Here is a 57671-nt window from a genome sequence, read left to right as displayed (position 1 = left end):
GCGGCCATGTCGGCGCAGGCATTGCCCAGGCAATGCCATGCGTCGGCGCACTCGGCATAGCCCTGCCAGTCGCCCGCCAGCCAGTTGGCCACGTATCCGAGGATGTCCTGGCCGAAGGCGAATTTGATCCCTTCGTTCGCCAGTGCGGAGATGCTGCCGAAGTCGAGAAGGGTTCCAGCGGCCTTGTTGGCGGGAGCGAACTCCAGCTCGGCCAAGTGCCCCTGCAGCCAGCTGTCTCCACCCCCTGGCGGCTTGAGGCGGTCGGCGACGTCATGAACGTCTCGGAATGTCGCAGGACCGCTAGGCCGGGGCCTGGGGACAGAGGAGGGCGACGCGGCTGGATAGGTCGCGTCCAGCTTTCGCGCCTGCTCCAGGTCGATCGCGTCGTACCAGGCGGCGGTCTTCTTCAGCTCGCCCACCGATGCGTCGAGGATGGCGTCGAAACCGTTCAGGACGTCACGAGCGTCGCGCACGCGCTTCGCGTGATCACCAAGTGCCCAGTCCCAGAGTTCCCCGATGAAGGAGGAGTCGATGGTGGTGCTGCGATCGAGATAGGCGCGGGCGCTTCCACAGTCCCCGCCTGCTCGATGGACCTGTCCCGCGTACGCGACCAGGTCCTGGGTCTTCACGGCCAGAGTCATACCGGCCTCCGCTCGGCACGCTCCGCCAGCAGAAGGCTGCGTTCGGCGGCCAGCTGTTGCTCACCGCTCTGGGCCAGCTTCTCGCGTTCCTGGTCCGAGATCGCGTCCCACTGCCTGCGGAAGTCCTGCCCCCGTTCGATCACCGCCTCCGCATACGCAGGGACGCGGGTCGCCTCGCGCAAGCCGATTCGGCCTGTGAGGATCTCCTGGGCCATTTCCTTCAGGACGGGGCCCGCGTCGCCGCGGCGGAATGTTTCCATCGCCTTGCGCAGCAGGCGTTGCTGTACGGGGTCGTCGGTGAGGTCCATGTCGGCGGTCACTACGTCTTCGTCTCCCTCGGTGCGGTAGCGCAGGGAGCGGCACAGTAGTGACGCCGGTTGCAGGAAAAGCTGCGTCAGAGGAGTGGGAGCGGCGCACGTGATGCGCCGCCGCCTAGCGGGCCCTCGGGGGAAAGCTTTCCGTGGGGCTCATCCGAATGGGGGAGACGGCCAACGGCCAACCCCCGCACGCCGATTGGGCGAGCGCAGCGCTCAGGCCCGCGCCCCGAGATAGTGGTGGAGGACCGCGGACAGCTCCGTGCACCAGCGCGGCACCTGCGACCTCTTCCGGGCCCGGACCCGGCACTCGTACACCGGCCCCTCGACCGTCACGGCCATCACCGACAGACCGTCGCCGAGCGGATGGAAGCGCACCGTGTGCACGCGCGGCCACGGCAGTTCGATGCCGTGCGGGCCCCTCTCGAAGTGGACCCCGTCGGCGTCCACGACCATGCCGTTGTGCTCGTCCGCCGCCACGAACTCAGGGCCGGTCGCCGGGGCCGGCGGCGCGTACATCGGCGGGGGCGGCCCGAAGCCGGGTGCCGGAACCGGACCGCCCTGATGGTCGAAACCCTGCGTCACGCCCGCCCCGCCCCGAAGAAATCTGCCTTGCGTCCGTCCGCCCTATCCCATCACTTCCACTTCGTAGAAGCACAGGTGCCCCTTGATCGCCGCCACCTCCGCCTTCGGCTCGGGGTACGACCACACCGCGTCCGCCGCGTCCGGCAGCGACCAGTAGGACGCCGTTCCCTTGAAGGGGCAGTACGTCGTCGTGTCCGAGGGCGAGAGAAGGTCCATGGCCACGTCCTCGGCCGGGAGGTAATAGCGCGCAGGGCAGCCCGTCTCCCGCAGGACCAGCGCGCGCGTACTGTCCGCCACCACTTGCCCGTCGCGCACCACTCGCACCCGCTCCGCACCCTGCTCGACCGTGATCTTGTGTCCGGGGATTCCGGGAACTCCAGGAGTCATGGAGGGTTCAGCGCCGCCGAGGCCGCCATTCTTCCCGGCGCGGTGCCCCGTACCGTTGTTCCCATGAACATCTGCGTCTTCCTCTCCGCCGCCGACCTCGACGAGCGCTACACCCGCCCCGCCCGCGAATTCGCCGAGCTCCTCGGCAAGGCCGGGCACACCCTGGTGTGGGGCGGTTCGGAGAGCGGGCTGATGAAGGTCGTCGCAGACGGGGTGCAGGAGGCCGGGGGGCGGCTCCTGGGGGTGTCCGTCGAGTTTCTCGCCGCCAAGGCGCGGGCCGTCAGCGCCCCGGACGAGATGGTCGTCGCCAAGGATCTCGCCGAGCGCAAGGCGCTGCTGCTGGGGAAGGCCGATGCTGTCGTGATCATGGTCGGGGGGACCGGGACCCTCGACGAAGCCACCGAGATTCTCGAACTGAAGAAGCACGGCAAGACCACCATGCCGATCGTGCTGCTGAACAGCGCTGGGTTCTACGACGGGCTCAAGGAGCAGTTCCGGCGCATGGAGGACGAGGGGTTCCTGCCGATTCCCCTCACCGACCTGGTGTTCTTCGCCGAGGAGCCCGTGGGCGCCCTCGCCTACCTGGAGGAGTCCCAGGGCATCGAGTAAGCGCCGGGTGCGAGCATGGGGGCCATGACAGGCACAGCCACCCACGTGATCACCGGCGCCGGTTCCGGCATCGGCGCCGCCGTCGCCCGCCGCCTCCACGCGCGCGGGGACGAACTTTATCTCCACGCGCGCGACGCGGGCCGCGCCAAGGAGCTCGCCGCCGAGTTCCCCGGCGCCAGGACGCTCGTCGGCGACCTCGCCGACCCCGACAAGCTGTCCTGGGCGTTCTCGCACCAGTCGCTGCCGGATCGCGTCGACTCGCTGCTGCACATCGCCGGGGTCGTCGATCTCGGGCCCGTCGGGGAGCTCACCCCCAAGTCCTGGCGGCACCAGCTCAACGTGAACCTCATCGCCCCCGCCGAGCTGACCAGGCACTTCCTGCCCCAGCTCCGTCTCACCCAGGGCCACGTCCTCTTCGTGAACTCCGGGTCCGGCATCCACGCGGGACCCGAGTGGTCCGCGTACGCCGCCTCCAAGCACGGCCTGCGCGCCCTCGCCGACTCGCTGCGCAAGGAGGAGCACGACAACGGGGTGCGGGTCACCTCCGTCTACCCCGGCCGCACCGCCAGCGCCATGCAGGAGAAGGTGCACCAGCAGGAGGGCAAGGAGTACGACCCCTCGCGCTGGATCGACCCCGAGTCCGTCGCCACGACGATCCTCATGGCGCTCGATCTGCCGCGCGACGCCGAGGTCAACGACCTGACCGTCCGCCCGGGACGCTGACCTCCACCGGGAGCGGGACCGCCGGCGTTACGTACCCTGCCTGAGTGAGCGATAAGAGCGACTTCAGGTGGGGGCCGGCCACAGGCGTCGGCTCGATGCCCGGCGGCGATGCCCGAGAGGCCGCCAAAACCGTCACCGGCTCCTTCGAGGGGCCGGAAGCGGGGACGCCGTTCCTCGCCGAGCTGCCCGCGCGCGGGCCCGGCGCCGACATGGTCGGCCGTACCGCGGGGCTCCTCGTGGACCTCTACGCGCGCGTGGAGCCCAGTGGCTGGCGCATCGGCGACCGGCCCGGCCGCGACACCAAGCGCGCCCGCTCCTGGCTGGGCGAGGACCTCGACGCGCTCGAGGAGTTCACCCAGGGCTACGAGGGGCCGCTCAAGGTGCAGGCCGTCGGGCCGTGGACCCTCGCAGCGGCCCTGGAGCTGAGGAACGGTGAGGCCGCGCTCTCTGACCCGGGTGCTTGCCGGGATCTCGCCGGGTCGCTCGCCGAGGGGCTCCGCGCTCATCTCGCCGACCTCCGGCGCCGCGTACCCGGCGCCCAGCTCGTCCTCCAGCTCGACGAGCCCTCCCTCATCGCCGTCCTGCGCGGGCAGATCAAGACCGCCAGCGAGTACCGCACCCACCGCGCCGTCGACCGCCAGCTCGTCGAGTCCACCCTGCGGGACGTCCTGGCCGCCGCCGGGGGCGGGCCCGTCGTCGTGCACTCCTGCGCGCCCGACGTGCCCTTCGCGCTCCTGCGCCGCGCCGGGGCCGACGCGATCTCGTTCGACTTCTCCCTGCTCACGGAGCGTGACGACGAAGTCATCGGGGAGGCGGTCGAGGGAGGGACTCAGCTCTTCGCCGGTGTCGTGCCCGGTGTGGACGGTCGATTGTCAGACCCTGCAGGTAGCGTCATGGGTGTCAGGACGCTGTGGCGCAGGCTGGGACTGAATCCGGGGTCGCTCGCGGACGCGGTCACGGTCACTCCGTCGTGCGGGCTCGCGGGTGCTTCACCGGCGTACGCACGGGCGGCGCTCGCCCACTGTGCCCGGGCGGCAAGATCACTCGCGGACAACCCTGAGTGACGGGGACCGAAGGCAACGGGAGGACGAGACGGTGGCTGCCGCAAAGGGCGAACAGGTAGAGGGCGAACAGGTAAAGGGCGGACAGGTAGAGGGCGAACAGGCAAAGGGCGGGCAGAGCGGGAAGGCCGAGCTGGGCGGGAAGGCCGAGCAGGGCGGGAAGGCCGATCAGGCCAGGATCGACGATGTCGCGCGGCAGAGCCCCGTGCCGTCCAAGGCGCGGGACGAGCACGGCCGCCTGGCCGACCAGATCGAGGAACACCGCTTCCGGTACTACGTGAAGGACGCGCCGGTCGTCTCCGACGCCGAGTTCGACAAGCTGCTGCGCTCCCTGGAGGCGCTGGAGGAGCGGTACCCGGAGCTGCGCACCCCGGACTCGCCGACGCAGAAGGTCGCGGGCGCGTACGAGACCGAGTTCACCTCCGTCGAGCACCGCGAGCGGATGCTCTCGCTGGACAACGCCTTCGACGACCTCGAACTGGCGGCGTGGGCCGAGCGCGTCGCCAGGGACGTCGGCGCCCCCGGCTACCACTTCCTGTGCGAGCTGAAGGTCGACGGCCTCGCGGTCAACCTCACGTATGAGAACGGGCGGCTCACGCGCGCGGCCACGCGCGGTGACGGCCGCGTCGGCGAGGACATCACGCCCAACGTGCGCACCATCGCCGAGATCCCCGGCCGCCTCAAGGGCGACCGCATCCCCGCCCTCGTGGAGATCCGCGGCGAAGTCTTCTTCCCGATGGAGGAGTTCGAGGGGCTGAACGCGCGCCTGGTGGAGGCCGGTGACAAGCCCTTCGCCAATCCGCGGAACGCGGCGGCCGGTTCCTTGCGCCAGAAGGACCCCCGCGTCACCGCCTCCCGCCCCCTCCACATGGTCGTCCACGGCATCGGCGCCCGTGAGGGCTTCGACATCGAGCGGCTCTCGGAGGCGTACGACCTGCTGCACGAGTGGGGCCTGCCCACCGCCAAGCACAACAAGGTCGTCGACGACCTCGACGGCGTGCGCGCGTTCATCGCCTACTACGGCGAGAACCGGCACTCGGTGGAGCACGAGATCGACGGCGCCGTCGTCAAGCTCGACGAGATCCGCCTCCAGGGCCGCCTCGGCTCCACCGCGCGCGCCCCGCGCTGGGCCATCGCCTGGAAGTTCCCGCCCGAAGAGGTCAACACCAAGCTGGTGAACATCCTGGTGAGCGTGGGGCGTACGGGGCGGGCCACGCCGTACGCGCAGGTCGAACCGGTGCAGGTGGCGGGCTCCGAGGTCGAGTTCGCCACGCTGCACAACCAGGAGGTCGTGAAGAAGAAGGGCGTGCTCATCGGGGACACCGTCGTCATCCGCAAGGCCGGTGACGTGATCCCCGAGATCCTCGGGCCCGTCGCCGACCTGCGCGATGGCAGCGAGCGGGAGTTCGTGATGCCCGCCGAGTGCCCCGAGTGCGGCACGGAGCTGCGGGCCATGAAGGAGGGCGACAAGGACCTGCGGTGCCCCAACGCCCGTGGCTGCCCCGCTCAGTTGCGCGGACGCCTGTTCTACCTCGGTGGCCGCGAGTGCCTGGACATCGAGAACTTCGGGCAGGTCGCCGCCGCCGCGCTCACCGCCCCGCTCGAACCCTCCGAGCCGCCCGTCGTCGACGAGGGCGATCTGTTCGGGCTCTCCATGGAGCAGCTGCTGCCCATCAGGGCGTACGTCCTTGACCCGGACAGCGGGCTGCCCAAGCGCGACCCGAAGACCGGCGAGGAGAAGGTCGCCCGCGTCTTCGCCAACCAGAAGGGCGAGCCGAAGAAGAACGCGGTCGCCATGCTGGAGAACATTGCGGCGGCCAAGGACCGGCCGCTGGCCCGCTTCCTCAACGGGCTCTCGATCCGGCACGTCGGCCCGGTCGCGGCCCAGGCGCTGGCCCGCGAGTTCCGCTCCGTCGACCGCATCGACGAGGCCACCGAGGAGGAGCTCGCCGCCACCGAGGGCGTCGGCGGGATCATCGCCGCGTCGGTGAAGCAGTGGTTCGCCGAGGACTGGCACCGCGAGATCCTGCGCAAGTGGCGCGAGGCCGGAGTGCGCCTGGAGGACGAGGGGGCGGGGGAGGACGAGGGGCCGCGGCCCCTCGAAGGGCTCACCGTCGTCGTCACCGGCACCCTGCAGAACCACACGCGGGACGGCGCCAAGGAGGCCCTGCAGAGCAGAGGCGCCAAAGTGACCGGTTCCGTTTCCAAGAAGACGTCGTTCGTGGTCGTCGGGGAGAACCCGGGGTCCAAGTACGACAAGGCCGTGCAGGCGAAGGTTCCGGTTCTGGACGAGGACGGATTCGCCGTTCTGCTCGACCAGGGACCCGAAGCCGCCGCCGAAGTGGCGCTTCCCGCGGAAGAACCGACCCAGGAGTAGCGGTTGAAGGCCACCCGATCGGCGCATACCAGATGCATACGGGTGGTCAGGCCGCAATCGGGCAACAGCGGTCGGGCACGACCGTCTGGTGCCCGTGGAAGCCTTCCGCGGCCTAATGTTGAGTGTGTGCGTCTGCCATGTCCTGCTGCGGATGGGGCACATCTCCCGGCCCACCGAAGGCCGGGGGAGCGGGCAGTGGATGTGGGCACCGCCGGCTGTGAGAGGGACGGGAATGGAACCGACCGAGAGCGCCGCCCCGGACTCACACCTGCGTCCGCGCCGCCGTACGCGGCGCGCGGCGGCACACGACAGCGGGGACGACGGCAGCGAGAGCGGTCGCGGGGAGAACGAGCGCGGTGATGTGGTGAACTGGCGCAATTGGTGGCGCGAGGCGGGACGCGGTCTGCTGCGCGCGGGCGGCGGCCGGTCCGGAGCGGCGCCCGGCACGGCGCGCGGAGCCGCGAACCGGGCGGCCGGGGGTGGACTCGGCGCGATGTTCGGCAAGGCACGCGGAACCGCGGACCCGGCAGGGGGAACAGGACCCGGCGGGGCCGTGAACGGCGGAGCGCGTCACCCGAGCGGCCCAAACGGCACCCGCCGGCCGGGCACAGGCCCGAGGGGCACCGCCTTCACGACCATGGACGCACCGGTACCGCTGACCCCGGTCGCGACCGGCACGGGCTCCGCCGGACCGTCCGCCCCCGGCACCGTCGGCGCGGCGACCCCGGCCGCCAACCAGCTCGCGGGACAGGCCGACACCGGCTCCCGGGCCGCGGCCCCGCCGCTGCTGCCCGGCGCCATCGTCGCGCTCGCCGCGGTCATCCTCGGCGCCGGGTTCTACCGCGCCTTCGCCGGGCATCACGCGCTCTTCCCGTCCGGCACCGTCGGCTGGTCCCTCGCCGTCCTGACCGGCATCATCGTCGGCCACCTCGTCGCCCTGGGCCGCGACCGCTGGTGGGGCGGGACCGGCTCGGGCGCCGCCCTCACCCTCGCGGTCCTGCTCCTGTACGGCTGGGTACCGGCCGGAATGGTCAGCCTCACCGTCGTCGTCCTTGTCGGCGTCGCACGCCGCCATCGCTGGCGCCAGGGCGCCCTGCACGGCGCCATCGACATCCTCGGCATCGGCGCGGGCGCGCTCGTCCTCGCCGCGTTCGGCCGCGTCCCGTCCGTCGAGTCCCCCTGGTCCCCGCAGACCTGGAGCTTCTCCGCGGTGCCCGAGATCATCCTCGTAGCGGCCGCGTATCTGCTCGTCACGCGCGCGTCGCTCTGGTACGTGCACACGCCGCGCCCTGCCGGGCTGCCGACTCTGGCGCGGCCCGCGCTCCTGCGTCAGGGTCTTGTCGGGGTCGCGCTGCTCGGTATCGCGCCGCTGCTCTGCGTCGTCGCCATCGCCATGCCGGTGCTCCTTCCGCTGTTCGCGATCCCGCTGGTCGCGCTCGACTCCACGCTGTGGATCGCGCGGGCCCGCGCCGAGGAGCAGCTGCGCGACCCGCTCACCGGACTGCCCAACCGGCAGTGGCTCCTGGAGCGGACGTGGTCGGCGCTGACCGATGCCGAGCGGATCGGGGCGCGCAGCGCGCTCATGCTGATCGACCTCGACCGGTTCCGTTCGGTCAATGACACGCTCGGCCATCTCGCCGGTGACCGCCTCCTGTTGCAGATCGCCGACCGGCTGAGAGCGGCACTGCCGCGCGGCGCGGAGGCGGCGAGGATCGGCGGCGACGAGTTCGCCGTGCTGCTGCCGATCGCCGACTCCACGACCTCCGCCTCGCGCGTGGCCCGCAACCTCGTCGCCGCGCTCAGCTCGCCCCTGGACCTCGACGGGCTGACGCTCGTCCTGGAGGCCAGCGCCGGGCTCGCCGTCTTCCCCGACCACGCGCTCGACGCCGAAGGGCTGCTGCGCCGCGCCGACGTCGCGATGTACCAGGCCAAGCGGGACCGTACGGGCGTGGAGGTGTACGAGTCGAAGCGGGACTCCAACACCCCCGACCGGCTCGGCCTCCTGGGCGACCTGCGGCTCGCGCTCGACGCCGGGGACGTGGAGCTGCACTACCAGCCGAAGGTCCGCTTCGACGGGCAGGTCGCCGGGCTCGAAGCGCTCGTACGGTGGGTGCATCCCGAGCGCGGGAAGGTTCCGCCTGACGAGTTCATCGCCATCGCCGAGTCCTCCGGACTCATGCCGCACCTGACCGAGTACGTCCTGGACACGGCGCTCGCCCAGGTCGCCCGCTGGCGGGCGCAGGGCCTGCACGTGCCCGTCGCGGTGAACGTCTCGCCCCGGGACGTGCACACCCCGGGTTTCGCGGGCGCCGTCGCCGCACGCCTCGCGCGCCACGGTGTCCCGGCAGGATCGCTCCAGCTCGAGATAACGGAGCACGTGCTCCTTGAGGACCCGCAGCGCGCCGCCGACACCCTCGCCGGGCTCACCGGACACGGCGTGAAGATGTCCCTGGACGACTTCGGCACCGGCTACTCCTCCCTCGTCCACCTGCGCAGACTCCCGGTGAGCGAGCTGAAGATCGACCGCTCGTTCGTGGCGCGGCTCGCCGTGGACACCGAGGACGCGGAGATCGTCCGCTGCACCGTCGACCTGGCCCATTCCCTCGGCCTTCTCGTCGTGGCCGAGGGCGTCGAGGACGACGAGACGTGGGAGCGCTTGCGCGACCTCGGCTGCGACGCGGTGCAGGGCTGGCTCGTCGCCGCCGCGATGCCGCCGGACGAGACGACGGCGTGGCTGCGCGCGCGTGGATCGCGCGGCTGGCAGCGGACTCCGGCGGCGCTCCCGGCCGTCCAGGGTGACGATCCGCGGGCTTAGAAAGCGGCCAGGCGCCAGGGCGGGTACGGGCACCGGGCCGGGCCCCATAGGATTGGGGCCAAACCACACACTCCCACCCTGAGGATCGCTGCATGCCTGGCATCACGCGCGAGGAGGTCGCCCACCTCGCCCGGCTGGCGCGTCTGGAGCTGAAGCCCGAAGAGCTCGACCACTTCGCCGGCCAGCTCGACGACATCATCGGCGCGGTCGCCCGCGTCAGCGAGGTCGCCGACCAAGACGTACCGCCGACCTCCCACCCGCTGCCGCTGACCAACGTCATGCGCGCGGACGAGGTCCGTCCGTCGCTCACCCCCGAGCAGGCGCTCTCCGGCGCCCCGGCCCAGGAGCAGCAGCGTTTCAAGGTGCCGCAGATCCTGGGGGAGGACTAATCACCATGACGGACATCATCAAGCTCACCGCCGCCCAGACCGCCGAGAAGATCGCTTCCGGCGAGCTGACGGCCGTCGAGGTCACCGAGGCCCACCTGGCCCGGATCGAGGCCGTCGACGAGAAGGTCCACGCCTTCCTGCACGTCGACCGCGAGGGCGCGCTCGCGCAGGCCCGCGCCGTCGACGAGAAGCGCGCGGCGGGCGAGAAGCTCGGCCCGCTGGCCGGCGTCCCGCTCGCGCTGAAGGACATCTTCACCACCGAGGGCGTGCCGACCACCGTCGGCTCCAAGATCCTCGAAGGCTGGATCCCGCCGTACGACGCGACGGTCACCAAGAAGCTGAAGGCGGCCGGCGTCGTCATCCTCGGCAAGACCAACATGGACGAGTTCGCCATGGGGTCCTCCACCGAGAACAGCGCCTACGGCCCGACCGGCAACCCGTGGGACCTCACCCGCATCCCGGGCGGCTCCGGCGGCGGTTCCTCCGCCGCGCTCGCCGCCTACGAGGCCCCGCTCGCCATCGGCACGGACACCGGCGGATCGATCCGCCAGCCCGCCGCCGTCACCGGCACCGTCGGCGTCAAGCCCACGTACGGTGGCGTCTCGCGCTACGGCATGGTCGCGTTCTCGTCCTCCCTGGACCAGGGCGGCCCCTGTGCCCGCACCGTGCTCGATGCGGCCCTGCTGCACGAGGTCATCGCCGGGCACGACCCGCTCGACTCGACCTCCATCGACGCGCCGGTCCCGCCGGTCGTCGAGGCCGCGCGCAACGGCTCGGTGCAGGGCATGCGCGTAGGCGTCGTCAAGCAGTTCCGCGGCGAGGGCTACCAGACCGGTGTCGTGCAGCGCTTCGACGAGTCGGTCGAGCTGCTGAAGTCGCTCGGCGCCGAGATCGTCGAGCTGGACTGCCCGACGTTCGACCTGGCGCTCTCCGCGTACTACCTGATCGCGCCCTCCGAGTGCTCCTCGAACCTCGCCCGGTTCGACGCCATGCGCTACGGCCTGCGCGTCGGCGACGACGGCACGCACTCCGCCGAGGAGGTCACCGCCCTCACCCGCGAGGCCGGCTTCGGCGACGAGGTCAAGCGCCGCGTCATCCTGGGCACGTACGCGCTCAGCTCCGGCTACTACGACGCGTACTACGGCAGCGCCCAGAAGGTCCGCACCCTGATCACCCGCGAGTTCGAGGCCGCGTTCGAGACGGTGGACGTCATCGTCTCCCCGACGACGCCGACCACCGCCTTCCCGATCGGCGAGCGCGCCGACGACCCGATGGCGATGTACCTCGCGGACCTGTGCACCATCCCGACCAACCTGGCCGGCAACGCCGCCATGTCGCTGCCCTGCGGCCTGGCGCCCGAGGACGGCCTGCCGGTCGGCCTGCAGATCATCGCTCCCGCCATGAAGGACGACCGCCTGTACAAGGTGGGTGCCGCCGTCGAGGCCGCCTTCGTGGAAAAGTGGGGGCACCCGCTGCTCGAGGAGGCTCCGTCGCTGTGAGTGCACTTGGTAAGGCCAAGGGGTTCAAGAAGTCCAGGTCCGGCACGTACCTGTCGATCGGGACGACCGCGTTCGGCGCGATCAGCGTCCTGAAGCAGGCCAAGAAGGCGCGTACGGAGAACGACACGCTCCGGCTCGTCGACGCCGTCGTCTCCGCCGCCGCCATCGCCACAGGACTCGCCCTGCTGCTGCGCGAGCTCAAGCGCATCGGCGACGACGACGTCCTGCTGGGCTGAGAGGGAAGTACCAACACCGTGACTGCCACGACCACCCCCGAGCTGCTCCCGTACGAGGAGGCGCTCGCGTCGTACGACCCGGTCATGGGCCTGGAGGTCCATGTCGAGCTCGGTACGAAGACGAAGATGTTCTGCGGCTGCTCCACCGAGCTGAAGCAGGACGCCAACAGCCAGACCTGCCCCACCTGTCTCGGCCTGCCCGGCGCCCTGCCCGTGGTCAACGAGATCGGCGTCGAGTCCGCCATCAAGATCGGCCTCGCGCTGAACTGCGAGATCGCCGAATGGTGCCGCTTCGCCCGGAAGAACTACTTCTATCCGGACATGCCGAAGAACTTCCAGACCTCCCAGTACGACGAGCCCATCGCCTTCAACGGCTACCTCGACGTACAGCTGGAGGACGGCGAGGTCTTCCGCGTGGAAATCGAGCGCGCCCACATGGAGGAGGACACCGGCAAGTCGACGCACGTCGGCGGTGCCACGGGCCGCATCCACGGCGCCTCGCACTCGCTGCTCGACTACAACCGCGCCGGCATCCCGCTCATCGAGATCGTCACCAAGCCGATCGAGGGCGCGGGCGAGCGGGCCCCCGAGGTCGCGAAGGCGTACGTCGCCGAGCTGCGCGAGGTCATCAAGGCGCTCGACGTCTCCGAGGCCCGCATGGACAAGGGCCAGATGCGCTGCGACGTCAACCTCTCCCTGCGGCCGCACGGCCGGGAGCAGTTCGGCACGCGCTCCGAGACGAAGAACGTGAACTCCCTGCGTTCCGTCGAGCGTGCCGCGCGCTACGAGATCCAGCGCCACGCCGCCGTCCTGCGCTCGGGCGGCACCATCGTGCAGGAGACCCGGCACTTCCACGAGGAGGACGGCTCCACCACGTCGGGCCGGATCAAGGACAACGCCGAGGACTACCGGTACTTCCCGGAGCCCGACCTCGTCCCCGTCGCCCCGTCCCGTGAGTGGGTCGAGGCGCTGCGTGCTGAACTCCCCGAGCTGCCGCTCGCCCAGCGCAACCGGCTGATCGAGGAGTGGGCCATCAGCGCCCACGACATGCAGTCGATCCGCAACGCCGGGGCCATCGGCCCGATCGTCGCCACGATCAACGCCGGTGCGGATGCCGCGTCCGCGCGGAAGTGGTGGATGGGTGAGCTGGCCCGCAACGCCAACGAGCAGGGTGTCGACCTGGGTGAGCTGCCCATCACGCCCGAGCACGTGGCGCGCGTGTCGGAGCTGGTCGCCAAGGGTGACCTCAACGACAAGCTCGCCCGTCAGGTCATCGACGGTGTCCTCAAGGGCGAGGGCACGCCCGACGAGGTCGTCGACAAGCGCGGCCTGAAGGTCGTGTCGGACGAGGGGGCGCTGTCCACGGCTGTGGACGAGGCGATCGCCGCCAACGCGGGGATCGTTGCCAAGATCCAGTCCGGCAAGGTCGCCGCCGCGGGGGCCCTTGTGGGGGCCGTGATGAAGGCGACCCGGGGTCAGGCGGACGCGGCTCGCGTCAAGGAGCTGATCCTGGAGAAGTTGGGCGTCAGCGAAGGCTGAGCCTTCTTGGTTCGGAGGGGCTGGATATATCCAGCCCCTCCGGCGTTTGAGGAGCGGGGTCCGGGGCGGAGCCCCGTGGAACGGAGCGGTGCACTGAGTACGACCTCGGCCGAGATCCTGGCCATCGGCCTCCTCCTGGTGACTCTGGCCTTCGCGGTGCTACGGCCCCGCGGCTGGCCGGAGGCCGTCGCCGCCGTGCCCGCGGCTGCCCTCGCCATCGGCACCGGAACGGTCACCCCCGACCACGCCTGGTTCGAGACCCAAGAACTCCTCCCCGTAGTCGGCTTCCTCGCCGCGATCCTGCTGCTCGCGCAACTCTGCGCCGACGACGGCCTGTTCACGGCGGCCGGTGACCTCGTCGCGCGGGCCTGTCACGGCAGCCCGAAGCGGATGCTGGGCGGGGTCTTCGCGGTGGCCGCGGCCGTCACCGCCGTGCTCAGCCTGGACGCCACCGTCGTCCTGCTCACCCCGGTCGTCTTCGCGACGGCCGCGCGGATCGGCACGAGCCCGCGTCCGCACGTCTACGCCAGCGCCCACCTCGCCAACTCGGCGTCGCTGCTGCTGCCCGTCTCCAACCTCACGAACCTGCTCGCGTTCACCGCGAGCGGGCTGACGTTCAGCCGGTTCGCGGGGCTGATGGCGCTGCCGTGGCTGCTCGCGATCGGCATCGAGTACGTCGTGTTCCGGCGCTGGTTCGCCGACGACCTCGCGGCGCCGGCGCACGATCCCGACCCCGGGGAGCCCACCCCCGTACCGGCGTTCACGCTGACCGTGCTCGGGCTGACGCTCGCCGGGTTCGTCGTCACGTCGTTCGCGGGGATCGAGCCGCTGTACGCCGCGTGCGCGGGCGCGCTCGTGCTCGGCGTGCGGTCCCTCGCCCGGCGCCGCTCCACGCCGGGGGAGCTGTTCAAGGCGCTCAACCTGCCGTTCTGCCTGTTCGTCCTCGCCCTCGGCGTCGTGGTGCGGGCGGTCGTCGACAACGGGCTCGGCGACGGCATCGCCCATGTCCTGCCCGACGGAACGTCCCTGCTCACGCTGCTCGCGGTCGCGGGCGTGGCCGCCGTGCTCGCCAACCTCATCAACAACCTGCCCGCGATCCTGGCGCTGCTCCCCGCCGTCGCCCCGGCCGGTCCAGGACCGGTGCTCGCCGCGCTGATCGGCGTCAACCTCGGCCCGAACCTCACCTACGTCGGCTCGCTCGCGACCCTGCTGTGGCGGCGCATCGTGCACGCGCACGGCACCCAGCCCGACCTCGGCGGTTTCACCCGGCTCGGGCTGCTCACGGTGCCCACGACGCTGCTCGCCTCGACGGCGGCGCTCTGGGCGGGGCTGCTCGTCCTCGGGTAGCGGTTGGACCTTTGTCCCGGATGCTTGGACGTTTACGTTTCGGCTCGTTCTTGTACTTCCCAGGGACATCTGGCGTGGCTACGGTCCCGGCCGAACCACTCAATGGGTCGATCGCAGACCATTACGCGCGGAGGTCCCGTGTCACCGTCCCCGGAGTCCCCGGAGTTGTCCCGCCGACGCCTCATGGCGGTGGGCGGGGGCGCGCTCGGCGCCGCCGCCGTCGGGTCCTTCCTGCCGCCCTCGCTGCAGCAGGCCGTCGCCGCGCAGGCCGAGCACGGCGCGCCGCCGAAGGGCGGGCTCGACGCCATCGAGCACGTTGTCATCCTGATGCAGGAGAACCGGTCGTTCGACCACTACTTCGGGACCCTGCGCGGCGTCCGCGGCTTCGGCGACCGCAACGCGATCCGGCTGCCCGGCGGCACCAGCGTGTTCGAGCAGCCAGGAGCGCTCCGCACCGTCCTGCCCTTCCCCGTACGGGAAGCGGCGGCGGCGCAGAAGAAGGATCTGCAGTACATAGGCGCGCTCGACCACTCCTGGTCCGGCGGCGCCAAGGCCGCGCACGGCGGCTGGCACGACGGGTGGATCACCGCGAAGACCGCGGCCACGATGGCGTACTACACGCGCGAGGACATCCCGCTGCACTACGAACTCGCCGACACCTTCACCGTCTGCGACGCCTACCACTCCTCCATCCACTCCTCGACCTCCCCGAACCGCAACCACCTGTGGAGCGGCAAGACCGGCGACGAGCCGCTGACCGGCGCCCGCGCCGTCGGCAACGACGCGTACGACGAGGGCACGCACCCCGGCTACGGCTGGGGCACGTACGCCGAGCGCCTGGAGAAGGCGGGCGTGAGCTGGCAGACGTACACCGAGTGGGAGAACTTCACCGACAACCAGATCGAGTTCTTCGCCACCTTCAAGGCGATCGCGAAGAAGGCGCTGGTCAAGACCGGTCTCACGTACATGGAGGCGTTCTACGCCAAGGTGCGCGACGCCGCCGACGAGGGCGCGCGCGACAAGCTGTTCGCCACCCTGGAGGAGGGCGTGGCGACGCTGGACCGGCGTGAGCGGTCGTTGTTCGAGCGCGGGCTGCGGCGCGTGCCGACCGGTGAGCTGGCCGCGACGTTCGCACGCGACGTCGCGCGCGGAAAGCTGCCGCGCGTCTCCTACCTCGTACCGTCCGCGGTCGACTCGGAGCACCCCTCCGTCTCCTCGCCCATCCACAGCGCGACGATCGTCTACAAGGTGCTCGACGCGCTCGCCTCGCACCCCGAGGTGTGGCGCAAGACCGCCGTCTTCATCAACTATGACGAGAACGACGGTTTCTTCGACCACGTGCCGCCGCCCGTGCCCGGTCCTGAGGTCGCCGAGGAGCACTGTCAGGGGCTGCCCACCGGGCTCGGCATCCGGGTGCCGATGCTCGTCGTCTCGCCGTGGACCGTGGGCGGGTACGTGTGTTCGGAGGTCTTCGACCACACCTCCGTGATCCGCTTCCTGGAGCAGTGGACCGGCGTCCGCGAGCCCAACATCGGCGCGTGGCGCCGCCAGGTCACCGGAGACCTCACCGGCGCCTTCGACTTCCGCCACGGACACCGGCAGCCCGAGGTCGAGCAGCCGGGTCCGATCCCCGCGTTCACCGGCCGCTGGGCGCCGCAGCCCCCGGCGAAGCAGTCGATGCCGGTGCAGGAGCCGGGCACCCGGCCGGCCCGCGCGCTGCCGTACCAGCCGGACGCCCACGCGCGCGTGGACGAGCGGGAACTGGTGCTGACCCTCACCAACAGCGGCCGTTCCAGCGCGCACTTCGCGCTCTACCCGTACGCGGGTGAGTTCGCGGCGCCGCAGCATTTCGATGTCGTCCGGGAGGCGACCGTGACCGTGCCGATGGGCGCAGGTGGTACGTATGACTTCGTGGTGACCGGGCCCAACGGGTTCCGGCGCGAGTTCCGCGGGCGTACGGACTCCGGCGTCGACGTCACCACGAGCGTGGACGCACGCGCGCGTGCCGTGCGCATCCGGCTGCGCGGCACGGGGGAGACGGCCCGGACGGTCGTCGTAGGGAAGCGGACGGTTGTCGTCCGGCCCGGTCGGACCGTCACCGTCGTGCACGAGACGCGGAAGGCGCACGGCTGGTACGACGTCGAGGTCACGGCGGGCGAAGCGTTCCTGCGGCGCCTCGCCGGGCATATCGAGGACGGGCGACCGAGTGTGTCGGGCTGACCGGTGTGCGGCGCGGTGCAGCTGGAGAGCAAGCATGTGAGTAAGCCCACGAAAGCGACAAAGGATCACTATTGCCTGCAAGAGTGACTGGCTCTTGCTCAAGTGTTTCTTCGCGGGCTCGTTCGATCGAAATACAGCCGATCACCGACTGCTCCCGACAAGAATCCCCAAGACCCAGGGAGCACGTCCGTGGCCGCACTCGCACGGTGGTGTGTCAGGCACCGGCTCGTCGTCGTTCTGCTGTGGCTGCTCGCGCTCGGTGGCACGAGCGCGGCGGCCGCCGTCGCCGGATCCGCCTACTCGAACGACTACGAGGCACCCGGCACCGAGTCCGGCCGGGCCACCCAGCTCCTGGACGAGGGGTTCTCGGGGCTCGGCGGCGACAGCGACACCGTCGTCTGGCACATCGAGGGCTCCACGGTCCGCGCCGCCGACGTCGAGACGGCCATGAGCAACACGCTCACCCAGATAGGTGAACTCCCCGGGGTCTCGTCCGTGATCTCCCCGTACGGGGCCCAGGGCGCGGGCCAGATCAGCGCCGACGGGCACACCGCCTACGCCACGATCACCTTCGCCGAGCAGGCCGACGACATCCCGCGCGGCCAGGCGCAGGCCGTCGTCGACACCGCGCGCGACGCCGAGACGCACGGGCCCGACGGGCTCCAGGTCGAGCTCGGCGGCAGCGCCGTCGCGCTCACCGAACCCACGTCCGCCCACCTCAGCGAGGTCATCGGCGTCGTCGTCGCGGCCGTCGTGCTCTTCCTCGCCTTCGGCTCGCTCGCCGCCGCCGCGCTGCCCATCGCCACCGCCCTGATCGGCGTCGGCACCGCCTACGCCGGCATCGGGCTTCTCGGCCACGCCATGACCGTCGCCGACTTCGCGCCGATGCTGGGCATGCTCGTCGGGCTCGGCGTCGGCATCGACTACGCGCTGTTCATCGTGACCCGGCACCGGCGCGGCCTGAAGCGCGGCCTGCCGGTCGCGGTCGCCGCCGAACGGGCCGTCGCCACCACCGGACGTGCCGTCGTCTTCGCGGGCGCCACCGTCTGCATCGCGCTGCTCGGCATGCTGATCCTGCGGCTCAGCTTCCTCAACGGTGTCGCGATCGCCGCGTCCGTGACCGTGCTGCTCACCGTCGCCGCCTCGATCACCCTGCTGCCCTCGCTGCTCTCCTTCATCGGCCTGCGGGCCCTGTCACGGCGCGAGCGGCGCAGACTGGCCGAGCACGGGCCCCAGCCGGAGCTGCCGACCGGGCTCGCCGCCCGCTGGGCCGCCTTCGTCGAGCGCCACCCGAAGCTGCTCGGCTCCCTCGCCCTCGCCGTCGTCACGGTCCTCGCGCTGCCCACGCTCTCCCTCCACCTCGGCACCTCCGACCAGGGCAACAACGCGAAGTCCAGCACCACCCGGCAGGCCTACGACCTGCTCGCGAGCAGCTTCGGGCCCGGCGTCAACGGGCCGCTCACCCTGGTCAGCGACGTGGACGGGGCCAAGGACAAGGCCGCGCTCGGGCGGCTGGCGCACGATCTCCGGGACACCGAGGGCGTCGCCGCCGTCACCCCGGTCACGTACAACCACGACGACACCACCGCCTACCTCACCGTCGTCCCGGCCTCCGCCCCGCAGTCCGACCGGACCAGCGACCTCGTCGACCGGCTGCGCGCCGACGTCGTCCCCGACGCCGAACGCGGCACCTCCCTCGACGTCCAGGTCGGCGGTGTCACCGCCAGCTACGACGACTTCGCCGGGGTCGTCATCGGCAAGCTCCCGCTCTTCGTGGGCGTCGTGATCGGGCTCGGCTGCGTCCTGCTGCTGCTCGCGTTCCGCTCGCTCGGCATCCCGCTCAAGGCCGCCGCGATGAACGTCGCCGCCGTCGCCTCCGCCTTCGGTGTCGTCGTCGCCGTCTTCCAGTGGGGCTGGGGCAGCGATCTCCTCGGGCTCGGCCGCTCGGGGCCCATCGAACCGTTCCTGCCGGTCATCATGGTCTCGGTCCTCTTCGGGCTCTCCATGGACTACCAGGTCTTCCTCGTCAGCCGGATGTATGAGGAGTGGCTGGAGACCGGGGACAACCGGCGCGCCGTCCGCATCGGCCTCGCCGAGACCAGCCGCGTGATCAACTCGGCGGCCGTCATCATGATCTCCGTCTTCCTCGCCTTCGTGCTCAGCGGCGACCGGGTCATCGCGATGTTCGGCATCGCCCTGGCCGCCGCCGTCGCCGTCGACGCGTTCATCCTCCGTACGCTCCTCGTCCCCGCCCTCATGCACCTGCTCGGCGGCGCCAACTGGTGGCTGCCCAAGTGGCTCGGCCGCTGCCTGCCCCGGCTCAGCATCGAACCGCCGGAGTGCCGCGCGGCCGCGAGTGCGAAGATCCCCGGGCAGCGCGAAGCACGGGGCGACGCGCTGGACGACGTTGCTATGTGAACCCTGAGGAGCCTGATGTACGCGATACCGCTGGGCGACGGTGACACCGACGGCGGCGGCGCCGAACTGCGCCCGCTGGAGACCTGGCACGCGGAGGAGTTCCTGCGCCACCTCGACCGCGGCCGGGACCACATCGGGCGGTTCATCCCGTTCGGCAAGGACGCCGTCGACGTCGAGTCGTCCCGCGCGCTGCTTCGGCGCTGGGCGGAGAAGCGCGTCGCCGACAACGGCGGCCTCCACGGCATCTGGATGGACGGCGTCCTGGTCGGCGGCGTCCTCTTCCGGGTCTTCGACGCCGCGGGCGGCAACTGCGAGGTCGGCTGCTGGCTGGAGCCCGCCGCCACGGGGCGCGGCCTCGTCACCCGCGCCGCCCGCGTCCTCATCGACTGGGCGGTCGAGGAGCGCGGCATCCACCGCGTGGAGTGGCTCGCCGCGGCCGGCAACACCGCGAGCACCAACGTCGCGCGTCGCCTCGGCATGAAGCGGGACGGCGTCCTGCGCGAGGCCAATCTCTACGGCGGCGTACGGCACGACGAGGAGATCTGGGCGCTGCTCGCACCCGAATGGCGCGCCGCGCGCGACGGCGCGGGCAGCGCGCACAAGGAACGTTAAGACACCTCTCAGACTCCGTCCGTACGGTGCGCAGCATGGATACGAAGACTGATGCCAAGCCCGACGCCGCCGAGCGGAAGGAGAACGAGGAGGCCGTCGAGGCGACGGAGACCCCGGGGGCAGGGGGAGAGACCGGTACCGCCGACGGTGTTGACGGCGTCGAAGGCGTCGAAGGCGTCGAAGGCGCTGATGAGGTGGGCGAGGCGGAGGCCGCCGAGGCCGCCGAGGCCGCCGACGCCGCGCCCCGTTCGGCCGGTGTCGGTCAGGGCGCCGGCGCCATCGTCTCCGTAGGACTCGGCATCGTCGCGCTCAGCGGCAGCTGGCTCGGCACGGTCGCCTCGGCCCGCGAATCCCTCATCGGCCAGCTCAACACCGCCCAGACCGCGAGCGTCGCCAAGCAGGTCTCCGAGGTCTACGGCGACTCCTGGCACGCCGCCGCCCTGGTCGGCGGCGTTTTCGCGCTGATCGCGCTGGTCGTCGGCGCGGTCGTCCTTGCGCGGCCCGCGTTCGGGGCGCCCGGCAAGGCGCAGGCCACCTGGATCAAGTCGACCGCCTGGGCCGGTGTCTCGCTCGGCGTCCTCGGCCTGCTGCTCGCCGTGGCGAAGTACACGGACCTGCTGCTCGGCCTGCCCAAGACCAGCTGAACCAAGGTCCCTAGGCGCCTGTACGGGGTGCCTTAGGCGGTTGAACCGGCCCGGCGCCGGGCGCCTAAGGCACCCCCGACCTCGTATAAGGCACCCTGGGCCGCGAACATGCGGCACTCTCCCGATGCGGCGCACCCCCCTGGGAAACGACAGTTGAGGCATCGCGGAGAACGCACCGCGAGAACCGCAACGGATCCGCGAGAGCCGCGGACGATCGTCACCAGGGAGACGAGATGTTCGAGTACGAACTGCACCAAGTCCACTCCGCCGAACTCATCGAGCGCGCCCAGTCCTACCGTCTCGCCCGTGCGGCCCGCGCCGCCGCCAAGGCCCACCGCGCGCAGCTCCGATCGGCCGGCCATGAGGCCGAGGGGCGGGTGAACACCCACCGGTCGCGTCGACAGCGTGCCCCGCGCACCGCATGAACGCGACACCCCGGCCGGGGGAAAGCAGGAGCGGGGGCCGCGGAAACGGGGGGCGCAGGAGCGGGGGCCGCGCGAACGGGGGCCGTGACAACGGGGGCCGCGACAACGGGGGGCGCAGGAGCGGGGGCCGCGAGTACGGGGGCCGCGACAACTGGGGCCGCGACAACTGGGGCCGCGACAACCGGGGCCGCGAGTACGCGGGCCGCAGATCGGGGGAGTCGAACGGGGAGGGCGCACTGCCTGGCGCCCTCCCTCTCGGCGTGACCCCTCAGCGCTCTCAGCGCTGTGAAAAGGCCGCCGCTCGCTCGTATCCGTGTGCGATGCTCGGCGGTGTGGAGACCAGGTCCGTCAGCCCGGTGTTCGTCGGGCGCGCCGATGAACTGGGCGTACTGAACACCGCCCTCGCCCGTGCCGTCGAGGGCGCGCCCCAGGCACTGCTGCTCGGGGGTGAGGCCGGGGTCGGCAAGACCCGGCTCGTCGAGGAGTTCGCCGCCGGTGCCTGCCGGACCGGCGCCGTCGTCGTCACCGGCGGCTGCGTCGAGATCGGCGCCGACGGGCTGCCCTTCGCCCCCTTCTCCACCGCCCTGCGCGCGCTGCGCCGCAGACTGCCCGACGCCTTCGGCTCCGCCGCCGCCGGACGCGAGGACGAACTGGCCCGGCTGCTGCCCGAGTTGAGCGACCCCTCGGCCCGGGGCCTGGACGGCCGCGGCGACGAGAGCGCCACCGCCCGCCTCTTCGAACTCACGGCCCGCCTTCTCGAACGCGTCGCCGCCGAGCACACCGTCGTGGTCGTCCTCGAGGACCTGCACTGGGCCGACGCCTCCACCCGCCACCTCCTGTCGTACCTCTTCCGCACCCTGCGCAGCGGCCGCCTCGCCGTCGTCGCCACCTACCGCGCCGACGACGTCCACCGCCGCCACCCGCTGCGCCCCCTGCTCGCCGAACTCGACCGGCTGCGCACCGTCACCCGCATCGAGCTCGGCCGCCTCACCCGCGGCGAGGTCGCCCGCCAGATCGCCGGGATCATGGCCGCGGAGCCCGAACCGGCCCTCGTCGACGACATCTTCCGCCGCTCCGACGGCAACGCCTTCTTCGTCGAGGAACTCGCCGTCTCCGCGGCTGAGGGGTGTGCCACCGGGCTCACCGACTCCCTGCGCGACGTCCTCCTCGTCCGCGTGGAATCGCTGCCCGAGTCCGCCCAGCGCGTCGCCCGGATCTGCGCCGAGGGCGGCTCGACCGTCGAGTACCCGCTGCTCGCCGCCGTCGCCCGGCTCGGCGAGGACGAACTCATCGAGGCCCTGCGCGCCGCCGTCGGCGCCAACATCCTGCTCGCCACCACCGACGGCGACGGCTACCGCTTCCGCCACTCCCTGGTCCGCGAGGCCGTCAGCGACGATCTGCTGCCCGGCGAACGCTCCCGCCTCAACCGCCGCTACGCCGAAGCCCTCGAAGCCGAGCCCGCGCTCGTCCCCGCCGACGCCCGCGCCATGCGCCTGGCCACGTACTGGTACCACGCCCACGACCCCGCCAAGGCGCTGCCCGCCGTCCTCGCCGCCAGTGTCGAAGCGCGCCGCCGCCACGCCTACGCCGAACAACTCCGCCTCCTCGAACGGGCGATGGAGCTGTGGGACGGAGCCCCGGAGCCCATCAGAGCCGCACTCCGCCTCGACGACTACTCCGAGGCCTATCCGGTGTCCGGCTGCGACCCCGCCACGGCTCCGCTCTCCTATCTCGACCTCATGGCCGAGGCCGCCGTCGCGGGCCGGCTGTGCGGCGAACGCGAACGCGCCCTGAAGATCAGCAAGCGCGCCATCCGCCTCCTCGACGAGGCCGCCATGCAGGGCGAGGGCGACCCGCTGCGCGCCGCCTGGTTCTGGATCCAGCGCTCCCGCATCAGCTCCCACACCGGCCGCGGCGACGGCTGGGACGAGATAGCCACCGCCCAGGAGCTGGTCCGCGGCCTGCCCCCGTCCGCCGTGCACGCCCAGGTCCTGACCCACGCCGCCGCCTGGGGCATGCTGCACAGCCCCGGCGCCGAGACCCTCGCCGCCGCCGAACGCGCCGTCGAGTACGCCCACATGGTCGGCGACGAGGGGACCGAACTCCACGCCCGGCTCATCCTCGGCGGCCTCCTCGTCGACGCGGGCGCCATCGAGCAGGGCTTCGCCGAGATGTACGCCGTCCGCGCCCGCTCCGGCGACCTCGGCCTCATCGCCCGCATCAACAACGTCAACATCAACCTGCCCTCCTGCCTCGAAGGCGTGGGACGCTCCGAGGAAGCGGTCCGCATCTGCGACGAGGGCATCGACCAGTGCCGCCGCTACGGCCTCACCGACACCAAGGGCTGGGTCCGCTCCAACAAGGCCGAGTCCCTCATCTCCCTCGGCCGCTGGAACGACGCCGTCAAGGCCGCCGACTGGACCCGCCGCTCCGCCCTCAGCGCCAAACCCCGCGGCACCTCCTGCGTGCACCTCGCCTTCATCGCGCTCCACCGCGGCGCCCTCCAGGAGGCCGCCGGGCATCTCAGAACCGCCCTCGAGCACTACGGCACCCACGACCCGATGCCGCAGTACGCCCTGCCCCTCACCCATCTCGCCCTCGCTCTCGCCGCCGCCCAGGGCCGCGTCCTCGACGCCCGTGCCGAACTCGCCCGCATCACCGCCGCGGGCCTGCCGCCCTCCATGCACCGCTACATCTGGCCCCTCCTGCGCACCGCCGCCGCCGCGGAGGCCGACGCCCGCGGGCTGCCCGCCGCCGACCCCGGCCGCGCCGAAGCCGTCGCCCGCATCCGCGACGCCGCCAAGCGCCAGGCCACCCCGGTGCCCGTCTGGCACGCCCACGAACTCTGGGTACGGGTCGAACTCGCCCGCGCCGAGGGCCGCGACACCCCCGACGACTGGTCCGCCGTCGTCACCGCCCTCGAACCCCTCGGTCGCCCCCACGACCTGGCCCGCGCCCGCCTCCGCCTCGCCGAGTCCCTCCTCCTCTCCAGCACACCGGGCAGCGGCCCGTCCCCCTCGGCATCAGCCTCCGTCTCCCACTCCGGCGACCTCCCCACATCCGGTGACCTCTCCGGACTCGGCTCCGGCTCGGGCCCTGGCTCCGACCGCGATCGCGCCGCCGACCTCCTCCGCCTCGTCGGCGCCGTCGCCGACCACCTCGGCGCCCGGCCCCTCACCGAGTCCGTCGCCCTGCTCGCCCAGCGCGCCCGGCTCAGCCTCACCTCCGCCGTGCCCCGCCGTGCGGCCCCGGCCGCCTCCCGCGAGGACTTCGGCCTCACCAGCCGCGAACGCGACGTCCTGCGCCTCGTCACCGCCGGCCGCAGCAACCGCCAGATCGCCGAGGAACTCTTCATCTCCCCGAAGACCGCCAGCGTCCACGTCTCCAACATCCTCGCCAAGCTCGGCGTCGCCGGACGCGGCGAGGCCGCCGCCCTCGCCCACCGCCTGCACCTGTTCCCGGAGCAACCGGTACTGGTGCCGCCCGGCAACACGGCCTGAGGCGCTTGCCGGGCTCCGCCGTACGCTGGACAGGAGGCCCGGCGCGCCACGCCCCGCCTGCCCACCGTCTGGAGGCGCCGTGTTCAACATGTTCGAGGAACTCTTCGCCCCCGGCCGGCAAACACACCAACGACGAACGCAAACGCCTGGAACTGACCCGAGTCGACCTCAACGACGGCGACCCTGGCCGAGGGCCGATAGACCTGTCGTCGGGGAAGGTGACGGTGCGCTGCGCGCGTGCGGAACCGGAATCGGGGCCGGAGCCAGAAGCGGGGCCGGAGCCGGAGCCGGAGCCGGAGCCGGAGTCGGGGGCGGCTCAGGCCCCTCGGCCGCGCGCTAGCTGACCTTCAGTTCCAGGATGCGGTCGTCTCCCTTTCCGGGGTTGCCCCGGGAATCCGTTTCGCTCGTCACCAGCCAGAGCTTGTCGCCGCCCGCCGCGACCACCGTGCGCAGCCGCCCGTACTTGCCCTCCAGGAACGCCTGCGGGTCGTGCGCCGCCTTGGTGCCGTCCAGCGGGACGCGCCACAGGCGCTCGCCTCTCAGGCCCGCCATCCAGATCGAGCCCTTGGCGTAGGCGATGCCACTGGGTGAGGCGTCCTCGACGTGCCACTGCGCGATCGGGTCGTGGTAGCCGGATCCGCCGCCCTCGCCCTCGGCGTCGGGCCAGCCGTAGTTGTCACCCGCCACGATGTTGTTCAGCTCGTCCCAGGTGTCCTGGCCGAACTCCGAGGCCCACAGCCGCTTGTCCTTGTCCCAGGCCAGACCCTGCACATTGCGGTGGCCGTAGGAGTACACGGGCGAATCGCCGAACGGGTTGCCCGGCGCCGGGTCGCCGTCCGGTGTCAGGCGCAGCACCTTGCCGCCCGGGGATTTCTTGTCCTGGGCCAGCTCGGTCCGGTACGTCTCACCCGTCCCCGCGTACAGCAGGCCGTCCGGGCCGAACGCGATTCGGCCGCCATTGTGGTTCGTGCCCTTGGGGATGCCCTTGAAGACCGTGTCCGGAGCGCCCAACTGCTCGCCCGCGGGCTTCTTCTCGTCGTAGATCATCCGCGCGATGCGGTTGTCCGACTCCGTCGTGAAGTACGCATAGACCATGTGGTCCGAGGCGTACTTCGGCGACAGCGCGAGGCCCAGGAGGCCGCCCTCGCCCGCCGGGGCCACGCCGGGCACCGAGCCCACCTCCGTCTTCTTTCCGGTCTCCGTGTCGACGCGCGTGATCGTCCCCTCGTCCCGCGACGAGACCAGCAGGCCCCCCTCGGGGAGCGGGGCCAGGCCCCAGGGCGACTTCAGGTCCTCGGTGACCGTGCGCACCACCGACACCGAACCCTTGGCCGGCGGGACGGCACCGGGCTTCGGCGAGGTGGAGGACGCGCCGGAGCCGCCGGTGCTCGGCGCGGACGATGTGGCCGCCTTGTCCGGCTGCCCGTCGTCGCCGGAGGAGCACCCCGCCGTGAACAGGAACGCGGCACAGGCGGCCACGGCCAGTGCGGGCCGCACAGCTTGACGTTGCTGACGTTGCACGATCAAGGTCCCTTCGACGCGACGGTTCTACCGTTCATACACCGCTCGCCCCTCGCGAGTTCCCGATCTCCGTCCACAGATTCCGCCCCGCCTCGCAGAGCCCCGCGGACATACGAGAGGGCGGCACGGCGTCAGCCCTCGAACCCCAAGGCGCGAGCCCCCTCAGTCCCAAGACCCCTGCGCCGCCGGCAACCCCGCGATCTCCCGCAACTCCGCCGCCGTCAGCCCCACCCCGACCGCCGCCGCGTTCTCCACCGCCCACCGCTCATGCTTCGCCCCCGGCACCGGAACCACGTTCGGCCCCTGCGCAAGCACCCAGGCGAGAGCGACCTGCGCCGGGGTCACGCCCTCGCCGCGCCGGGCCGCTATGCGCCGCAGGCCCGCCACGATCGGCTGGTTCGCGGCCATCATCTCCGCGGTGAAACGGGGGTGCCGGGCCCGTGCGTCGTCCCGCTCGAAGCCCTGGCCCGGGGTCAGCGTCCCGGTCAGGAAGCCGTTGCCGAGCGGCATCGCCGCCAGGAGCCCGACCCCGCGCACCGCGCACCACGGCAGCAGTGACCCCAGCGCCTCGGGCGACCACACCGACAACTCGGCCATCACCGAGCTGACCGGGAACACCTGCTGGATCCGCTCGAGCTGCTGAATCGTTCCGTCATAGCGGCCGGCCCGACCGCCACGACGCCCGCCCCGCCCGCCCACCGCCCCGAACGGACCCATGGCGCACAGCCCGAGCGAGCGCACCTTGCCCGCGCCGACCAGCTCCGCCATCGCGCCCCAGGTCTCCTCGACCGGCACCTCCGGATCGGCCCGGTGCAGTTGGTACAGGTCGATGACGTCCGTCTGTAGCCGTCGCAGCGAGGCGTCGCAGGCCCGCTTCACATACCCCGGGCGGCCGTTGGCGACGATGTGCTGCTCCCCGACGAGCAGCCCCACCTTCGTCGACACGAACGCGTCCGCACGCCGCTCCTTCAGGACGCGGCCGAGCAGCAGCTCGTTGGTGAAGGGCCCGTACATGTCGGCGGTGTCGAGGAGGCTGCAGCCCCGGTCGAGAGCGGCGTGCACGGTCCGCAGGGACTCCTCGCCGCGCTGTCGTGAGCCGGTGTACGCCCAGTTCATCGGCATGCAGCCGAGTCCGATCGCCCCCACCTCGAGCGCCGCCGCCCCGATCGCCTTGCGCTCCACTTGCCCGTGACCCTCCCTGTCTCGGCCTTCAACCTAACCTCTGCACGTCGGCGCGGCTGACATAGCCTCCTGACCATGACTGGAGATGTGTGGCTGCCCATCCGCGCCGACGAGATCGAGGGCCTCCCCGAGGGCCTGAACTACCGCTTCTGGAACGGTGAGCCGGACTTCCCCGCGGACCCGGCCGACTGCGCGTACTACGTCGTCCCCTACATGCAGGGCGCGGAGACGGCCGTGCGCCCCCTGCCGGACATGACGTCACTGCGCGTGGTGCAGACCCTCTCCGCGGGCGTCGACCACGTCCAGGGCGGGCTCAAGTACCTGCGTCCGGGCGTCCAGTTGTGCAACGCGCGCGGGGTGCACGACGCCAGCACCGCCGAGCTGGCGCTGACCCTGATTCTCGCGTCCCTGCGCGGTATCCCGGACTTCGTCCGCGCCCAGGAGCGCGGGGAGTGGCGCTCGGGTTTCCGCCCGGCGCTCGCGGACAAGAATGTGCTCATCCTGGGCTACGGCGCGATCGGTTCGGCCATCGAGGACCGGCTCGTCCCCTTCGAGGTCGCGCGGGTGGCGCGCGTCGCGCGCTCCGCGCGCACGACGGAGCGCGGGCCCGTGCACCAGCTCACCGATCTGCCCGGCCTCCTGCCGGACGCCGACGTCGTCATCGTGGTCACGCCGCTCACCGAGGACACCCGTGGGCTCGTCGACGCCGACTTCCTGAAACGGATGAAGGACGGGGCGCTGCTCGTCAACGTCAGCCGCGGCCCCGTCGTCGACACCAAGGCGCTGCTCACGGAGGTGGAGAGCGGCCGTCTGACCGCCGCCCTCGACGTCACCGATCCCGAACCGCTGCCCCGGGAGCACCCGTTGTGGCAGGCTCCGGGGGTGCTGATCTCCCCGCACGTCGGCGGCCCCACCTCCGCCTTCCTGCCCCGGGCCAAGCGGCTCCTCGCCGCCCAGCTCACCCGCTACGCCGCCGGGGAACCGCTCGGCAACGTGGTGCACACCATCGGCTGACACAGGACGCATCAGCCGCACGGACCGCCCCCGGCCGCACAAGATTGCAAGGGTCCACCGGGCACCGCCCGTGCGGCTGCCCGCGGTCCGGCGCACACGCTCCGCGCCCGACCGGCTGCACCGCGTGCCTCCATCACCGCTGGTCGTCACGGAGAGTAGAGAGACTATGTCCCTGAGTGACGATCCTGGTGTATCGTCCCGACTGGGGTGGCGCCGCTACGGGTACACGGGCGCCGGGGAAGAGTGACGGATGGCGAGGGGGGCGACGGGCGATGCACGGCCTATGGGTGAACGATCCGACGCGGCGGAGCCGTCGACGGCGACCCTCGAACGCACTGATGCGCGGCCGAAGTACGAGCGGCCGCAGGAGCCACACGCACCGCGGTGGCGCCCGTGGCAGCCGCCGGCGGCATCCACAGGCCGGACCCGGCGAGCGGGACACCGGAGCGGCGCGGACCGGAGCGGCCCGATGACCGCCCAGCCGACGGAGACCCCCGCTCTCGGAGCCCCCCTGCACACCAGGCCCCCGGTGCCGGCCCGCTTCGGGCCGCGCGGCAGCGGCACAGGCGCGGGCCCGCAGGTGGTCCTCACCCTGCTGTGCGGGGCCTACGCCACCGGCTCGGCGCTCGGCTGGGGCAGCGAGGAAATGGCCCTCCTCATGGGCGACTTCGGACTCAGCGTCGCCGCCGCCGTCGCCGCCGTGTCGAACTTCCTGTACGCACGCTCCCGGCGCAGTCGTTTTCGACCCGCCTGGCTCCTGTTCGCGCTGTCCTCGCTGATGGCCTCGCTGGGGAACGGGGTGTGGGGCTGGTACGAGGTCGTCCTGAAGGCGCCCGTGCCGACACCGAGCCTCGCCGACCTGTTCTTCCTCTGCTTCGCGCCACCCGCGATCATCGGCCTGCTCGTCCTCGCGAAGAGGCCCGTGACGAAGGCCGGCTGGACCTGTCTCGGGCTCGACGCCTGGCTCATCGCCGGATCCCTCGTCACTCTTTCGTGGAGTCTCGCCCTCGCGCACACCGCCGAGTCCGAGGGGCAGAGCGTCACGCGCACCGCGCTCTCGCTCGCCTATCCGCTCCTCGACATCGCGCTGGTCAGCATGGTGCTCGCGCTGCACTTCCGGCGCTCGCCCGGCAACCGCACGGCGGTGAACACCGCGATCGGCGCACTCGCCCTCACCGTGATGTGCGACGCGCTGTTCACCTCGCCGCTGCTGCACGCCAGTTACCGCTCGGGCGAGATTCTCGACGCGGGCTGGTTCGCGGGGTCGCTGCTGCTCGCGTACGCGCCCTGGGTGGGCCCCACGAGCGACCCGCCGCGCGAGGAGCGGCCTCCGGCCCCCGGCCCGCGCTACCAGGTCAGCCACACCCGGCCGATCTCCGGATCGCTGGCCGCGCTGACCCCGTACCTGGCCGCGGCCGTCTGCACGCTCGGCATTCTCTACAACGTGCTGAACGGGCACAGCGTCGACCGGGTCGTGCTCTTCACCGCCTGCACCGTGGTGCTCGCGCTCGTCGTGCGCCAGGGAATCATGCTCCTGGACAACATCACGCTCACCCAGGAGCTGGCGCAGACGGAGAACCACTTCCGCTCGCTGGTGCAGGGCTCCAGCGACGTCATCATGATCGCCGCTCCGAACGGCATCCTGCGCTACGTCAGCCCGGCCTCCGCGGGCGTCTACGGACGCGAGGCGGAGGAGCTCGTCGGCTCCGAACTCGCCTCGATCATCCATCCGGAGGACCTCAGGCGCGTCATGCACGAGGTGCGCAGGTTCCTCGCGGCCGGCCAGCAGGAGGAGCCCACCACCCGGATCGAGTGCCGCTTCCGCTCCGGCACCGGAGCCTGGCTGAACGTGGAGTCCACGATCAACCGCCACCACGGCGGACTGATCCTCAACAGCAGAGACGTCACCGAGCGGGTCCGCCTCCAGGCGCAGTTGCAGCACAACGCGGAACACGACCCGCTGACCGACCTGCCCAACCGGGCGCTGTTCACCAAGCGGGTGAGCCAGGCCCTGACCGGGCGGCGGGCCACCGACCGGGGCACCGCCGTGCTCTTCATCGACCTCGACGGCTTCAAGCAGGTCAACGACACGATCGGCCACCAGGCGGGCGACGAACTGCTCGTGCAGGCGGCAAGAAGGCTGGCCGACTCCGTACGTTCCGGAGACACCGCGGCTCGTCTCGGCGGTGACGAGTTCGCGGCGCTCATCGTCGGCGACGGAGGTCGCGACCACACCGCCAGGGAGCAGCAGATATACGAGCTGGCCGACCGGCTCAGAATCGCCCTTTCGCAGCCGTACACCATCGACGGGCACAAGGACGTGCGCGTCGCCGCCTCCATCGGGGTCTCCTTCGCGGAGCCCGGCATCACGGCGGGTGAGCTGCTGCGCAACGCGGACCTGGCGATGTACCGCGCCAAGGCCGCGGGCAAGGGCAGGGTCGAGCTGTACGCGCCGCAGATGCAGGCCGATGTCGTACGGAAGGCGGAGCTGGCCACGCGGCTGCGCACGGCGCTGCACGACGGCGAGTTCGCGCTCCTGCACCAGCCGGTCGTCTCGCTCGACGACGGCCGGATCACGGCGGTCGCCGCGCAGGCGCGCTGGCGCTCGTCGCAGGGCATCCTGTTCACGCCCGCCGAGTTCCTGCGGGTGGCCGACGACGGTGAGCGCACCGCCGAGCTGGGCCGCTGGACGCTGGAGAAGGCCGTCGAGCAGGCGGCCGACCGGCGGCAGAGCGGGCATGTGACGCCGGTCGTCGTGCGGATGAGCGCGCGCAGACTCCTGGACCGGGCCATGCCGCTCGGCTCCATCGAGGCGCTGCTGACCCGGCACGGGCTGCCGTCGGGGTCGCTCGTCATCGAACTGGCCGACAGCGACCCGAGGGTGCCGCTCGACGAGCTGGAGCGGCGTCTCACGGCGCTGCGCAGGCTCGGCGTCCGGATCGCCCTGGACGGTTTCGGCAGCGGCTATGCGGCGATCACCGCGCTGCGCCGCCTCCCCGTGGACGTACTGAAACTGGACAGGTCGCTCGTCGAGAGCGTCGTCGAGTCCGCACGCCTGCACAAGATCACGAGCGGGTTGCTGCGGATCGCGGGCGATCTCGGTCTCGCCTCGGTGGCGGACGGAGTGGACCTGCCCGAGCAGGTGCTCGCGCTGCGGAAGATGGGGTGCACGCACGGCCAGGGGATGGCGTTCTCCGGGCCGCTCGACGAGTACCGGCTGCGGCGCGCGCTCGGCTCGGGGAGTACCCGGTGCCGCTCGGTTCGCCCGAACCGGTGCTCGCGGGGGCGCTCGGTCCACGCTCACATGGTGAGACGCCCGTCCCACCCACTTGACACGCCATGCGTGCCGGGGGGAGGGTCAGAGCCATGCGCACCCGAATTCTCGTACTTGGAAAGCGCGTCGGCTGAAGCTGGGACCCGACCGGTCCACACCGGAATCCCCAGCAACCGCTCCCGGCGCGCTCCCCTCGCTTGCCTCACGGCACGAGGGGTTTTTTGTTGCACCGGCACAGGACGCAACCCGCAACACTCCTGCACAACCCTCGCAAAAACCCTCAGCATCGAGAAGAGAATGCCGATGACCGAGCAGGCCACCGGGGCCCACCATCCGCAGCCGCGGCCCCGTTCCGGAGGACAGTCCGCCCCCGTCGAGCACATCACGGGAGCGCAGTCCCTCATTCGCTCGCTTGAGGAGGTCGGGGCCGACACCGTATTCGGCATTCCGGGTGGCACGATCCTTCCGGCGTACGACCCGATGATGGACTCGAGCCGGGTGCGCCACGTGCTCGTCCGTCACGAGCAGGGAGCGGGCCACGCGGCCACCGGTTACGCCCAGGCCACCGGCAAGGTCGGCGTCTGCATGGCGACGAGCGGCCCCGGCGCCACCAATCTGGTGACGCCGATCGCCGACGCGAACATGGACTCGGTGCCGCTGGTCGCGATCACCGGCCAGGTCGTCTCGGAGGCCATCGGCACGGACGCCTTCCAGGAGGCGGACATCGTCGGCATCACCATGCCGATCACCAAGCACAGCTTCCTGGTCACCAAGGGCGAGGACATCCCCAAGGTGATCGCCGAGGCGTTCCACATCGCCTCCACCGGCCGCCCGGGTCCGGTCCTCGTGGACATCCCGAAGGACGTCCTGCAGAAGCAGACGACGTTCTCCTGGCCGCCGCAGACCGACCTGCCCGGCTACCGCCCCGTGACCAAGCCGCACGCCAAGCAGATCCGCGAGGCCGCGAAGCTGATCACGAACGCGAAGCGGCCCGTCCTGTACGTGGGCGGCGGCGTCCTCAAGGCGCATGCCACCGCCGAGCTCAAGGTCCTCGCCGAGCTGACCGGAGCGCCCGTCACCACCACCCTGATGGCGCTCGGCGCGTTCCCCGACAGCCACCCGCTGCACGTGGGGATGCCGGGCATGCACGGTGCGGTCACCGCCGTCACCGCGCTGCAGAAGGCCGACCTGATCGTCGCCCTCGGCGCCCGGTTCGACGACCGCGTCACCGGCAAGCTGGACAGCTTCGCCCCGTTCGCGAAGATCGTCCACGCCGACATCGACCCCGCGGAGATCGGCAAGAACCGCGCCGCCGACGTGCCGATCGTCGGTGACGCCCGCGAGGTCATCGCCGACCTGGTGCAGGCAGTCCAGAAGGAGCACGCCGACGGCAACACCGGCGACTACAGCGCCTGGTGGAAGGATCTCAGCCGCTGGCGCGACACCTACCCGCTCGGCTACGACCTCCCCGAGGACGGCTCGCTCTCCCCGCAGCAGGTCATCCAGCGCATCGGGCAACTCGCGCCCGACGACACGATCTTCGCCGCGGGCGTCGGCCAGCACCAGATGTGGGCCGCGCACTTCATCCAGTACGAGAAGCCCGCCACCTGGCTGAACTCCGGTGGCGCCGGGACCATGGGCTACGCGGTCCCCGCCGCGATGGGCGCCAAGGCCGGCACGCCCGACAAGCCCGTCTGGGCGATCGACGGCGACGGCTGCTTCCAGATGACAAATCAGGAGCTCACCACCTGCGCCCTGAACAACATCCCGATCAAGGTCGCCATCATCAACAACGGCGCCCTCGGGATGGTCCGCCAGTGGCAGACCCTCTTCTACAACCAGCGCTACTCGAACACCGTGCTGCACGCGGGCCCGGACGGGGAGACCCCGCCGAACAAGGGCACCCGCGTCCCCGACTTCGTGAAGCTGTCCGAGGCGATGGGCTGCTACGCGATCCGCTGTGAGCGCCCCGAGGACCTCGACAAGTGCATCGAGGAGGCGAACGCGGTCAACGACCGCCCGGTCGTGATCGACTTCATCGTCCACGAGGACGCCATGGTGTGGCCGATGGTCGCCGCCGGCACCTCCAACGACGAGGTCATGGCCGCGCGCGGCGTCCGCCCCGACTTCGGCGACAACGAAGACGACTGAGAGCTGTAGGGAAGAGGAACGACCGCCATGTCCACCAAGCACACGCTCTCCGTCCTGGTCGAGAACAAGCCGGGCGTGCTCGCCCGGATCACCGCCCTGTTCTCGCGCCGCGGCTTCAACATCGACTCGCTCGCCGTCGGCATCACCGAGCACCCCGACATCTCCCGCATCACCATCGTCGTGAACGTCGCGGGACTCCCGCTCGAACAGGTCACCAAGCAGCTCAACAAGCTGGTCAACGTCCTGAAGATCGTCGAACTGGAGCCGGGCTCCGCCGTCCAGCGCGAGCTCGTCCTCGTCAAGGTCCGCGCCGACAACGAGACGCGCTCGCAGATCGTCGAGATCGTCCAGCTGTTCCGCGCCAAGACCGTGGACGTCTCGCCCGAGGCCGTCACCATCGAGGCCACCGGATCCAGCGACAAGCTGGAGGCGATGCTCAAGATGCTGGAACCGTTCGGCATCAAGGAGCTCGTCCAGTCCGGGACCATCGCGATCGGCCGCGGCTCACGCTCCATCACCGACCGGAGCCTGCGGGCGCTCGAACGCAGCGCATGAGCAGTCGCGCGCCCCACACACAGCGTTCTCTCGCATAGCGAGACCTGAAAACTTTCCTTCCGCCCCCCGCCGTACGGTGGGACGCAACACCGCACACCAAGGAGAACCCCAGTGGCCGAGCTGTTCTACGACGACGACGCCGATCTGTCCATCATCCAGAACCGCAAGGTCGCGGTGATCGGCTACGGCAGCCAGGGCCACGCCCACGCGCTGTCGCTCCGTGACTCGGGTGTCGACGTCCGCGTCGGTCTGCACGAGGGCTCCAAGTCCAGGGCCAAGGCCGAGGAGCAGGGCCTGCGCGTGGTGACCCCGTCGGAGGCCGCCGCCGAGGCCGACGTCATCATGATCCTGGTGCCGGACCCGATCCAGGCCCAGGTCTACGAGGAGTCCATCAAGGACAACCTGAAGGACGGCGACGCGCTGTTCTTCGGGCACGGCCTGAACATCCGCTACGACTTCATCAAGCCGCCGGCCGGCGTCGACGTCTGCATGGTCGCCCCCAAGGGCCCGGGCCACCTGGTGCGCCGCCAGTACGAGGAGGGCCGCGGCGTCCCGTGTATCGCGGCCGTCGAGCAGGACGCCACCGGCAAGGCCTTCGAGCTGGCGCTGTCCTACGCGAAGGGCATCGGCGGCACCCGCGCCGGCGTCATCAAGACGACCTTCACCGAGGAGACCGAGACCGACCTGTTCGGCGAGCAGGCCGTGCTCTGCGGCGGCACCGCCGCGCTGGTCAAGGCGGGCTTCGAGACGCTGACCGAGGCCGGCTACCAGCCGGAGATCGCCTACTTCGAGTGCCTGCACGAGCTGAAGCTCATCGTGGACCTCATGTACGAGGGCGGCCTGGAGAAGATGCGCTGGTCGATCTCCGAGACCGCCGAGTGGGGCGACTACGTCACCGGCCCGCGCATCATCACGGAGGCCACCAAGACCGAGATGAAGCAGGTCCTCGCCGAGATCCAGGACGGCACCTTCGCCCGTAACTGGATGGACGAGTACCACGGCGGTCTGAAGAAGTACAACGAGTACAAGAAGCAGGACTCCGAGCACCTGCTCGAGACCACCGGCAAGGAGCTGCGCAAGCTCATGAGCTGGGTGGACGAGGAGGCGTAAGCCTCGAGCGACGGGGCCGCGGCGGATGCCGCGGCCCCGTTCGCCATCGCCGCGTTGTCCACGGCGTCCAGCCACGGACGAGTGATCCTTCCAGGGAGGCGCAAGCCGCTTCCCCGCGCGCCACTACACTGCTGAACTAATTCGCGTCGGGCCCACAGCGTCGTGCGTCTTCCACGCGGCCATGCACCCACCCCTCCACCGCTTGCGGCCGTCGGGACGGCCGTCCGCATTGGGACTTGTGAGGACTCACGTGAGCACTGCTGCCAAACCCGTCGTACTCATCGCTGAAGAGCTGTCGCCCGCCACCGTCGACGCGCTGGGCCCGGACTTCGAGATCCGCCACTGCAACGGGGCGGACCGCGCGGAGCTGCTGCCCGCCATCGCCGACGTCGACGCGATCCTGATCCGCTCGGCCACCAAGGTCGATGCCGAGGCGATCGCCGCCGCGAAGAAGCTGAAGGTCGTCGCACGAGCCGGCGTCGGCCTGGACAATGTGGACGTCTCCGCCGCCACCAAGGCCGGCGTGATGGTGGTCAACGCCCCGACGTCGAACATCGTGACCGCCGCCGAGCTGGCCTGCGGCCTCCTCATCGCCACCGCCCGCAACATCCCGCAGGGCAGCCAGGCCCTCAAGGGCGGCGAGTGGAAGCGCAGCAAGTACACGGGTGTGGAGCTGGCCGAGAAGACCCTCGGCGTCGTCGGCCTCGGCCGCATCGGCGCCCTCGTCGCGCAGCGCATGTCCGCGTTCGGCATGAAGGTCGTCGCCTACGACCCCTACGTGCAGCCCGCGCGCGCGGCGCAGATGGGCGTCAAGGTCCTCTCGCTCGACGAGCTGCTCGAGGTCTCCGACTTCATCACCGTCCACCTGCCGAAGACGCCCGAGACGCTCGGCCTGATCGGCGACGAGGCGCTGCACAAGGTCAAGCCGTCGGTGCGCATCGTCAACGCCGCGCGCGGCGGGATCGTCGACGAGGAGGCGCTGTACTCGGCGCTCAAGGAGGGCCGCGTCGCCGGTGCCGGTCTGGACGTGTACGCGAAGGAGCCCTGCACGGACTCCCCGCTGTTCCAGTTCGACCAGGTCGTCTGCACCCCGCACCTCGGCGCCTCGACCGACGAGGCGCAGGAGAAGGCCGGTATCGCCGTCGCCAAGTCCGTGCGGCTGGCCCTCGCCGGTGAGCTGGTCCCGGACGCGGTGAACGTGCAGGGCGGGGTCATCGCCGAGGACGTCAAGCCGGGCCTGCCGCTCGCCGAGCGCCTCGGCCGGATCTTCACCGCGCTCGCGGGCGAGGTCGCGGTCCGCCTCGACGTCGAGGTGTACGGCGAGATCACCCAGCACGACGTGAAGGTGCTCGAACTCTCCGCGCTGAAGGGCGTGTTCGAGGACGTCGTCGACGAGACGGTCTCCTACGTCAACGCCCCGCTGTTCGCGCAGGAGCGCGGTGTCGAGGTCCGCCTCACCACCAGCTCCGAGTCGCCCGACCACCGCAACGTCGTGACGGTGCGCGGCACCCTCGGCGACGGCCAGGAGGTCTCGGTCTCCGGCACGCTGGCCGGTCCGAAGCACCTGCAGAAGATCGTCGCCGTCGGCGAGTACGACGTGGACCTGGCGCTCGCCGACCACATGGTCGTCCTGCGCTACGAGGACCGTCCCGGTGTCGTCGGCACGGTCGGCCGCGTCCTCGGCGAGGCGGGCATCAACATCGGCGGCATGCAGGTCGCGCGCGCGGACGTGGGCGGCGAGGCGCTGGCCGTGCTGACCGTCGACGACTCGGTGCCGCAGAACGTGCTGAGCGAGGTGGCGGCGGAGATCGGCGCGACGTCGGCGCGCTCGGTCAACCTGGTCTGACGCACAGCAGTTTCAGAGGGCCGGGTCACCTGCGGGTGGCCCGGCCCTCGCGCGTCATGGAAAGTTCTCAGGACGGGGCGCGCTCGATCAGGCCCTCCCGGTAGGCGATGCCCACCGCCTCCGTACGGCTCGTCGCGCCCAGCTTGGCGAGGATGTTCGAGACGTGGACGCTCGCCGTCTTGCCGCTGATGAACAGCTCCTCGCCGATCTGGCGATTGGTGCGGCCCCGGCCGAGCAGTCGCAGCACGTCGCTCTCGCGGGCGGTCAGGGCGGCGATCCGCTCCTGCGCGCCCGGCGCCTCGGCGAAACGGCCGCGCCGGGCCAGCGCGTCCAGGGCCTCGCGCAGCGGCACCGCGCCCAGTTGTTCGGCGACCGCACGGGCCGCGCGCGTCTGCTCGGCGGCCTCCTCGCGGCGCTCAGCGGTGAGCAGCGCCTCGGCGAGCCTCCGTCGGCAGCGGGCCAGTTCGTACGGTTCGCCGTAGCCGAACGCGGCGACCGCCCGCTCCCAGGCGTCGACGGACGGGCCGCTGGCGGCGCGGACCTCCTCGGCCTCCGCGCGGGCAAGCCAGGCCAGGCCCTCGGGCCCCTGCTCGGTGCCGTCCTCGCCCCGGGCCGCTGTGGCCCGGGCCAGGTCCGCGAGGCCGGTGGCGGTCCGCGCCCAGCGTGCGGCGGTGTCCGGGTCGCCGGAGAGGCGGGCCTCCTCGGCCGCGTCGGCGACCGCCGCCAAGGTCAGCGCGGCGAGCCGCACGAAGGCGTCGGGGCGCTCCGAGCCCGCGCCCTCCACGAGCCGCTCGGCCGCGGCGTCCATCCGGCGTACGCAGTCCTCGGCGTCGCCGCGCAGGGCCGCCTCGTCGATGAGGACGACGCCGGCGACGAGCGCCGCCATCCAGTCGGCGCCGGGGCCGAGCAGGGCGTGGGCCCCGGCGGCGGCGGCCGCGAAGTCGCCGCGCGCGAGGGTGACGTAGAGGGCGGGCGCGGTGGTGAACGCGCCTGCGGTCGGGAGCAGTTCGGCGTCGGCGTGGGCGGCGCGCACGCACTCGTCCCAGCGGCCGAGCGTGTAGAGGAGCACGGACTGCAGGTAGCGCAGTTCCAGGGCGTACGGGGAGGAGACGAGACCGGCGCGGCGGGCGCGGTCGAGGCCGTCGGCGAGCCAGGTCAGGCTGGCGTCCAGGTCGCCGGACTCGTAGCAGCCGAGCCCGAGGTTGTAGAGGGCGCGCATCTCGACGGCGAGGTTCCCGGCGCGGACGGCCAGCTCGCGGGCGTGCACGAGGCGCTCGCGGCCCTGCGCCGTACGCCGGTTGTGGGCTTCGAGGCCGATGAGGGAGATGTCGAGGTCGGCCTGGGCGTCGGCGAGTCCGAGCCGTTCGGCGACGGCCAGTGCCTGGCGGGCGACGCGCTCGGCGTCCTCGTCGCGCCCCACGTACCGGGCGGCCATGACGTGCGTCGCGGCGGCCCACACCCAGGTCGGGGAGGGCGGTTCGGCGGGGATGAGGGCGAGCGCCTCGCTGCTGTAGGTGAACGCGGCCTCCAGGTTGTCGATCCGCATCAGGTTGCCCGCGAGGGTGTAGCGGACGCGGGCGGCGAGTTCGGAGTCGGCGTCCGATCCGGCGCGGGCGAGCGCGGAGCGGGTGAGCTGGACGGCGCGGTGGGGTTCGCCCGCGCGGGCGGCGGCGGCCGAGGCGCGCAGGGTGAGGGTGACCGGGTCGCCGCCCTCGGGGCGGGCGGCGGCGTCGACCACGGACCACAGTTCGAGCGCGGTCTCCAGGTGGCGCAGCTCCTCGGCGGGGGCGCGGACGCGCTGGGCGTGGTCGGCGGCTTCGAGCGAGGCGGTCAGCGCGTCGGGCAGGTCGTGGCTCTCGCGGGAGTGGTGGGCGCGTTCGGCCGCGCTCGCCGGTGCGTGGCCCTCGGCGGCGAGGAGGCGGGCGAAGACGCCGTGCAGGCGGACGCGTTCGCCGGGCAGCAGGTCGGCGTAGACGGCCTCGCGGGTGAGGGCGTGGCGGAAGGAGTACGTGGCGTCGTCGCCGGGCACGAGCAGTTGCCGTCCGACGGCCTCGCGCAGCGCCGACTCCAGTTCCTCCTCGGGGAGCTGGACGGCGCCGCGCAGCAGCTCGTGGCCTACCTTGCGGCCCGCGACGGCCGCCGTGCGGAGCACCTGCTGGGCGGTCTCGGTGAGCTGCTCGATGCGGATGAGCAGGACGTCCGCGAGGCCGCCGAGCCCGTCGGGACCGTCGGGGGAGCCGGTCCCGGGGAGCGCGGCGAGCAGCTCCTCGGCGCAGAAGGCGTTGCCCTCGGCGCGGTCGACGATGCGGCGGACCGTGCTGTCGGGGACGGGCCCGGTGCTCTGTGCGCGGACGAGGAGTGCCATGTCGGCGTCGGCCATCGGGCGCAGGTCGAGACGTTCGACGGCGGGCAGCCGGACGAGTTCGGCGAGCAGCGGGCGCAGCGGGTGGCGGCGGTGCGGCGGCCCGGCGGGGGTGGGGCGTTGCAGGATGCCCCGGCTGAGCAGGAAGCGGAGCAGGTCGCGGGAGGACTGGTCGGCCCAGTGGAGGTCCTCGATGACGAGGAGGAGCGGGGTCAGCGCGGTCAGTTCGGCGAGGAGGCCCGCGACGCCCTCGAAGAGCTGGAAGCGGCTGCCCGGGTCGGTCGCGGCGCCGTTGCCCGAGGCGGCTCCGAGCAGCTGGTCGACCGCCGGGTACCCCGCGAAGGCCGGGGCGAGCCGTTCGTCGGTGGCCGCCGCGCCGAGGATCTCCGTGAACGGCAGGTAGGGCAGGCCCACGTCGCCGAGGTCCACGCAGTGCCCGGTCAGTACGGTCATCCCGGCCCCGGCGGCGTGCCGCGCGGCCTCCGTCAGCGTGCGGGTCTTGCCGACACCGGCGTCCCCGGCGAGGAGGACGGCGCGGGGTTCCCCGGCGGCGGCCCGCTCGGATACGCCGGTGAGCCGGGCGAGTTCGCCCGCCCGGCCGATGAACGGCGTGCCGAATGTCTGTGCCACGGGGCCATCCTGGCACGGTCCGCCGTGCGCACCGGTGGGCCGGCGGGCGGCGGTCAGGCGTTCGCCGGGGCGTTCGCCGGGTCGCTCGTCGTTTCGCTCGCGCAGCATGCCTCGGACGCGGCCTCCCGCACGACCACCTTGCGCAGCGTCAGCACCGCGAGGCCCGCCGCGCCGAGCAGCAGCACCGCTCCCGCGATCGCCGCCGCCTGCATGCCGTTGGTGAAGGCGTCCCGGGCGGTGTCCGTGAGGGCGCGGGCCGCGTCGGACGGCAGGTGGCGTGCGGTCTCCAGGGCGCCGCCGAGGGTCTCGCGGGCCGCGTCGGGCGCGTCGGACGGGATGTCGTGGCGGTAGACCGCCGTGCCGATGGAGCCGAGGACGGCCATGCCGAGGGCGCCGCCGAACTCCGCGCCGGTCTCCAGGAGCGAGGCGGCGGAGCCGGAGTGCGCGACCGGGACGGTGCCGAGCGCCAGATCCATCATCTGGGACATCACGGTGACGATCCCGGAGGCGAGGACCCCGGCGCCGGCCAGGACCAGCCACAAGGAGTCCGTGCCGGCGAGGGCCAGCAGGGCGTATCCGCAGGCGGCGACGGTGAAGCCGCCGGCGACGACGTGGCCGCGGTGCACGCCCTTCTCGACGAGTTGCGCGGCGACCGGCGCCGCGACCCCGACCAGGACCGTGGGGAGCAGCGACCAGAGCGCCGCCGCCATGGAGCTCTTGCCGAGCACGGACTGGAGGTACTGGGTGGTGAAGTAGGCCGAGCCCATCATGCCGAAGGACGAGACGAGGTTGAGGACGACGGCGGGTGCGAAGCCCCGGCCCTTGAAGAGCGAGGGGGAGATCAGCGGGGACCTCGTGGTGCGCTGACGGTGCACGAAGAGGGCGGCGAAGAGCAGGCCGACGGTGATCGAGACGACGTAGCGCACGTTCCAGCCCTCGGACGGGATCTCCTTGACGCCGTAGACGACGGGCAGGACGGCGGCCATGGACAGCGGCACGCTCAGCAGGTCGAAGCGGCCGGGCTCGGGGTTTTTGGACTCGGGCAGTAGGACCGGGCCGAGGACGAGCAGCAGCACCATCGCGGGCAGGTTGACCAGGAAGACCGAGCCCCACCAGAAGTACTCGACGAGGACGCCGCTCATCACCGAGCCGAGCGCGACCCCGCCGGTCATGACGGCCGACCAGAGCCCGATCGCCTTCACGCGCTGGCCGGGGTCGGTGAACATCGTGCGGACGATCGCCATGGTCGACGGCATGAGCGTGGCGCCGCCGACCCCGAGGAGCGCCCGCGCGGCGATGAGCGTCTCCGCGCTGTCCGCGTACGCGGCGAGGGCCGAGGCCGCGCCGAAGGCGGCGGCGCCGATGAGCAGCAGCTTGCGCCGGCCGATCCGGTCGCCGAGCGACCCCATGGTCATGAGCAGCCCGGCGAGCACGAACGCGTAGATGTCGAAGATCCACAGCTGCTGCGTGCCGCTCGGCGCCAGGTCGGCGCTGATCGCGGGGATCGCGAAGTAGAGGACGGAGACGTCCATCGACACCAGGAGCAGCGGCAGCATCAGGACGCCCAGGGCGGTCCATTCACGGCGCCCCGCACGGGAGTTGAGGGGTGTGGTGGTGCTCGTCGGGTTCGTCATGGCAGGAACTGTACGAGCGTCTTAAACGCTTGTCTAGTACTGACGTTTAAGACGCTCGTCTGGATTCTCTGTACAGTGGTGCCATGGGACACCGCGAAGATCTGCTCGAAGGCGCCAAGCGCTGCCTTCTGGAGAAGGGGTTCGTGCGCACGACCGCGCGCGACATCGTCAGGGAGTCGGGGACCAACCTGGCCTCCATCGGCTACCACTACGGCTCGAAGGACGCCCTGCTCGCGCAGGCGTACGTGTCGCTCGCCGAGCACGCGGCGGACGCCTGGGGCGCACCCCAGCGGCTCCCGGGCGCCGACGGCTCGCTGGAGCGGTTCCAGGCCGTCGTGGCGGGCATCACCGAGAGCCTCGGCAAGCCCGGCTCCATCTGGCACCTGAGCATCGAGCTCGTGACGATGGGCGACAAGCTCCCGGCCGTACGGGAGTACCTCTCCACCGCTCAGCGCGAGGCGGGCAGCGGCTTCATCGCCATGATCATGGGCGGCGAGGAGCCCCCGGCCGACGACCCGCGCGTGGACACCCTCGGCAAGTTCTGCTCGGTCCTGCTCCTCGGCCTGGTCGCGCAACACACGTTCGACCCGGAGTTCGTGCCGAGCGCGGCGGAACTGACGGAGGGGATCAGGCTGTTGACGGGGGTGCCCGCGCCCTCAGAGGCGTGACGCCTTCAGCCCCATGTGCAGCAGCAGCCGGTCCTCGCCCTCGTCCAGATCGAGCCCCGTGAGCTGCTCCACGCGGGACAGCCGGTAGTAGAGGGTCTGGCGGTGGATGCCCAGGGCGGCTGCCGCACGGCCTGCCTGGCCCGCGCAGTCCAGGAACGTTTCCGCGGTGCGGGCCAGCTGCTGGTGGGCCGGGGCCAGGAGTGGGGTCACCGCCGGGTCGTGGGCCGCCTCGGCGGGGAGCGCCGTGAGGAGGCGGTACGGGCCGATCGCCGACCACTGCGTGTCGGGGCCGAGGCGCGGGTTGGCCAGGGCGGTGCGCGCCGCCGCCGTCGCCTCCTGCCAGGCCGTCGCGAGGTCGGCGAGGTCGGTGCGCGGGGCGCCGATGCCCGCCGCGACCGCGTCGGTGCCGGCCCGGGCCCGCAGCTTCGCCGCCGCCGTGAGCGCGGGGGAGAGGACTTCCGCCGAGCGCAGGCGGACCAGGAGCGCCAGGCACTGGCCCGTCACGCCCCAGGGCACGGTGCACAGCGCGTCCGCCGCCGGGAGGGAGCGGACCGACGGCGCGTCGTCCGGGTCGGCCGAGGGCCAGGGGGCGACGCACACCACCGTGTGCAGACCCTCCGCGCGGGTGCCGAGCGCCGTGCGCAGCGCCGCCACCGCCATGTCCCGCTGCCACCCGCGCTCGGCGGTCAGCACGGAGTGGAACTCGCGGGTCAGGTCCGCGCCCGCCTGCGCCTCGTCCGCGAGCTGCGCCCCGATCCGGCCCGCGACCTCCATCGCCGCGTCGAGCTGGTCCCGGGTCGGCCCCGGATCGTCGTCGAGCAGCCATACGTAGCCGAGGACGATGCCCCGATGGCGTACGGGGAGACAGATACGGCCGCGATAGACCCCGGCTTCCGGGGTAGCCGGAATACGGACCGGCTCCGTCGCCCGGGTGATGCCGAACCCCTCGAACCAGGCGCGGACCGCCGCCGTGGAGCTCCGGGTCAGGATCGACCGCGTACGGACCGGGTCCAGGGTGGAGGCGTCGAAGTCGGTGTCGGCGTCCGCGTCGCTGAGCTGCGCCCCGAACGCGATCAGCCGGAAATCGCGGTTCTCCAGGGTCGCGGGGGCGCCGAGGAGCGCCGAGATCTCGTCGACGAGTTCCTGATAATCGCCTTTCACCCCTCCAGTCTCTCGCACCTCACCCGCCTCTTCATACAGATGTCTGAGGTGGCGAACACAGATGCGTGACAGCTGTCGATGGCACAGGATCGGGAGGATCCTTAGATTTCACGGTGGTTCCCCGTGCCGTTCCCCTTTTGTAGGGATTCGGCCACTCCTCAACTCATGCTCCGTGGAGGTGCCCCGTGCTGGCTCCCCTGATCCTCGCCGCGTCGCGCAGTGACAAGATGCGCTCGTTCGTGTCGGCGGCGCCGGGCACCAAGCAGGTCGTCGCCCGCTTCATCGCCGGTGAGAACGTCGACCAGGTCGTGCCGGTCATCGAGGACGCCGCCGCCAAGGGGCTCGAAGTCACCCTCGACGTCGTCGGTGAGGACATCACCACCGTCGAGCAGTCGCACGCCGCGCGCGACGCCTACCTGGAGCTGATCGGCCGCCTCAAGGAGCTGGGCCTCGGCGAGAAGGCCGAGATGTCCGTGAAGCTCTCGATGTTCGGTCAGGCACTCGCCGACGGTCACGAGCTGGCCCTCGCCAACGTCCGGCCCGTCGTCGAGGCCGCCGCCGCCATCGGCACCACGGTCACCCTGGACGCCGAGGACCACACCACCCTCGACTCGATGTTCGCCATCCACGAGGAGCTGCGGAAGGACTTCCCGCAGACCGGCTGCGTCATCCAGGCCTACCTCTTCCGCACCGAGGACGACGCCCGCCGCCTCGCCGCCGCCGGCAGCCGCGTCCGCATCGTCAAGGGCGCCTACAAGGAGCCCGCCGAGGTCGCGTACCAGGACAAGGCCGAGATCGACAAGGCGTACGTGCGGATCACGCGCATCCTCATGGAGGGCTCGGGCTACCCGATGATCGGGTCCCACGACCCGCGCCTGATCTCCATCGCGCAGGAGCTCGCCCGGACGGCCGGGCGCAAGCTGGACGAGTACGAGTTCCAGATGCTCTACGGCATCCGCAGCGAGGAGCACCTGCGGCTCGCCGCCGAAGGCCACCGGATGCGTGTGTACACCGCGTACGGCACCGACTGGTACGGGTACTTCATGCGCCGCCTCGCGGAGAAGCCCGCCAACCTGCTCTTCTTCGCCCGCTCGATCCTCACCAAGGACTGAGCCGCCCCACAAAGGCCGTCAAGGCCGCCCGTCGCCGGGCCCCATAGCTTCCCGAACACCTCCCGACCCCCCGAAGGAGATACGGACCATGACGCTGGACGCCGTGACCCGAGTCCCCGCCCCGGTCAACGAGCCGGTGCACGGCTACGCCCCCGGATCGCCCGAGCGCGCCCGCCTGGAGGCCAAGCTCAAGGAGCTGGCCGAGAACCCGATCGAGCTGACCTGCACCATCGGCGGCGAGCGTCGGATGGGCGGCGGCGAGCGCTTCGACGTCGTGCAGCCGCACAACCACAAGGCCGTCATCGGCACGTACGCCAACGCCACCGAGCAGGACGCCAAGGACGCGGTCGACGCCGCCCTGGCCGCCGCCCCGGCGTGGCGCGCGATGTCCTTCGACGACCGCGCCGCGATCATCCTGCGCGCCGCCGAGCTGCTCTCCGGCCCGTGGCGCGAGACGCTGGCCGCCTCCACGATGCTCGGCCAGTCGAAGACCGCCCAGCAGGCCGAGATCGACACCCCGTGCGAGCTCGTCGACTTCTGGCGCTTCAACGTCCACTACGCCCGCAACCTGCTCGCCGAGCAGCCGCCGGCCAACTCGCCGGGCGTGTGGAACCGCATGGACCACCGTCCGCTCGAGGGCTTCGTCTACGCGATCACGCCGTTCAACTTCACGGCCATCGCCGCCAACCTGCCCACCGCCCCGGCCCTCATGGGCAACGTGGTGGTCTGGAAGCCGTCCCCGACGCAGACGCACGCCGCCGTGCTGATGATGCAGCTCCTGGAGGAGGCCGGTCTCCCCAAGGGCGTCATCAACCTCGTCACCGGTGACGGCCTCGCCGTCTCCGAGGTCGCCCTGAACCACCGCGACCTGGCCGGCATCCACTTCACCGGCTCGACCAAGACCTTCCAGCACCTGTGGAAGACGGTCGGCAACAACATCGAGAACTACCGCACCTACCCGCGCCTCGTCGGCGAGACCGGCGGCAAGGACTTCGTCGTCGCGCACCCGAGCGCCGACCGTGCCGTCCTCAAGACGGCGCTGACCCGCGGTTCGTTCGAGTACCAGGGCCAGAAGTGCTCCGCCTCCTCGCGTGCGTACATCCCCGCGTCGATCTGGAACGACGGCTTCAAGGAGGAGTTCGCGGCCGAGGTCGACGGCATCGCCATGGGTGACGTCACCGACCTGTCGAACTTCATCGGCGCCGTCATCGACGAGCGCTCGTTCGCCAAGAACAAGGCCGCGATCGACCGCGCCAAGGGCGACGACTCCTGCACGATCGTCGCGGGCGGCACGTACGACGACTCGGTCGGCTACTTCGTGCGCCCGACCGTCATCGAGTGCACCGACCCGGCCAACGAGGTCTTCACGACCGAGTACTTCGGCCCGATCCTCGCCGTGTACGTCTACGAGGACGACCAGTACGACGCCATGCTGGAGCAGATGGAGTCGGCGTCCGACTACGCGCTCACCGGTGCGGTCATCGCCAACGACCGTGCCGCCGCCGCGCACACGATGGAGAAGCTCCGCTACGCCGCGGGCAACTTCTACATCAACGACAAGTCGACCGGCGCCGTCGTCGGCCAGCAGCCCTTCGGCGGCGGCCGCGCCTCCGGCACCAACGACAAGGCCGGTGCCCCGCAGAACCTGATGCGCTGGACGCTGACCCGCGCCATCAAGGAGACGCTGGTCCCGCCGACCGACTACACCTACCCGCACATGGGCTGACGCCAGCCCGGTGGGCCGTCCCGGCCCACCCCTCTGACCCCGCCCTCGGCCCCGGGCCCCCACCCGGCCGAGGGCGGTGTTGTCTCTACACCGGTTGCACCGTGAGCACGATCCGGCCCTGCGTCCGCCCCGCCGCCGCCACCTCATGCGCCTTGCCCGCCTCCTCCAGGGGCAGCACCGCCGAGACGTGCGGCCGCACCCGCCCCGCCGCCATCAGCGCCGCCGCCTTGCCGAGGGTGGTGCCCGACGGGCGGACGACGACCGGCCGCAGCCGCGCCTCGCGGGCCGCCGCCTCCTCGGGCGTGACGCCGAGCCCGGTCAGGACCGCCGGGACGAGCAGCCCGCCGGGGCGCAGGGTGGCGAGCGAGCGCGGCCCGTAGTCGCCGCCGACCAGGTCGAACGCGAGGTCCACGTGGCGCACGGTCAGCGCGAAGTCCGTCGTCGTGTGGTCGAGGGGTTCGTCGGCGCCGAGGTCCCGCAGGAAGCCGTGCAGTTCGGCGCGGGCGGTGGCGATGACGTACGCGCCCTGGATCTTGGCGAGCTGTACGGCGATGTGCCCGACGCCGCCCGCCGCCGCGTGGATCAGCACCCGGTGCCCCGGCCCGACCCGGCCGAGGTCGACGAGCGCCTGCCACGCGGTGAGGCACGCCCGGGGCGCCGCCGCCGCGTGGACGTGGTCGACGCTGGCCGGCTTCGGCGCGAGCGCGTCGGCGCGCACGGTGACGTACTCGGCGTAGCCGCCGCCCGGGACCATCGCGAACACCTCGTCGCCGGGCCGGAACGCGGTGACGTCCGGGCCCGTCTCCGCCACCACCCCCGAGACGTCGAGGCCGAGCGTGAAGGGCGGGTCGCCGAGGACCGGGGCCTCGCCGGACCGGGCGAGCCGGTCCGCCGGGTTCACCCCCGCCGCGTGCACCCGCACCAGGACCTCGCCCGCGCCCGGCACCGGCCGCGCCGCCTTCACCACCTCAAGGACCTCGGGTCCGCCGAAGCGGCGCTGGCTGATCACGCGCATGGGGGACTCCTCCCAGGGGCCCGCCGGGCCACCGCCGCCCGGCCGGTGCTGCACTCCATCGTGCCCGAGATATCCGGATGCCCGGCGTCGGAAAGCTGACTACCGTGAGCCGGTGACAACGCTGCGCACCGCCCACACGGCCGATCTCACCGCCCCCGAACTCGCCGCCGCCCGCGCCCTGTTGGACGACGCCTTCGACGGCGACTTCTCCGACGCCGACTGGGCGCACGGACTCGGCGGCATGCACGCCCTCGTGCACGACGACTCCGGCGCGCTCCTCGCCCACGGCAGCGTCGCCCAGCGCCGCGCCGTGCACGACGGGCACACGCTGCGCGTCGGCTACGTGGAGTCCGTCGCCGTCCGCGCCGACGTGCGCCGCACCGGGCTCGGCGGGCGGGTGATGGGCGCCCTGGAGCGGGTGATCATGGCCGCGTACGACCTCGGCGCGCTCTCGGCGTCCTCCGACGGGGCGCCGATGTACGTGGCGCGCGGCTGGACCGAATGGAGCGGACCCTTCGCGGCGTACGGCCCGGAAGGAACGATCGTGCTCCCGGCCGACGAGGACCCGCCGTACCTCTTTCCCGCCCTGGTCGCACGGGGTCTGGACCCCTCGCACCCGCTCCTCTTCGACTGGCGCGACGGCGACCTGCTGTGAGGCCTTGGGGTGAGCTCCGTCTCAGATAGTAGGAAGTCCGAGTAATTGTGGAGACAGAACCGGAGTCCTGTCCTAGCTTTGTAGGAGCCGAACGTATCGCTTACCTGGCGAATGGCGGCAGCGAGCCGGAGCACCTGGCAGGCAACCCCTGCGGCCCCGCGCTCCCCGCCTCTTCCGGCCCTCGAAATCCCCCGTGATCTCAAGGAGTCGATCCGTCATGGCCACTGCGACGCCCGCCCGCCGCCGAGTCCGTCACGTCTCCCCGTCGAGCGAAGCCGACCGTCAGACCGCGAAGATCGCCGCCGCCGCGCTCCAGCGCGCCCTGGACCGCAGGGACAACGGCGGCGAGACCGGTCACTGACCCCTCAGGGCCCCCGCCGCACCTCGAAGTGGTCGATCCGCCGCCCGTCCTGGGCGAGCGCCGACACCTTCAGGCGCGGCCGCGCCCCGCTCTTGGCGTCCACCCTGAGCAGGGAGAACCCGCGGTAGCGCACCCGCGACCAGGCGACGGTCTCGTCCGCCGCCCGGTGCCCCTTCCGCCACACGAGGCTGTCGACGGGCTCGTGGGGCCGCTCGCGCCCCTCGTAGCTCTCGGCGCTGCCCGGCCTGAACCCGTACAGATCGCGTCCGCCGCCGCCCGCGGTGACGTACACGATCCCGTCCCGCGTCGGGTCGGTCGCGCCGTCGACCGGCACCTCCCGGCCGACCGCGCCGTCCCTGACGGCGTCGGTCCGCTCGTAGACGTGGTTGTGCCCGTTGATCACCAGGTCCACCTGGTGGCGGGCGAACAGCGGCAGCCACGCCGCCCGCACCCCGCCGTCCGAACCGTGCGTGGACGTCGAGTACGCGCAGTGGTGGAAGAAGACGACCACGAAGTCCACGCCGCGCGAGGCGCGCAGCGCGCCGAGCGTCCGGTTCAGCCAGGCCGTCTGCCGGCCGTCGCTGTGGCCCAGGTTGGCGGGGATCTCGTACGAGACGTCGTTCGCGTCCAGGGCGACGACGCCGACGTTGCCGTAGCGGAACGAGTACGCGCCCGGGGTCGTCCGGGGAGCGAACCCGTTGTCCGGCAGGGCCCAGCGCGCCAGTTGGCCGCCGTAGCCGTCGGGGGAGTACCAGGCCTCCATGTCGTGGTTGCCGGTGGTCACCATCCATGGCACGGTCCGTGCGACCTGCTCGTTCTGCTTGAGGAACCAGTCCCAGGCGCCGGGGTCGTAGCCGTCCGTCCGCTTGCCGTGCCCGGTGCCGTCGGCGTAGCAGAGGTCGCCCGCGTGCAGATGGAACGCGGGGTCCTGGCGCAGCACGAGATGGTTGTTCGCCGCCGCCGCGCTGCCGACGCCCTGGTCGCCGAAGGCGGTGAAGGTGAATGAGTCCGGGTTCGCCGCGGGCGCCGTGCGGAACGCCGAGACGGTCGCGCGGTGTGCGGCGGACGCCGGGTCGTGGCCGTCGTGGCCGACGCCGTAGTAGTACGTCGTGCCCGGACGCAGGCCGTCCAGGGCGGCGTGCACGTAGAACTGGTCGAGCGCGAGGCGCACGCCGTCGACGCCGGGTGTGTGCAGCGCACGGACCTCCGCCTCGATCTTCCGGCTCAGGTCGCCGGGGGCGGTGCCGACACGGACGTACGGTCTGCGTACCGCGAGCGGCGTCTGCCAGGAGATCCGCATCTGGGTGCGCGGGTCGGCGCCGAAGGCGAGGTGGCGGCCGAAGGGCGGGACGGCGGCGGGGGTACTGCTCGCCGAGGCGGCCGGGTTCGTGGTGTGCCTGGTCGAGCAGCCGGTGAGCGCGCCGCCCGCCACCGCGCCCGCCGTGACGAGCGCCCGCCGCCGCGTCATGCGGCTCCGCAGGTACTCGTACTGCTCGGCCATGCTCATCCGGCGCGCGAGCTGTGCCGGTATGCCGAAGTCGGGAAGGTCCATGACGCCGTGATGCCCTCCGCGGTCCAACATCCCCCGCACATACGGGTGAACAGAAAACGGCCGGTTGTCACCCGCCGAGGGTGAGTGTCCGGATTCTGGACACGACGTGTCATCCCATGGGACAGCGAGTACGGTGCGAACCATGTCTCGCAGCATCAATCTCGCAGTGATCCCCGGTGACGGCATCGGCCAGGAGGTCGTGGCCCAGGGTCTCAAGGTCCTCTCCGCCGTCCTTCCGCAGGATGTGAAGCTGGAGACCGAGGTGTTCGACTTCGGCGCCAAGCGCTACCTCGCGACCGGTGAGACCCTCACCGACGCCGACCTCGACGCCCTCAAGAAGCACGACGCCATCCTGCTCGGCGCCATCGGCGACCCGAGCGTGCCCTCCGGCGTCCTGGAGCGCGGCTTCCTGCTCAAGCTCCGCTTCGCCTTCGACCACCACGTGAACCTGCGCCCGAGCCGGCTGCTCCCGGGTGTCGCGACGCCGCTCGCGGGTCAGCCGGAGATCGACTTCATCGTCATCCGCGAGGGCACGGAAGGCCCGTACACGGGCAACGGCGGCACGATCCGCAAGGGCACCGAGCACGAGGTCGCCACCGAGGTCTCCGTCAACACGGCCTTCGGTGTCGAGCGCGTGGTCCGTGACGCCTTCGCCCGCGCTCAGGCCCGCCCCCGCAAGAAGCTCACGCTGGTCCACAAGAACAACGTGCTGACCTTCGCGGGCCACCTGTGGACCGACATCTTCAACAAGGTGGCGAAGGAGTTCCCCGAGGTCACCACCGACTACCTGCACGTCGACGCCGCGACGATCTTCCTCGTCACCGACCCGGCCCGGTTCGACGTGATCGTCACCGACAACCTCTTCGGCGACATCATCACCGACCTCGCCGCGGCCGTCTCCGGCGGCATCGGCGTCGCGGCCTCCGGGAACATCAACCCGAGCCGCGAGTTCCCCTCGATGTTCGAGCCCGTGCACGGCTCGGCCCCGGATATCGCGGGCCAGGGCAAGGCCGACCCCACGGCCACCGTCCTGTCCGTCGCGCTGCTCCTGCGCCACCTCGGCCACGAGGCCGAGGCCGCCCGCATCGAGACGGCCGTCTCCGCCGACCTCGGCGAGCGCGGCACCGCGCCCCGCACCACCGAAGAGATCGGCGACGCGCTCGCCGCCCGAGTAGCCGGCTGACCCGGCGCTCACTCTCGTAGCAAAAGCAGCCGCCGGGTCGCGCCAAGCGCCCGGCGGCTTCTGTACGAGCGGCTCCGGGTGCCACTATCCCCCTGGGGCCGCACCATACCTCACCCTCTGGGCCCGTTCCGAGCACCCCGCCCCACGCGCGATAATCGAACGTGGGGCCGCGATGTACGGAGATAAGCTCGGACGTCCTAGTACAAGGAGTGCAGGCGTGAACGCGGTCCGTCACAACCAACGGTGAAGGACACGCAACCATGACGACGCCCACGATCGAGCTCAAGCCCACCGCCACGCCGCTGTCCGCCGCGGAGCGCGAGGCGATCCTGGCCAACCCGGGATTCGGCCGCCACTTCACCGATCACATGGTGACGGTCCGCTGGACCGAGGGCCGCGGCTGGCACGACGGCCAGCTCATCCCCTACGGCCCGCTCTCCCTCGACCCGGCCACGAACGTCCTGCACTACGCGCAGGAGATCTTCGAGGGCCTCAAGGCGTACCGCCAGCCCGACGGCACGGTCGCCACCTTCCGCCCCGACAAGAACGCCAAGCGCTTCCAGCACTCGGCCTGGCGCCTGGGTATGCCCGAGCTGCCGGTCGAGACGTTCATCGAGGCGTGTGACGCGCTCGTCAAGCAGGACCGTGACTGGGTCCCCGCGCACGGCGGCGAGGAATCCCTCTACCTGCGCCCCTTCATGATCGCGACCGAGGTCGGCCTCGGCGTGAAGCCCGCGAACGAATACCTCTTCATCGTCATCGCGTCCCCCGCCGGCGCCTACTTCCCCGGCGGCGTGAAGCCGGTCTCCATCTGGCTCTCCGAGGACCGCGTCCGCGCCGTCCCCGGCGGCGTCGGCGACGCCAAGACCGGCGGCAACTACGCCGCCTCGCTGCTCGCCCAGGCCGAGGCCGCCGCCAAGGGCTGCGACCAGGTCGCCTACCTCGACGCCGTCGAGCACAAGTGGGTCGAGGAACTGGGCGGCATGAACCTGTACTTCGTGTACGGGGACCGCATCGTCACGCCGTCCCTCACGGGTTCGCTGCTCGCGGGCGTCACCCGCGACTCGCTCCTCGCCGTCGCCGAGGACCTCGGCTACAAGTCCGAGGAGGGCCGCGTCTCCATCGAGCAGTGGCAGGCCGACTCCGCCTCCGGTGAACTCACCGAGGTCTTCGCCTGCGGCACGGCCGCCGTCATCACGCCCGTCGGCACGGTCAAGCGCGCGGGCTCGGAGTGGCAGCAGTCCGGCGGTCAGGCCGGCGAGGTCACGATGAAGCTCCGCGAAGCGCTCCTGGACATCCAGCGCGGCAAGGCCGAGGACAAGCACGGCTGGATGCACAAGCTGGGCTGAACCGTCCCGCCGCGCGGGCCCGGGAGCGTGCCTCTCAGGCCTGCGCGGCGTCGAACCCCGCGAACATCTCGTACAGCTTCCGCTGCGCGTCCGGGCCGAACATCAGCGTGAGGTTGGCCGCCGAATCGGCCGCCGTCTCCGCGGCGCGCGGGAACATCTCCTTCTCGTACGAGGTGAGCGCCGCCTCGGTGTCGCCCCGGTGCTCGACGAGGGCGCGGGCCAGCTCGGCGCCGTCGAACATGGCCAGGTTGGCGCCCTCACCGGCGAACGGCGACATCAGGTGCGCCGCGTCGCCGAGCAGCGTGACACCGGGCACCCGCTCCCACTCCGTGCCGACCGGCAGCGCGTGGATGTGGCGCGGTACGAGCGGCCCGGTGGTGTCCGCGATGAGGGCGCGCAGCCGGTCGTCCCAGCCGTCGAAGAGCGCGAGGACGGCGGCGCGCGCGGCCTCGGTGTCCGAGAAGTCGATCGTGCCGAGCCACTCCTCGGGGGCGCGCACGGCCACGTAGGTGTGAATGCGCCCGTCGACCTCGCGGTGGGTGAGCAGCCCCTTGCCGTCGCCGAGCGTGAACGAGCTGCCGCCCCCGATGAACGAGGCCAGCTCCCCGAACCCCGCCCCGCCGGGCAGCACATCGGCCTCGACGAACGAGATCCCGGTGTACGCGGGCCGGGCGCCGGTCAGCAGCGGCCGCACCCGGGACCACGCGCCGTCGGCGCCGACCAGCAGGTCCGTGGTGAACCGGCTGCCGTCGGCGAGCGTGACGAGGTGGCGGCCGGGTACGTCCGTCGGCTCGGCCGCGGTGACCTTCGCGCCCCAGCGGATCGTGCCCTCCGGCAGCGAGTCCAACAGGATGCGGCGTAGGTCGGGCCGGTGCACCTCGGGGCGTCCGCCGTCCCCGTCGTCCGTGTCGTGGCGGCGCAGCGTGCCGTCCGGGTCGATCATTTTGCTCTCCTCACCCCCGGCCAGGACGATCGCGCGGAACGCGTCGTAGAGCCCGGCCGCGCGCAGAGCGGCCTGCGCCGTCTCCTCGTGCAGGTCGAGCATGCCGCCCTGGGAGCGGGCGTCGGCCGAGGCGTCGAGGTCGAAGAGCGTGCAGGAGACGCCGTGCACGTGCAGGACGCGGGCGAGCACGAGGCCGCCGAGTCCGGCGCCGACGACGGCGATGGGGTGGTGGGGGACGGGGGTGTGCGCGGGGGTGGTCGTAGCGGTGTTCATGGCGGCCTCCTTGTGACGTGGTGACCCTTCCACGCTAACGAACATGTTCGTAACGAACAAGTTCGTGCCGAAGTGTGCGGAGGCCGGGAGTGTGTGCCGGGCGCTCTCAGGCGCCGGTGACGGGAGGCTCGGGCGAGGCCGCGATGCCCGCTATCAGGGCGGCGAAGCCCCAGGTCAGCCGTGCTTCCGGCGCCCCCGCGACGAGCGTCGTGCGGAGCCGGGCGAGCTGCGGGTGCCGGGCCGGGGACGCGGTGGCGAGCGCCGCGGCCGTGGTGTCCATGTGGTTCGCACCGCCGCCCGCGTGCTCGGCGGCGGTGGCGGTCGCGTACATCAGGAGCAGATCGACGCCCCAGGCGGCCCGCGCGTCGGGCACCCCGCCCTCGATGAGCAGCGAGAGCACGGCCTCGACCAGATCCAGGTAGTGCTCGCCCTCGGGGCGCACGGTCAGCGCGGACCGGGCGAGCGACGGGTGGCGGAACAGCATCTCCAGGTACGAGGTCAGCAGCGCCGTGAGCCGGTCCTGCCAGGGCACCGACGCGTCCCGGGCCGGGCCGAGGTCCACCTCGGCGAGGAGCGCGTCGAGCACGGCGGCGTGCAGTTCGTCGGTGTTGCGCACGTAGACGTAGAGCGAGGCGGGCCCGGTGTCCAGCTCGCGGGCGAGGCGCCGCATGGTCACCTTGCCGAGCCCCTCGGTGCGCAGGACGTGCACGGCCGCGGCCACGATGCCCTGCCTGCTCAGGGCGGGTTTCGCGGGGCGCTCCCGGCGGCTGCGCGGGCTGTTCGTCGGCTCTGGGCTGTTCACGGGGCCACGGTAGCCGCAGCGCGGTCCGGCCGTTTAGAGTGGCGTTCAATTCATTTAGAACGGCGTTCAAATCCGAGGAGGTGCGCCGCGTGCGACTGACCCCCACCGAGCGCGACCGGCTGCTGCTGTTCGGCGCGGCCGAGCTGGCCAGGGCCCGCAAAGCGCGCGGGCTGCGGCTCAACGTGCCCGAGGCGACGGCCCTGATAGCGGACACCGTCTGCGAGGCGGCCCGCGACGGGCGCCGGCTCGCCGAGGCGATCGAGGCGGCGCGCTCCGTGCTCGGCCCCGACGACGTGCTGCCCGGCGTCGCGGACGTGGTCACCGAGGTGCATGTGGAGGCCGTCTTCGACGACGGCTCACGTCTTGCCGTGGTCGGCGACCCGATCGGCGGCGGCCTCGGCGCCGACGCGCCCGGCGCGCTGCTGCCGGGCCCCGAACACGCCGATCCGGCACCGCAGTTGACGCTCACGGTCACCAACACCGCGGCCGTCCCGGTCTCCGTCACCTCCCACTTCCACTTCTTCGAGGCCAACCCGCGCCTCGACTTCCCGCGCGCCGAGGCGTACGGGATGCGGCTCGCGGTGCCCGCCGGTTCGTCCGTGCGGTTCGGGCCGGGGGAGAGCCACGAGGTGGGGCTTCTGCCGATCGGCGGCGGCCGGGTCGCGATCGGTTTCGCCGGGCTCGTCGACGGCCCGCTGGACGCGCCCGGCGCCCGCGAGGAGGCGCTGCGCCGCGCGGCGGCCTGCGGATATCTCGGAGTCGATGTCGATTCCGCCGACACGGAGGGGGCAGACCGATGAGCCGTCCCGGAGGCCACCCCGCCGAGGCCCGCCGCCTCACCCCGTACGAGTACGCGAGCACGCACGGCCCGCGCGCCGGCGACCGGATCCGCCTCGGCGACTCCGGGCTCACCATCGAGGTCGAGTCCGACTCCCAGGCGTACGGGGACGAGTTCCTCGCCGGGTTCGGCAAGACCGCCCGCGACGGCCTGCACCTGAAGGCGGCGGCCGTCCGCGAGACCTGCGACATCGTGATCAGCAACGTCGTCGTCATCGACACCGCGCTCGGCATCCGCAAGGTGTCGATCGGGCTCCGCGAGGGCCGCATCCACGCGATCGGCCGCGCCGGGAACCCGGACACCCTCGACGGCGTGGACGTCGTGGTCGGCACGGGCACCACCATCGTCTCCGGCGAAGGGCTCATCGCCACCGCCGGGGCCGTCGACACCCATGTCCACCTGCTGTCCCCGCGCATCATGGAGGCGTCGCTCGCCTCCGGGGTCACCACGGTCATCGGGCAGGAGTTCGGCCCGGTCTGGGGCGTCGGCGTCAACTCGCCCTGGGCGCTGAAGCACGCCTTCTCCGCCTTCGACGCCTGGCCCGTCAACATCGGCTTCCTGGGCCGGGGCTCCTCCTCGCACGACGCGCCGCTGGTCGAGGCGCTCGCCGAGGGCGGGGCCTGCGGGTTCAAGGTGCACGAGGACATGGGCGCGCACACCCGCGCCCTGGACACGGCGCTGCGCGTCGCGGAGGAGCACGACGTCCAGGTCGCCCTGCACAGCGACGGCCTGAATGAATGCCTGTCGGTCGAGGACACACTGAAGGTCCTTGAAGGCCGGACCATCCACGCCTTCCACATCGAGGGGTGCGGCGGCGGTCACGTACCGAACGTGCTGAAGATGGCCGGTGTCCCGAACGTCATCGGGTCCTCCACCAACCCCACCCTGCCCTTCGGCCGGGACGCCGTCGCCGAGCACTACGGGATGATCGTCTCCGTCCACGACCTCAAGACCGACCTGCCCGGCGACGCCGCCATGGCCCGCGACCGCATCCGCGCCGGGACGATGGGCGCCGAGGACGTCCTGCACGACCTGGGTGCCATCGGCATCACCTCGTCCGACGCGCAGGGCATGGGCCGCGCGGGCGAGACCGTCCGCCGGACGTTCGCCATGGCCGGGAAGATGAAGGCCGAGCTGGGCGACCCCGGCGCCGGCCACGACAACGAACGCGTCCTGCGCTACATCGCCAAGCTCACGATCAACCCGGCCATCGCCCACGGCCTCTCCCACGAGATCGGCTCGATCGAGGTCGGCAAGATGGCGGACATCGTGCTGTGGCACCCCGAGTACTTCGGCGCGAAGCCGCAGCTCGTCCTCAAGTCCGGCTTCCCCGCGTACGGGGTCGTCGGCGACCCGAACGCGGCCACCGACACCTGCGAGCCCCTCGTCCTCGGCCCCCAGTTCGGCGCCTTCGGGGCGACCGCCGCCGAGCTGTCCGTCGCCTTCGTCGCCCAGGCCGCCGTCGACCAGGGCCACGACGGGATGCCGACGCGCAGGCGCCGCGTCGCCGTGCGCGGCACCCGGGGGATCGGCCCCGCCGACCTGCGGCTCAACTCCCGCACCGGCGCGGTGGACGTCGACCAGCGCACCGGCCTGGTCACCCTGGACGGCGAACCCCTGCGCTCACAGCCGGCCGAGTCCGTCCCCTCAACCGTCTCTACTTCCTCTGAGGACCCCGCGATGACCTATGTGATGCCGCCCGAATGGGCCCCGCACGAGCGCACCTGGATGGCCTGGCCGGGGCCCAACCCCACCTTCGCGGACGAGCGGGAGCTGGCCGAGGCGCGGACCGCCTGGGCCGCCGTCGCCCACGCCGTACGCCGCCACGAACCGCTGACGATGGTGGTGGGCACGGGGCAGCTCGACTCGGCCCGCGCGCTCCTCGCCCCCGGCATCGACCTCGTCGAGCGCGACCTCGACGACGCGTGGATGCGCGACATCGGCCCGACCTTCGTCAAGGAGCGGGGGAGCGGTGAACTGGCCGCCGTGGACTGGGTGTTCAACGGCTGGGGCGCCCAGGACTGGGCACGCTGGGAACACGACTCCAAGATCGCCCGCCACGTCGCCGACCTCACCGGCGTCCCCGCGCACTCCTCGCCCCTCGTCAATGAGGGCGGCGGCATCCACGTCGACGGCGAGGGCACGGTCCTGCTGACCGAGACCGTCCAGCTCGACCCCGACCGCAACCAGGGCTGGACCAGGGAGGAGGCCGAGGCCGAGATCCACGCACGAATCGGCACGACGAAGGCGCTCTGGCTGCCGCGCGGGCTGACCGGCGACTACGGCGCGTTCGGCACGCGCGGGCACGTCGACATCGTCGCCGCGTTCGCCGCGCCGGGTGTCGTGCTCGTGCACTCCCAGCGCGACCCGGCCCACCCCGACTTCGAGGTCAGCCGCGAGATCATCGGCACCC

Annotated in this window: 44 protein-coding genes and 2 pseudogenes (1 of these 46 only partly in view); 33 read left to right on the top strand and 13 right to left on the bottom strand. The window is 71.8% G+C overall.

Going from position 1 to position 57671, the window contains the following annotated elements:
- The 4 genes from N5I75_RS01325 to N5I75_RS01310 form a co-directional block, all read right to left on the bottom strand.
- Positions 1–629: the 5' portion of a hypothetical protein gene (locus N5I75_RS01325; RefSeq protein ID WP_476673369.1), read on the bottom strand. The gene continues 478 nt to the left of window position 1, outside the view; only the first 629 of its 1107 coding nucleotides appear in the window; the start codon lies at positions 627–629; the stop codon falls past the left edge of the window.
- 8 nt (positions 630–637) lie between these two features.
- Positions 638–961 carry a hypothetical protein gene (locus N5I75_RS01320; RefSeq protein ID WP_476673367.1) on the bottom strand — a complete coding sequence of 108 codons (324 nt, stop codon included), beginning with the start codon at positions 959–961 and terminating at the stop codon, positions 638–640.
- A 210-nt stretch (positions 962–1171) separates the two neighbouring features.
- A complete protein-coding gene (locus N5I75_RS01315) occupies positions 1172–1540 on the bottom strand; it encodes a hypothetical protein (protein ID WP_476673365.1) in 369 nt (122 codons plus the stop codon).
- Positions 1541–1582: 42 nt separating this feature from the next.
- On the bottom strand, positions 1583–1927 hold the full coding sequence (locus N5I75_RS01310) for a DUF427 domain-containing protein (RefSeq protein ID WP_476673363.1): 345 nt from the start codon (positions 1925–1927) through the stop codon (positions 1583–1585).
- Positions 1928–1990: 63 nt separating this feature from the next.
- On the opposite strand from N5I75_RS01310, the gene N5I75_RS01305 reads away from it, so the two are divergent.
- From N5I75_RS01305 to N5I75_RS01225, 17 genes are all read left to right on the top strand, one after another.
- A complete protein-coding gene (locus N5I75_RS01305) occupies positions 1991–2536 on the top strand; it encodes an LOG family protein (protein WP_476673361.1) in 546 nt (181 codons plus the stop codon).
- Positions 2537–2560: 24 nt separating this feature from the next.
- Positions 2561–3259 carry an SDR family oxidoreductase gene (locus N5I75_RS01300; RefSeq protein WP_476673359.1) on the top strand — a complete coding sequence of 233 codons (699 nt, stop codon included), beginning with the start codon at positions 2561–2563 and terminating at the stop codon, positions 3257–3259.
- A 44-nt stretch (positions 3260–3303) separates the two neighbouring features.
- On the top strand, positions 3304–4323 hold the full coding sequence (locus N5I75_RS01295; protein WP_476673357.1) for a methionine synthase: 1020 nt from the start codon (positions 3304–3306) through the stop codon (positions 4321–4323).
- 175 nt (positions 4324–4498) lie between these two features.
- Positions 4499–6697, top strand: a complete 2199-nt coding sequence (gene ligA / locus N5I75_RS01290; RefSeq protein ID WP_476673839.1) for an NAD-dependent DNA ligase LigA — start codon at positions 4499–4501, stop codon at positions 6695–6697.
- 232 nt (positions 6698–6929) lie between these two features.
- The gene (locus N5I75_RS01285) at positions 6930–9512 is read left to right on the top strand and encodes a putative bifunctional diguanylate cyclase/phosphodiesterase (RefSeq protein ID WP_476673356.1); all 2583 of its coding nucleotides are present in this window, start codon (positions 6930–6932) and stop codon (positions 9510–9512) included.
- Between the two features lie 92 nt (positions 9513–9604).
- On the top strand, positions 9605–9901 hold the full coding sequence (gatC, locus tag N5I75_RS01280; protein ID WP_018531282.1) for an Asp-tRNA(Asn)/Glu-tRNA(Gln) amidotransferase subunit GatC: 297 nt from the start codon (positions 9605–9607) through the stop codon (positions 9899–9901).
- Between the two features lie 5 nt (positions 9902–9906).
- Entirely contained in the window at positions 9907–11400 is a 1494-nt protein-coding gene (gene gatA, locus N5I75_RS01275; RefSeq protein ID WP_476673353.1) for an Asp-tRNA(Asn)/Glu-tRNA(Gln) amidotransferase subunit GatA, read from the top strand.
- A complete protein-coding gene (locus N5I75_RS01270) occupies positions 11397–11636 on the top strand; it encodes a hypothetical protein (protein WP_476673351.1) in 240 nt (79 codons plus the stop codon). The genes gatA and N5I75_RS01270 overlap by 4 nt, the downstream gene beginning before the upstream one ends.
- An 18-nt stretch (positions 11637–11654) precedes the next feature.
- Entirely contained in the window at positions 11655–13175 is a 1521-nt protein-coding gene (gatB, locus tag N5I75_RS01265; RefSeq protein WP_476673349.1) for an Asp-tRNA(Asn)/Glu-tRNA(Gln) amidotransferase subunit GatB, read from the top strand.
- Between the two features lie 75 nt (positions 13176–13250).
- Entirely contained in the window at positions 13251–14522 is a 1272-nt protein-coding gene (locus tag N5I75_RS01260) for an SLC13 family permease (RefSeq protein ID WP_476673347.1), read from the top strand.
- A gap of 183 nt (positions 14523–14705) precedes the next feature.
- The gene (locus tag N5I75_RS01255) at positions 14706–16742 is read left to right on the top strand and encodes a phosphocholine-specific phospholipase C (RefSeq protein WP_476673837.1); all 2037 of its coding nucleotides are present in this window, start codon (positions 14706–14708) and stop codon (positions 16740–16742) included.
- 189 nt (positions 16743–16931) lie between these two features.
- Entirely contained in the window at positions 16932–19160 is a 2229-nt protein-coding gene (locus tag N5I75_RS01250) for an MMPL family transporter (protein WP_476673345.1), read from the top strand.
- 15 nt (positions 19161–19175) lie between these two features.
- On the top strand, positions 19176–19772 hold the full coding sequence (locus N5I75_RS01245; RefSeq protein ID WP_476673343.1) for a GNAT family N-acetyltransferase: 597 nt from the start codon (positions 19176–19178) through the stop codon (positions 19770–19772).
- Between the two features lie 35 nt (positions 19773–19807).
- Entirely contained in the window at positions 19808–20416 is a 609-nt protein-coding gene (locus N5I75_RS01240) for a hypothetical protein (RefSeq protein WP_476673341.1), read from the top strand.
- Positions 20417–20649: 233 nt separating this feature from the next.
- Positions 20650–20841 carry a hypothetical protein gene (locus tag N5I75_RS01235; RefSeq protein WP_476673339.1) on the top strand — a complete coding sequence of 64 codons (192 nt, stop codon included), beginning with the start codon at positions 20650–20652 and terminating at the stop codon, positions 20839–20841.
- Positions 20842–21161: 320 nt separating this feature from the next.
- Positions 21162–24341 (top strand): helix-turn-helix transcriptional regulator, encoded by a 3180-nt coding sequence (locus N5I75_RS01230; protein WP_476673337.1) that lies wholly within the window; start codon positions 21162–21164, stop codon positions 24339–24341.
- 5 nt (positions 24342–24346) lie between these two features.
- Positions 24347–24685, top strand: coding sequence for a DUF6191 domain-containing protein (locus tag N5I75_RS01225; RefSeq protein WP_476673335.1), 339 nt, complete (start codon positions 24347–24349; stop codon positions 24683–24685).
- Here N5I75_RS01225 and N5I75_RS01220 read toward each other — a convergent pair.
- Together N5I75_RS01220 and N5I75_RS01215 are read right to left on the bottom strand one after the other, a co-directional pair.
- Positions 24678–25838, bottom strand: a complete 1161-nt coding sequence (locus N5I75_RS01220; RefSeq protein ID WP_476673333.1) for a PQQ-dependent sugar dehydrogenase — start codon at positions 25836–25838, stop codon at positions 24678–24680. The genes N5I75_RS01225 and N5I75_RS01220 overlap by 8 nt on opposite strands.
- 186 nt (positions 25839–26024) lie before the next feature.
- The gene (locus tag N5I75_RS01215; RefSeq protein ID WP_476673331.1) at positions 26025–27044 is read right to left on the bottom strand and encodes an aldo/keto reductase; all 1020 of its coding nucleotides are present in this window, start codon (positions 27042–27044) and stop codon (positions 26025–26027) included.
- 75 nt (positions 27045–27119) lie between these two features.
- Here N5I75_RS01215 and N5I75_RS01210 point away from each other — a divergent pair, with 75 nt between their 5' ends.
- The 6 genes and pseudogenes from N5I75_RS01210 (at position 27120) to serA (ending at position 36994) form a co-directional block, all read left to right on the top strand.
- Positions 27120–28058 (top strand): 2-hydroxyacid dehydrogenase, encoded by a 939-nt coding sequence (locus N5I75_RS01210; RefSeq protein ID WP_476673329.1) that lies wholly within the window; start codon positions 27120–27122, stop codon positions 28056–28058.
- A 469-nt stretch (positions 28059–28527) separates the two neighbouring features.
- Positions 28528–31391 (top strand): annotated as a pseudogene (locus N5I75_RS01205) (putative bifunctional diguanylate cyclase/phosphodiesterase).
- Positions 31363–33483, top strand: coding sequence for an acetolactate synthase large subunit (locus N5I75_RS01200; RefSeq protein WP_476673327.1), 2121 nt, complete (start codon positions 31363–31365; stop codon positions 33481–33483). Before N5I75_RS01205 ends, N5I75_RS01200 begins: the two are co-directional and overlap by 29 nt.
- Positions 33484–33510: 27 nt before the next feature.
- Positions 33511–34038, top strand: coding sequence for an acetolactate synthase small subunit (gene ilvN, locus N5I75_RS01195; protein WP_476673325.1), 528 nt, complete (start codon positions 33511–33513; stop codon positions 34036–34038).
- A 111-nt stretch (positions 34039–34149) separates the two neighbouring features.
- Positions 34150–35148, top strand: a complete 999-nt coding sequence (ilvC, locus tag N5I75_RS01190; RefSeq protein ID WP_476673323.1) for a ketol-acid reductoisomerase — start codon at positions 34150–34152, stop codon at positions 35146–35148.
- A 250-nt stretch (positions 35149–35398) separates the two neighbouring features.
- Complete coding sequence (serA, locus tag N5I75_RS01185; protein ID WP_476673321.1) at positions 35399–36994, top strand: phosphoglycerate dehydrogenase; 1596 nt, start codon at positions 35399–35401, stop codon at positions 36992–36994.
- A 67-nt stretch (positions 36995–37061) separates the two neighbouring features.
- Here the strand turns inward: serA and N5I75_RS01180 are convergent, their stop codons facing one another.
- Together N5I75_RS01180 and N5I75_RS01175 are read right to left on the bottom strand one after the other, a co-directional pair.
- Positions 37062–39986, bottom strand: coding sequence for a helix-turn-helix transcriptional regulator (locus N5I75_RS01180; protein ID WP_476673319.1), 2925 nt, complete (start codon positions 39984–39986; stop codon positions 37062–37064).
- Between the two features lie 53 nt (positions 39987–40039).
- Entirely contained in the window at positions 40040–41620 is a 1581-nt protein-coding gene (locus N5I75_RS01175) for an MFS transporter (RefSeq protein ID WP_476673317.1), read from the bottom strand.
- An 83-nt stretch (positions 41621–41703) separates the two neighbouring features.
- Here N5I75_RS01175 and N5I75_RS01170 point away from each other — a divergent pair, with 83 nt between their 5' ends.
- Complete coding sequence (locus N5I75_RS01170) at positions 41704–42288, top strand: TetR/AcrR family transcriptional regulator (RefSeq protein ID WP_476673315.1); 585 nt, start codon at positions 41704–41706, stop codon at positions 42286–42288.
- Here N5I75_RS01170 and N5I75_RS01165 read toward each other — a convergent pair.
- Positions 42277–43449, bottom strand: a complete 1173-nt coding sequence (locus tag N5I75_RS01165; protein WP_476673314.1) for a PucR family transcriptional regulator — start codon at positions 43447–43449, stop codon at positions 42277–42279. The genes N5I75_RS01170 and N5I75_RS01165 overlap by 12 nt on opposite strands.
- A gap of 185 nt (positions 43450–43634) precedes the next feature.
- Between N5I75_RS01165 and N5I75_RS01160 the strand changes: the two genes are divergently transcribed.
- A complete protein-coding gene (locus N5I75_RS01160; protein ID WP_476673312.1) occupies positions 43635–44561 on the top strand; it encodes a proline dehydrogenase family protein in 927 nt (308 codons plus the stop codon).
- Positions 44562–44655: 94 nt separating this feature from the next.
- Positions 44656–46287 (top strand): L-glutamate gamma-semialdehyde dehydrogenase, encoded by a 1632-nt coding sequence (gene pruA, locus N5I75_RS01155; RefSeq protein WP_476673835.1) that lies wholly within the window; start codon positions 44656–44658, stop codon positions 46285–46287.
- 85 nt (positions 46288–46372) lie between these two features.
- Here pruA and N5I75_RS01150 read toward each other — a convergent pair whose 3' ends face one another.
- A complete protein-coding gene (locus tag N5I75_RS01150; RefSeq protein ID WP_476673310.1) occupies positions 46373–47302 on the bottom strand; it encodes an NADP-dependent oxidoreductase in 930 nt (309 codons plus the stop codon).
- Positions 47303–47414: 112 nt separating this feature from the next.
- Between N5I75_RS01150 and N5I75_RS01145 the strand changes: the two genes are divergently transcribed.
- Together N5I75_RS01145 and N5I75_RS01140 are read left to right on the top strand one after the other, a co-directional pair.
- Entirely contained in the window at positions 47415–47957 is a 543-nt protein-coding gene (locus N5I75_RS01145) for a GNAT family N-acetyltransferase (RefSeq protein WP_476673308.1), read from the top strand.
- A 217-nt stretch (positions 47958–48174) separates the two neighbouring features.
- Complete coding sequence (locus tag N5I75_RS01140; RefSeq protein ID WP_361065280.1) at positions 48175–48318, top strand: hypothetical protein; 144 nt, start codon at positions 48175–48177, stop codon at positions 48316–48318.
- Positions 48319–48322: 4 nt separating this feature from the next.
- On the opposite strand, the gene N5I75_RS01135 is transcribed toward N5I75_RS01140, so the two are convergent.
- Positions 48323–49870, bottom strand: coding sequence for a purple acid phosphatase family protein (locus tag N5I75_RS01135; protein ID WP_476673306.1), 1548 nt, complete (start codon positions 49868–49870; stop codon positions 48323–48325).
- Between the two features lie 142 nt (positions 49871–50012).
- Here N5I75_RS01135 and N5I75_RS01130 point away from each other — a divergent pair, with 142 nt between their 5' ends.
- Positions 50013–51053, top strand: coding sequence for a 3-isopropylmalate dehydrogenase (locus N5I75_RS01130; protein ID WP_476673304.1), 1041 nt, complete (start codon positions 50013–50015; stop codon positions 51051–51053).
- Between the two features lie 260 nt (positions 51054–51313).
- Complete coding sequence (locus N5I75_RS01125) at positions 51314–52402, top strand: branched-chain amino acid aminotransferase (RefSeq protein ID WP_476673302.1); 1089 nt, start codon at positions 51314–51316, stop codon at positions 52400–52402.
- A 34-nt stretch (positions 52403–52436) separates the two neighbouring features.
- Here the strand turns inward: N5I75_RS01125 and N5I75_RS01120 are convergent, their stop codons facing one another.
- Together N5I75_RS01120 and N5I75_RS01115 are read right to left on the bottom strand one after the other, a co-directional pair.
- Positions 52437–53618, bottom strand: coding sequence for an FAD-dependent oxidoreductase (locus tag N5I75_RS01120; protein WP_476673300.1), 1182 nt, complete (start codon positions 53616–53618; stop codon positions 52437–52439).
- 106 nt (positions 53619–53724) lie between these two features.
- Positions 53725–54420: a TetR/AcrR family transcriptional regulator gene (locus tag N5I75_RS01115; RefSeq protein ID WP_476673298.1), complete on the bottom strand. Its 696-nt coding sequence runs from the start codon at positions 54418–54420 to the stop codon at positions 53725–53727.
- Positions 54421–54509: 89 nt separating this feature from the next.
- Here N5I75_RS01115 and ureA point away from each other — a divergent pair, with 89 nt between their 5' ends.
- The 3 genes and pseudogenes from ureA to N5I75_RS01100 all read left to right on the top strand — a co-directional run.
- Positions 54510–55220 (top strand): urease subunit gamma, encoded by a 711-nt coding sequence (gene ureA / locus N5I75_RS01110; RefSeq protein WP_476673296.1) that lies wholly within the window; start codon positions 54510–54512, stop codon positions 55218–55220.
- Positions 55217–56928: pseudogene (locus tag N5I75_RS01105) on the top strand (urease subunit alpha). The gene ureA and the pseudogene N5I75_RS01105 overlap by 4 nt, the downstream one beginning before the upstream one ends.
- 10 nt (positions 56929–56938) lie before the next feature.
- Positions 56939–57671 (top strand): agmatine deiminase family protein (locus N5I75_RS01100; protein WP_476673294.1); only part of this gene is annotated, 733 nt, incomplete at its 3' end.

It is taken from the genome of Streptomyces sp. R818 (genome assembly GCF_056172735.1).
This window is presented reverse-complemented; position numbering and strand designations above follow the sequence as displayed.

Coding starts and splice junctions, on each gene's coding strand:
- N5I75_RS01310 (WP_476673363.1), bottom strand. CDS start 1,927: ATGACTCCTGGAGTTCCCGGAATCCCCGGACACAAGATCACGGTCGAG.
- N5I75_RS01305 (WP_476673361.1), top strand. CDS start 1,991: ATGAACATCTGCGTCTTCCTCTCCGCCGCCGACCTCGACGAGCGCTAC.
- N5I75_RS01300 (WP_476673359.1), top strand. CDS start 2,561: ATGACAGGCACAGCCACCCACGTGATCACCGGCGCCGGTTCCGGCATC.
- N5I75_RS01285 (WP_476673356.1), top strand. CDS start 6,930: ATGGAACCGACCGAGAGCGCCGCCCCGGACTCACACCTGCGTCCGCGC.
- gatC (WP_018531282.1), top strand. CDS start 9,605: ATGCCTGGCATCACGCGCGAGGAGGTCGCCCACCTCGCCCGGCTGGCG.
- gatA (WP_476673353.1), top strand. CDS start 9,907: ATGACGGACATCATCAAGCTCACCGCCGCCCAGACCGCCGAGAAGATC.
- N5I75_RS01255 (WP_476673837.1), top strand. CDS start 14,706: ATGGCGGTGGGCGGGGGCGCGCTCGGCGCCGCCGCCGTCGGGTCCTTC.
- N5I75_RS01245 (WP_476673343.1), top strand. CDS start 19,176: ATGTACGCGATACCGCTGGGCGACGGTGACACCGACGGCGGCGGCGCC.
- N5I75_RS01240 (WP_476673341.1), top strand. CDS start 19,808: ATGGATACGAAGACTGATGCCAAGCCCGACGCCGCCGAGCGGAAGGAG.
- N5I75_RS01235 (WP_476673339.1), top strand. CDS start 20,650: ATGTTCGAGTACGAACTGCACCAAGTCCACTCCGCCGAACTCATCGAG.
- N5I75_RS01230 (WP_476673337.1), top strand. CDS start 21,162: ATGCTCGGCGGTGTGGAGACCAGGTCCGTCAGCCCGGTGTTCGTCGGG.
- N5I75_RS01210 (WP_476673329.1), top strand. CDS start 27,120: ATGACTGGAGATGTGTGGCTGCCCATCCGCGCCGACGAGATCGAGGGC.
- N5I75_RS01200 (WP_476673327.1), top strand. CDS start 31,363: ATGGTGAGACGCCCGTCCCACCCACTTGACACGCCATGCGTGCCGGGG.
- ilvN (WP_476673325.1), top strand. CDS start 33,511: ATGTCCACCAAGCACACGCTCTCCGTCCTGGTCGAGAACAAGCCGGGC.
- N5I75_RS01175 (WP_476673317.1), bottom strand. CDS start 41,620: ATGACGAACCCGACGAGCACCACCACACCCCTCAACTCCCGTGCGGGG.
- N5I75_RS01170 (WP_476673315.1), top strand. CDS start 41,704: ATGGGACACCGCGAAGATCTGCTCGAAGGCGCCAAGCGCTGCCTTCTG.
- N5I75_RS01150 (WP_476673310.1), bottom strand. CDS start 47,302: ATGCGCGTGATCAGCCAGCGCCGCTTCGGCGGACCCGAGGTCCTTGAG.
- N5I75_RS01140 (WP_361065280.1), top strand. CDS start 48,175: ATGGCCACTGCGACGCCCGCCCGCCGCCGAGTCCGTCACGTCTCCCCG.
- N5I75_RS01135 (WP_476673306.1), bottom strand. CDS start 49,870: ATGGACCTTCCCGACTTCGGCATACCGGCACAGCTCGCGCGCCGGATG.
- N5I75_RS01130 (WP_476673304.1), top strand. CDS start 50,013: ATGTCTCGCAGCATCAATCTCGCAGTGATCCCCGGTGACGGCATCGGC.
- N5I75_RS01125 (WP_476673302.1), top strand. CDS start 51,314: ATGACGACGCCCACGATCGAGCTCAAGCCCACCGCCACGCCGCTGTCC.
- N5I75_RS01120 (WP_476673300.1), bottom strand. CDS start 53,618: ATGAACACCGCTACGACCACCCCCGCGCACACCCCCGTCCCCCACCAC.